We start from the raw sequence: 57,342 nt of genomic DNA on the forward strand, positions 1-57,342 counted from the left end.
CAGGCCTCCATCGCGGTGCTCGCCGACACGGTCGCGAAGTACTTCCGTACCTTCGACCTCGGAGTCTCCGACCCGCAGAGCCTCGACGTCACCGGCGTCTACCGGATGCGCGTCGACTTCGCGCAGATCACCACGACGCCCGACACCGAGCCCGCTCTCGGTGACGCCCGCGTCCTCTGCGACTGACCAACCAGCTCAGTAACCGGGGAACACCCGCCGCAGCTCGTCCAGCGACACGTTGCCGCTGACGGCGACTGCGGCGGGTGTGTGCTCGGGGGAGAGGCGCCCCGCGACCAGGCGTACGGCGGCCTCCAGCGGCCCGTCGTACCTCGCCGTCGCACCGTCGGTGCCCGGCTCGAGGGAGACGGAGTCCCCGATCGCGATCGTGTGGCCGCCGACGGCCAGCCGGACCGGCTCGGAGACCTGGTCGGGCTTGCCGACCAACCCGAGCAGGAACGACATCGCCCCGGCGTAGTGGTCGAGCACCAGCCCGGCGCCCGCGTCCGACAGCCCGGCGGACGGGTCCACGCCCACGCGGGCGTCCCAGCCGTGCAGCGTCTGCTCGTTGAGCCGCATCGCCAGGGGAGTGACCACCGGCACGGGGGCCGGCAGGAAGCCCAGGTCCACCACCACGGACGTCCGCTGCTCCGGGGTCAGGGACTCGTACAGCGCGACCAGCCGCTCGTCCTGCTCCACGAACCCCGTGGCCTGCTCGCCCGGAGGCAGGGAGTTCCACCGGTCCCAGATGGGCTGGTTCTCCGGCGCCTCGTCCTCGAGACCCAGCGCCCGCGAGATCGTGTGGTGCTGGATCTCGGCGCCGCTGCCGAGGTGGGACAGCACGTCGGCGATGGTCCACTCGGCCGCGCCGCTCGGGCTCTTCAGCTGGCTCTCCTCCAGCTCGTCCACGAACGCCGCGAGGCGGTGGTGGTTGGCGCGCAGCTCGGCGATGGTCAGGTCCACGAGTTCCGTCATGTCAGGCGACAACCGGACCGGGGCCCGGTTATTCCGGCTCAGCGGTGCGTGGCCGCTCCCACGAGAGCCGCGAACAGTGCCTGGTCCCGCCCCATCTCCGGGTGCCACTGGACGCCCACGCAGAACCGGTCGCCCGGGGCCTCCATGGCCTCCATCGTCCCGTCGGGCGCCCAGGCCGTCGCGACGTACCCGGGGTGCGCGTGCACCGACTGGTGGTGGTGGCAGTGGGCGAGCACCTCGTCGCCCTCGGCCAGCGCGACGCGGGAGCCCTCGAGCGTCCGGACCCGGATCCCGCCGAACTGGTCACCGCCGGGGGAGTGCTCGTCGTGCCCGACGACGTCGGGCGTGTGCTGGTCCAGCGACCCGCCGGCCGCGACCGCCATCACCTGCATGCCCCGGCATACCCCGAGCACCGGCAGGCCGACCTCGTCGGCCGCCGCGAGCAGCGCCACCTCCCAGGCGTCGCGGTCCTCGCGCCAGCCGGCCGTCCGCTCGTGCGGCTCCTCGCCGTACCTGGCCGGGTCGACGTCCGCACCGCCCGACACGACGAGCGCGTCGATGCGGGCCACGACCGAGCGGGCCGAGATGTCCGAGCCCGAGGCGGGCGGCAGCAGGACCGGTACGCCGCCGGCGGCGACGATCGCGTCGGCGTACTCCGCGTGCAGCAGGTCTGCCTTCTGCCGCCAGACGCCCCAGGATGCCTCCTCGCGGTAGGTCGTGAGGCCGACCAGCGGACGAGTGGTCTCGAGATGCGTCACTCGTCCCTCGCAGGCTCGGTCCGCGTCGAGCGCTCCTCGACCTGGCGCTTCATCTCAGCCCTCGCGAGCTCGGTCTGGGCGCGCTCATCAGAGAGGGGTGACATAGGCCCCGGAGATCCCCCCGTCGACCAGGAACGTGCTGGCCGTCATGAACGACGACTCGTCGGAGGCCAGGAAGAGCACGGCGTTCGCCATCTCCTCCGGCTCGCCGAACCGTCCCATCGGCACGTGGACCAGCCGCCGCGCAGCCCGCTCCTCGTCCTTGGCGAACAGCTCCTTGAGCAGCGGGGTGTTCACCGGACCCGGGCACAGCGCGTTGACGCGGATGCCCTCCCGCGCGAACTGGACGCCGAGCTCCCGCGTCATCGACAGCACGCCGCCCTTCGAGGCGGAGTAGGAGATCTGCGACGTCGCCGCGCCCATGACGGCCACGAACGACGCGGTGTTGATGATCGAGCCGGACTTCTGCTCGAGCATGTAGGGCAGCGCGGCCTTGCAGCACAGGTAGACCGAGGTCAGGTTGACCCGCTGCACCAGCTCCCACGCCTCGAGGTCGGTGTCGAGGATCGAGTCGTCCTCGGGCGGGCTGATACCCGCGTTGTTGAAGGCGATGTCGACCGAGCCGTACAGGCTCTTGGCCGTGGCGAACATCGCGTCGACCTGGGCCTTGTTGGTCACGTCGACCTGCACGAAGCTCACCCGGTCCGGTCCCAGCTCGTCGACGACCTCCTCCCCACGCTCGGCGTTCACGTCGCCGATGACGACGTACGCGCCCTCCTCGACGAAGCGGCGCACGGTCGCCAGGCCGATCCCGGAGCAGCCCCCGGTGACGACGGCGACCTTGCCCTCGATGCGTCCAGCCATGTGCTTCCTTTCGGTGGTTGAGGTGCGCGGAGCCCTGGCGACGAGCCTCGAGACCACTACTCGTCGGAGAAGAAGACGTTCTTCTCCTCGGTGAAGGCGTTGGGGGCGTCGGGGCCGAGCTCACGGCCGAGCCCCGACTGCTTGAACCCGCCGAACGGCGTCCAGTACCGGACGCTGGAGTGCGAGTTCACGCTGAGGTTGCCCGAGTCGACGGCCCGGGAGACGCGCAGCGCGCGGCCGAGATCGCGGGTGTAGATCGAGCCCGACAGCCCGTACTCGGTGTCGTTCGCGAGTGCCACCGCGTGGTCCTCGTCGTCGAACGCCATCACCGCGACGACCGGCCCGAACACCTCCTCACGCCACACCGGCTCGTCGGTCGAGGCCGACTCGACGACGGTCGGCGGCAGCCAGTACCCGTCACCGTCCGGCGCCGAGCCCTGGAAGGCGATCGACGCCCCGTCGATGTAGGCCTGCACGGAGTCGCGCTGGCGGGCCGAGACCATCGGCCCCATCTCGCTGTCGTCCTGGCCGGGGTCGACGACCTTCATGCCGTGGACGGCGGTCTCCAGGCGGCCGACGAACTCGTCGTACGCCGACCGCTCGACGAGGATCCGCGAGCGCGCGCAGCAGTCCTGGCCCGCGTTGTCGAAGACGGCGTACGGCGCGGTGGCCGCCGCCTTGGCGATGTCGGCGTCCGCGAACACGACGTTCGCGCTCTTGCCGCCCAGCTCCAGGGTCACCCGCTTCACCTGGTCCGCGCAGCCGGCCATGATCTGCTTGCCGACCTCGGTCGAGCCCGTGAAGCAGACCTTGCGCACCAGCGGGTTGGTGACGAACCGCTGGCCGACGACCGATCCCTGGCCGGGCAGCACGGTGAAGACGCCCTCGGGGATGCCGGCCTCGAGAGCCAGCTCGGCGATCCGCATGGCCGTCAGCGGCGTGATCTCGGCCGGCTTGAGCACGACCGTGTTGCCGGCGGCCAGTGCGGGGGCGAAACCCCAGCCCGCGATGGGCATCGGGAAGTTCCAGGGCACGATGATCCCGACCACGCCGAGCGGCTCGCGGAACGTCACGTCCACGCCGCCGGCCACCGGGATCTGCCGGCCGAAGAGCCGCTCCGGCGCCGCCGAGTAGTAGTTGAGGCAGTCGCGGACGTTGCCCGCCTCCCAGCGGGCGTTGCCGATCGTGTGGCCGGAGTTCTCTACCTCGAGCCGCGCGAGCTCCTCGTTGTGGGCGTCCACGACGGCTGCGAACGCCCGCAGCAGCCGTGCGCGCTCGCCGGGTGCGATGGCCCGCCAGGACACGAACGCCTCCTGGGCCTTCTCGATCCCCGCGTCGGTCTCCGCGGCCGACGTCGACGGCACCTCGCGGAAGGAGGCGCCCGTCGCGGGGTTGACGAGGGTGGTGGTCACTGCCTCACATCCGCTCGAAGGAGCGGGCCAGCTCCCAGTCGGTGACGTGCGCGTCGAAGGCCGCGAGCTCGACGTCGGCCATGTTCACGTAGTGGCCCACGACGTCGTCGCCGAACGCCGTCCGCGCGATGTCGGAGGCGGCGAACAGCTCGCGCGCGTCCCGCAGCGTGTGCGGCACGTGCGGCTTGTCGGAGTCGTAGGCGCTGCCGACCAGCTCGTCCTCGAGCGTGAGCTCGTTCTCGATGCCGTAGAGGCCGCCGGCCAGCATGCCGGCCAGGGCGAGGTACGGGTTGACGTCGCCGCCGGGCAGCCGGTTCTCCATCCGGGCGCTCGGGCCGTGTCCGACCAGGCGGACCGCGCAGGTGCGGTTGTCGAGGCCCCAGGCGACGGCCGTGGGCGCGAACGACCCGGCCGCGAACCGCTTGTAGGAGTTGATGTTCGGCGCGTAGAGCAGCGTGAACTCACGGAGGGTCGTGAGCACCCCGGCGATGAACTGGTCGTACAGGGCGCTGCGCTGGTCGCCGTCCCAGAAGACGACCTTCCCGTCGTCGCCGCGCAGCGACAGGTGGATGTGGCAGGAGTTGCCCTCGCGCTGGTTGTACTTGGCCATGAAGGTGATCGCCTGGCCGCGCTGGGCCGCGATCTCCTTGGCGGCCGTCTTGTAGACGCTGTGGTTGTCGGCGGTGGTCAGCGCGTCGGCGTACAGGAACCCGATCTCGTGCTGCCCGAAGTTGCACTCGCCCTTGGCGCCCTCGACGTCGAGTCCGGCGGCGTACATGTGGTTGCGGATGTCGCGCAGCAGTGGCTCGGCGCGGGTCGTCCCGAGGATCGAGTAGTCCACGTTGTACTGGTTGACCGGGACGAGGTCGCGCCAGCCGAGGTCGTGGGCGTCCTCGTACGACGTGTCGAAGGCGATGAACTCGAGCTCGGTGCCCGACAGGGCGACCATGCCCTTCTCGGTCACCCGGTCGAGCTGCGTCTTGAGGATCGTCCGTGGCGACTGGGTCACCGGAGCGTGGTCGAGCCAGACCAGGTCGCACTGGACCATCGCGGTCGCGGGCAGGTGCGTGAGCAACCGCAGCGTCGACCAGTCGGGCACGAACTCCATGTCGCCGTACCCCTTCTCCCACGAGGAGATGGTGTAGCCGCCGACGGTGTTCATGTCGATGTCGACCGCGAGCAGGTAGTTGCAGCCCTCGGTGCCGTGCTCGAGCGCGAAGTCGAGGAAGTACCGCCCGTGCAGGCGCTTGCCCTGGAGCCGGCCCTGCATGTCGGTGAAGGCCATCACGACCGTGTCGATGTCCCCTTCCTCGATCATCAGCCGGAGCCGCTCGAGGGTCAGGTAGCGGTCGTTCGGTGGCGTCATGGGTCTCCTCGTCCCTCGGGTCAGCCCAGCAGGCCGCGCAGCAGCGCGGCGGTGTCGTCGCAGTGTTCCTCCATGACCGCCCGGGCGCGGTCGTGGTTGCCCCGCCGGATCGCGCGCACGAGCGTGGCGTGCTGGCGGTCGGAGTGGGCGATGTTGGCGTCCAGCACCGGGATCGCCAGCAGCATCTCGTGCAGCGTCGCCTGCACGGACGTGACCGCCTCGACCAGCCGCGACGAGCCGGTCAGCGCGGCGATCGTGAGGTGGAAGCGGGAGTCGGCCTGCCGGTGGTCGGCGGGCCGGCGGGCCTTGGCCACCGCGGCGTGGGCCGCGTCCAGCTGGGCCAGGGCGGTCGGGTCGAGGTCGGCCCGTGCGGCGAGCGCGGCCGCGCCGGGCTCCACGATGCGACGGAAGACCAGGGAGTCCAGCCACTCGTGCCGTCGTTCCTCGGTGAGCCGGGCGGCTGCGCGCGCGGACGGCGTCCGCGGCTTGAGCGTGACCACGGTGCCGCCGCCGCGCCCGCGGCGGGTCTCGACCAGCCCGGCCTCGCGCAGGGCGGCCATCGCCTCGCGCAGGGTCGACCGGGAGACGTTGAGCCGCTCGGCCAGCTCGCGCTCGGACGGCAGCGTGCTGCCGAGCGGGTAGACGCCGAGCCGGATGGTGGTCGCCAGCTGCTCCACGCACGCCTCGAACGCGTGGTAGCCACGTGCCGGACGCAGCACGGCCTCGGTGAGGTCGTGGCTCGTCCCGGGCGATGGCAGCACGGGTGGAGTCTGGCACCAGGGGCGAGGCCGCTACCAGAGGTAATGGTCGGAGTTCATACCAATTTTCCGAGAATCGGCGCGTGCCCACTTCACAACCGATCGAGCACGGGTCTAGCCTCCGGATCGTCTCGGCAATCATTCGGTCCGTTCGAACAGAAGGTGCCTGATGCCCGAAGCCCACGAACCGCTTCACCACCCAGACGGAAGGGTGATGACCGACGACGAGAAGCACCTCGCCAGACTCGGCTACCGCCAGGACCTCTCGAGGACCTGGTCCGGCTTCTCCAACTTCGCCATCTCGTTCTCGATCATCTCGATCCTGGCGGGCTGCTTCACCACGCTGGGCCAGGCGTGGAGCAACGGCGGTCCCATCGCGATCAGCTGGGGCTGGCCGTTCATCTCGGCGTTCATCCTGATCATCGGCTTCACCATGTCCGAGCTCGTGTCCGCCTACCCGACGTCCGGCGGCATCTACTGGTGGGCCTCCAAGCTGGGCGGCCCCCGCGCGGGCTTCTTCACCGGGTGGCTCAACTGGATCGGCCTGGTCGCCGTCACAGCCTCGGTCGCCTATGGCGCGGCCAACTTCGTGGACATCTTCATCAGCACGATCAGCGACAGCTGGGCCGGCAACTACAGCCTGCAGCGGGTGTTCATCGAGTTCGTCGTGATCCTGGTGCTCGCCGCGCTCGCCAACATCTTCTCCAGCCACCTGCTGGCCGTCATCAACAACGTGTCGGTGTGGTGGCACGTCGCCGGCGCCGCCCTCATCGTGCTGATCCTCGTCGTGGTCCCCGACCACCACCAGAGCCTCAACTGGGTCTTCACGGAGCGGATCAACAACTCCGGGTACGACGGCGGCGCCTCGAACGGCGTCATGTTCTGGTTCCTGGTCCTGCCGCTGGGGTTCCTCCTGACGCAGTACACGATCACCGGCTTCGACGCCTCCGCGCACCTCTCGGAGGAGACCAACACGGCCTCCCACGCCGCAGCCCGGGGCATCTGGCAGTCGATCTTCTACTCCGCCATCGGTGGCTGGATCCTGCTGCTCGCGTTCCTGTTCGCGGTGCAGGACCCGCAGGGCGTGACCGACAACGTCAATCTCGGCTACTACGCCTCCGACGTCATCTTCACGCAGGCTCTGGGAAACACCTCGCACTCGATCGTGGTCTTCATCTCGGCCGCCGGTCAGCTCTTCTGCACCGTGGCGTGCCTGACCAGCGCCTCGCGGATGACGTTCGCCTTCAGCCGCGACGGTGCGATCCCGGGGTCGGGCATCTGGTCGAAGGTGAACGAGCACCGGGTGCCGGTGAACGCCGTGATGCTGGTGACCGTGCTGGCCGGCCTGATCACGCTGCCCGCGCTGATCGAGGTGAACTTCGGCACCGCCGAGGAGCCGATCATCCTGCCGACCGCTTTCTACGCCGTTGTGTCGGTCGCCGTGATCGGCCTCTACCTCGCCTTCGCGATCCCGATCTACCTGCGCTGGAAGCACGGGGACAAGTTCGAGGCCGGGTCGTGGACCAACGGGCAGAAGTACAAGTGGATGAACCCGATCGCGGTGATCGAGATCATCGTCATCTCGATCTACTTCATCCTCCCGCTGTACCCGTCGGGCTGGATCGGCAACGAGAACTTCGCCTGGAAGTTCGTCAACTACGCGCCCATCCTCACCTTCGGCACGATCCTCGTCGTCGCCATCTGGTGGCAGGTCTCGGCACGGCACTGGTTCACCGGCCCGAAGCACACGATCGACGACGCCGTCGTGAGGGCCTTCGAGGACTGACCACCAGGGGAGAGGCCTGGTGGCGATGGTCGAGGAGGGGGAGGGGGATGCCGACAACGGCGTCGGAGCCCTCCTCGACCAGGTCCCCGCACTGGCAGGTCCGAGATCAGTCGCGGACCTGCCGGGCGGGCTGACCAACCGCAACCTGCGCGTGACGACGAGCACAGGGGACTACGTCGTCAGGCTCAGCTCCAGCGACGCCGGCCTGCTCGGCATCGACCGGGACGCGGAACACGCGAACACCCGGGCGGCCGCGGAGGCCGGCGTCGGCGCGCGGGTCGTCGACTACCGGCCCGACCTCGGGATGCTCGTCATCACCTTCCTCCCCGGGTCCGCGCTGACCAACGAGACCATCGGCGGCCCGGGGGTGCTGGGCCGCTGCGCCCGGGCGCTGCGCGTGCTGCAGGCCGGGCCGCGCTTCGTCAACGACTTCGACATGTTCGCCCGGCAGGCCGGGTACCTCGCCGACGTACGCCGGCACGGCTTCCGGCTGCCCGAGGGGTACGACGACTTCGCGCCGCAGTGGGAGCGCGTACGCCGCGCGCTCGCCGTACGTCCCGCCGTCACCGTCCCCTGCAACAACGACCTGCTGGCCGGCAACTACATCGACGACGGGGAGCGGGTCTGGCTCATCGACTACGAGTACTCCGGCAACAACGACCCCGCGTTCGAGCTCGGCAACACCTCGACGGAGTGCGACCTGACCACCGAGCAGACCGACGAGCTCGTGGCTGCTTTCATGGGCGGACCGGACCGCCCGGCGTACGCGACCTTCAGGGCGCGCGTGGAGCTCCAGGCGCTCTGCTCCTCGTACGGCTGGTCGCTCTGGGGCTTCATCCAGGCCGCCAGCAGCACCATCGACTACGACTTCTACTCCTGGGGCATGGAGCGGTACGAGAAGGCGGCCCGCCGCTTCACCTCCGACGGGTTCGACGCGCTGCTCGACAAGGTGGCCGCATGACCGACCTACCCTCGCGGGCGCAGGTGGTCGTCATCGGCGGCGGCGTGATCGGCTGCTCGACGGCCTACCACCTGGCCAGGCTCGGCTGGACCGACGTCGTGCTGCTCGAGCAGGGCACGCTGTCGTGCGGCACGACCTGGCACGCCGCCGGCCTGGTCGGCCTGCTGCGCGCGAGCGAGAGCGGGACGAAGCTCGTGCAGTACTCCTCCGAGCTGTACGCCGGCCTCGAGGCGGAGACCGGGCTGTCGACCGGGTACCGCCAGTGCGGCGGGCTCATCGTCGCGCGCACCGAGGACCGGATGGTGCAGCTGCGGCGCACCGTCGCGACGGCCGCGGCGTTCGACCTCGAGGCCGAGATGCTCACGCCCGAGCAGGCTCTCGAGAAGTGGCCGGTCATCGCGACCGACGACCTCCTGGGGGCGATCTGGCTGCCGCAGGACGGGCGCGCGAACCCGACCGACCTGACGCTCGCGCTGGCCAAGGGCGCTCGTCAGGCCGGTGTCCGGATCAACGAGCGGGTGCGGGTGCTCGGGGTCGACACGGCCCAGGGCGACCGCGGTCCGCGGGTGACCGGCGTGCGCACGGATGCCGGTGACATCGAGGCCGAGGTGGTCGTCAACTGCGCCGGCCAGTGGGCCAAGGCCCTCGGCGACCAGGTCGGGGTGACGGTCCCGCTGCACTCGGCCGAGCACTTCTACGTCGTCACCGACCAGGTCGAGGGCGTGCATGCCGACCTCCCGATCCTGCGCGACCCTGACGGGTACATCTACGTCAAGGAGGAGGTCGGCGGCCTCGTCGTCGGCGGCTTCGAGCCGGTGGCCAAGCCGTGGGTGTCGCCGTCGGAGATCCCGTACCCCTTCGAGTTCCAGCTCCTCGACGAGGACTGGGAGCACTTCTCGGTCCTGATGGGCAACGCGCTGACCCGGATCCCCGCGCTCGAGCACACAGGCATCCGCAAGTTCTACAACGGCCCCGAGAGCTTCACGCCGGACAACCAGTTCCTGCTCGGCGAGGCGCCCGGTCTGGCGGGGTACTTCGTGGGTGCTGGCTTCAACTCCGTCGGCATCGCCTCCGCCGGCGGAGCCGGGCGCGCGCTGGCCGAGTGGATCGTCGACGGTGCGCCGTCGATGGACCTCACCTCGGTCGACGTGCGCAGGTTCGGACCGTACGCCGCCGACGAGACGTGGCTGCGCAGCCGGGTGGCCGAGATCCTCGGCCTGCACTACGCGGTGCCCTGGCCCAACCGCGAGCCCGTGACCGCCCGCGACGTCCGCCTCTCGCCGCTGCACCAGCGGTTGGAGGACGCCGGCGCGACGTTCGGCACGCGCAACGGCTGGGAGCGCCCGCTGTACTTCGGCCCGCCGCTCGACTACCGGTGGGGCAAGCCGGAGTGGCTCGAGCACAGCGCCGACGAGCAAGTCGCGTGCCGCACCCACGTCGCGGTGTTCGACCAGACGTCGTTCAGCAAGTACCTCGTGCGCGGCCCGGCCGCCCGCGACACCCTCCAGTGGGTCTGCGCGAACGACCTCGACGTCCCGGTCGGCCACGTCGTCTACACGCCGTGGCTCGACGAGCGGGGCAGGTACCAGTCGGACGTGACCGTGACGCGCACCTCCGACGCGGCGTACCTCGTCGTCTCCAGCGCCGCCACCACCGTCCGCGACCTCGCCTGGCTGCGGGAGCACACCTGGCCGGGCGCCGACGTGGAGATCGCCGACAGGTCCGAAGAGCTGGCGGTCCTCGGCGTGATGGGACCGCGCTCGCGCGACCTGCTCTCCCGGCTGACGGGCACCGACCTCGGTGACGAGGCCTTCCCGTTCGCCACCGGGCAGGCGTTCGAGGTCGCCGGCGCGGAGGTCTGGGCGAACCGGATGACGTACGTCGGCGAGCTGGGCTGGGAGCTGCTCGTGCCCGTCGACGCGGCGGTGGCCGTGTACGACGCGCTCCACGAGCACGGGGACGACCTCGGCCTGCGCGACGCGGGGTACTCCGCGATCGAGTCGCTGCGCCTCGAGAAGGGCTTCCGGGCCTTCGGCCGCGAGCTCACGCCCGACTACGGCCCGGTCGAGGCGGGGCTCGTCTTCGCCACGGCCCTCGACGGCGCGAAGGACTTCCTCGGCAAGGAGGCGCTCGCCGCGCACCGCGAGGCCCTCAGGCAGGCTGGCCCGCGGCGGCGTCTGGTCTCCTTCGTCCTCAACGACCGGGACGCGATGCTCTGGGGCGGCGAGCTCGTGGTCCGCCACGACGAGCCGGTCGGCCAGGTCACCAGCGCGGCGTACGGCGCGACGGTCGGCGCGAGCGCGGGCCTGGCGTACCTCCGTCGCGACGAGCCGGTCACGTCCGCGTGGCTGGCGGAGGGTGGCTTCGAGGTCGACCTCGCCGGCGAGCGCCTGCCCGCGACCGTGACCCTCAAGGCCCCCCTGGCGTAGTCCCGCCGGCATGGTGGTCGAGCCGTGAGGCCGGCGTTGGCCACCCTGCATGGTGGTCGAGCCGCGAGGCCGGCGTTGGCCACCCTGCATGGTGGTCGAGCCGCGAGGCCGGCCACGGCCGAGCGTGTCGAGACCCGGTGAGGTTTCCGTGGTCTCGACACGGGCACTGCTCACGGGGTCTCGACACGGGCTCGCCCAGGGGCTCGCCCGGCTCGACCACCTTGTGGTGGTCGAGCCGTGAGGCCGGCGTTGGCCACCCTGCATGGTGGTCGAGCCGCGAGGCCGGCCACGGCCGAGCGTGTCGAGACCCTGGTCCACTGCGGGTTCAGGGGTGAGTGCAACGCCTTGATGTGATCGAGGTGTGCAATGGCTCCTGCTGCGTTTCCGCGCGAGGTTCGTGTGGCGTTCTGGCGTGGGATCGCTGCCGGCTTGTCGACCGAGGCTGCTGGCAGGGCGGTCGGCGTGTCGCGGGCGGTGGCGTTCCGCTGGTTCGCAGCATCGGGTGGCGTGATCCCCGCTCGCTTGGTCCGCGACTCGCCTGCCCCGTTGTCGTCCTCGCGTGGGCGTCGGCTCAGTGCTGGGGATCGGGAGGAGATCTCCCATCTGACGCGCTGCGGCCAGGGGGTCAGGCAGATCGCCGCAGCGATCGGGTTCGACAAGTCCACGGTCAGCCGGGAGCTGCGCCGTAACCGCAGCCGCGGCCGGTATCGGGGGGCGACTGCCCAGCGACTGGCCGAGGCCCGGTCCCGTGAGAGTCGAGCGCGGCAGACCAAGTTCGCGGCCAGTCCCCGGTTGCGGGCCGAGGTCGAACGGCGCCTTGAGCACAATGAGAGTCCCGAGCAGATCGCGCACCGACTGCCGCTGGACTTTCCCGATGACCCGGAGATGCGTGTGTCGCACGAGACGATCTACACCTCGGTCTACGTCCAGGGCCGCGGCGCGCTGCGGAAGGATCTGGCCGGGCACCTGCGCACCGGCCGGGCGATGCGCAAGCCTCGAGCCCGTGCTCGTGCCGCCACCAGTGGCGGCCCGTTACGGAACGTGATCTCGATCAGCGAGCGCCCCCCGTGCGTGGAGGACCGGGCGGTGCCCGGGCACTGGGAAGGCGACCTGATCATGGGCGCGGCCAACGCCTCCGCGATCGGCACTCTCGTCGAGCGCGCCACCGGGTTCCTGGGCCTGTTGCACCTGCCCGGTGACCACACCGCCCTGACCATGCAGGGCGCGATCTGCGAGTACATGGCCACCCTGCCCGCGACCCTGCGGCAGACCCTGACCTGGGACCGCGGAAGCGAGATGGCCAACCACATCCAGATCGCCGGGGCCACCGGCCTGGACATCTACTTCGCTGACCCCGCCTCACCGTGGCAGCGCGGCAGCAACGAGAACACCAACGGCCTGCTGCGTCAGTACTTTCCCAAAGGAACCGACCTGTCCCTCTGGGGCCCCGGCTACCTCGACCAGGTCGCCCTGGAGATGAACAACCGCCCCCGCAAACGACTCGGCTGGCGCACCCCCGCCGAAGCCCTCGACCAACTACTCTGCGGCCACGACAAACCACCCGGCGTTGCACTCACCGGTTGAATCCGCCCACTCACGTGGTCTCGACGCGGGCTCGCCCAGGGGCTCGCCCGGCTCGACCACCTGGTGGTGGTCGAGCCGTGAGGCCGGCGTTGGCCACCCTGCATGGTGGTCGAGCCGTGAGGCCGGCCACGGCCGAGCGTGTCGAGACCCGGTGAGGATTCCGTGGTCTCGACACGGGCTCGCCCAGGGGCTCGCCCGGCTCGACCACCATGTGTCGCCGGCATGAGGTTGGATGGACGCGCCATGGCCCGCTGGACCGAGGCGCAGGTGGTGAAGCTCGCGCCGGATGACTCCTCGGTGGCGGCTGCCCGCAGGCTCACCAACCCGGCGGTCTGGTCGGACACCGGAAGCACCCAGATCCTGGTGTGGGGCAAGTGCCAGGGAAGTGGCAAGACGCCGTACCAGGTCAGCGTCGACCTCGCGGGGCCGGCGTTCCGGTGCTCGTGCCCGAGTCGCAAGTTCCCCTGCAAGCACGCGCTGGCCCTCCTCCTGCTCTGGGTGCGAGGAGGCGGCGCGGTCGCCGACGCGGAGCAGGCGGCCGCGTTCGCGCAGGAGTGGGCGGACGAACGGGGGCAGCGAACCCAGAAGCGCGTCGCCACCGAGGAGAAGGCGCCCGACCCCGCGGCGCAGGCCAAGCGGCTGGAGGACCGGCTGGCGTTGATGTCCGCCGGCCTCGACGACTTCGGACGCTGGCTCCAGGACCTGGTGCGGGCTGGCACGGCGTCGGCGCGTCAGCAGCCCTACGGCTGGTGGGACGAGACCGCGGCCCGGCTCGTGGACGCCCAGCTCCCCGGCCTGGCCGAGCAGGTGCGCACGATGGCCGGCGAGGTGCACCGCCGCGAGGACTGGGCCGACCACCTGCTCGCCGTGTGCGGTCGCTGGTGGACCGCGACGCAGGCCTGGCCGCGCAGGGACGGCCTGGACCGCGACGCCTTCGCCGACCTCCGCGCGTACCTCGGCTGGGCCCAGCCGACGGCCGAGGTGCGGGCCGCCGACGCGTACGCCGGCACCTTCCTGGTCCTCGGCGGGCACCGCACCGACGACGGCCGCATCCAGCAGCAGCGCACCTGGCTGCGCGACGAGGCCACCGGCGAGCTGCTCGTCGTCCTGGACTTCGCCGCAGGCGGCCAGGTGCTCGCCGTCCCCCAGCTGGCCGGCACCGTGCTGACCGCCACGGTCGGCCGGTACCCCGGCACACCTCCCAAGCGGGCCCTCTTCGCCACCGACCCCGTGGCCACGGGGCAGTCGCGCACCCTGTCCGACCCGGTGGGGATCGCCGAGGCGCTCGTGCGCCGCGCGGCACGGCTGACGGCCGGCCCCTGGCTGGACCGGGTCCCGGTCGTCCTCGGCGCGGTCGCGCTGACCAGCGGGGACCGGCCGCACGTCCGCGACGCCGCGGGCGACCGGCTCGACCTCACCGACGACATCCCTCTCTGGCTGCTGCTCGCCCTCACCGGTGGGCATCCCGTCGACCTGTTCGGCGAGCTCGAGGGCGGCCGCTTCCGCCCGCTCAGCGTCGCGGACGACGGGAAGGTGCTGCCGCTGTGAGCGTCGACCCCGATCTCTGGTGGGACCAGCTGCGCGCGGCATCCCTCGTGGGGACGGCGCGCCGGGAGGTACCGGAGACGCCCGATCTCGGCGCCACCGCTCGTCCCGACGCATCCCGTGAGACGAGCCTGCTCGACGCCGCGGCCCTGGGCGACGCCGTCCGCCGGGCGGGTCGGCTCGCCGACGTCGCCGACGAGCCGGACGACCCCGCGCCCGCCGAGAGCCTCGAGGTTGCCCCGTCCCCGGCGGTCCAGATCCTCGAGCTGCTGCTGAACCAGGGCCCGGTGAGCGCGGCCGCGCGCGTCGCCCTCACCGCGCACTGGCTGGACACCGCCGCCGCAGCGCGGAGGATCGTCCCGCCCCGTCTGCTGCCCGTGCTGCTCGACGCCGCCACGCCGCAGAGCCCCGTACGCCGCGGCGTACGGCCCGTGCTGGGCGAGCGCGGGCGGTGGCTGGCGGCCCGCAACCCCGCGTGGGACTGGGCCACCGTGCCCGTGGAGGAGGGCCCGACGACGGCCGCGAGCGTGCGGGCGCACGTCGAGGCGACCTGGGACACGTCGACGGCACAGGGCCGGGCGTCGGCCGTGGCAGCCCTCGTGGTCGGGCTCGGTCCCGACGACGAGCCGTTCCTCGAGCGCTGCCTCGACGAGCGGGCCAAGGCGGTGCGTGAGGAGGCACGGCGGCTCCTGGACCGGCTGCCGGGGTCCGCCCGCGCACAGCGGATGGCCGACCGGCTGCGGCCGCTCGTGCGGGTCACCGGCACCCTGCGCAAGCAGGTCGAGGTGCTGCTGCCCGGCGAGCCGGACGCCGCGGGCATCCGGGACGGGCTGACCGAGCCCGCGCCGGGTGGCTCCCGGCGCGTCCGGTGGATGCAGCAGGTCGTCGCCGCCACTCCGCTGCCCGTGTGGACCGAGCTGACGCGCGTCGACCCTCGCAAGCTGCTCGGCATGTTCCGCGCACCCGACGACATCGTCCCGGCACTCCGCGAGGCGGCCGTCTCGCAGCGCGACGCAGCCTGGGCACGCGCCCTGCTGCCGTTGCAGTGGGACAGCCGCCTCCTCGCCGTGCTCGACGGGCCCGAGCGCGACGCCGTGCTGGCGGCGAAGGTGCAGCAGACGCCCTTGCCCGTGCTGGCGCAGCAGCTCGTCCACGTGGAGCCCCCGTGGGGCCCCAGGGCCAGCGCCGAGCTCGTGCAGGTGCTCGTGAGGTCGCCCGACGGACACGCCCTCCGCGTGCTGCGCTCGGCCCTGCCGCTGGCGCTGCACCCGGACTCGCTGCCCGCCGTCGAGCGGGCGATGCAGGCCGCCGGCGACGACGCGTACCTGCGCACGACGCTGCGCGACGTCCTCCAGTACCAGTCCATCCACACCGCGATCAGTGAGGCCCTCCGATGACCGACACCGCCCCGCCAGTCACCGAGCACGTCCTGCGCGCCCACGCCGAGCAGCAGTACGCCGCCGAGCTGGCCGCCATCGCGGCCGCCGACGACCGCCCGCGCCCCCCCAGCTGGCGGCTCTCGCCGTGGGCGGTCTCGCTCTACGTGCTGGGCGGTCGGCTTCCCGACGGGACCGTGATCGAGCCCAAGTACGTCGGGTCGCGGCGCCTCGTCGAGATCGCCGTCGCCACCCTGGCCACCGACCGCGCGCTGCTCCTGCTCGGCGTGCCCGGCACGGCCAAGACCTGGCTGGGCGAGCACCTCGCAGCGGCGATCAGCGGTTCGTCCACGCTGGTCGTCCAGGGCACGGCCGGCACGGCGGAGGAGTCGCTGAGGTACGGCTGGAACTACGCCCGCCTGCTCGCCGACGGCCCCACCCGCGACGCGCTGGTGCCCAGCCCGGTGATGCGCGCGATGGAGACCGGCGCGATCGTGCGCGTCGAGGAGCTGACCCGCATCCCGGCCGACGTGCAGGACGCGCTCATCACGATCCTCTCCGAGAAGAGCCTGGCCGTCCCCGAGCTCGACGACGAGGTGCAGGCCAAGCCGGGCTTCAACGTCATCGCCACGGCCAACAACCGCGACAAGGGTGTCAACGAGCTCTCCTCGGCCCTCCGCCGCCGCTTCAACACGGTCGTGCTCCCGCTCCCCGACTCCCTGGAGGAGGAGGTCGACATCGTCCGCACCCGCGTGACGGCGCTGGGGAAGAGCCTGTCCCTGCCGGCCGACCTCGAGTCCCTCTCGGAGGTGCACCGCGTCGTCCAGGTGTTCCGTGAGCTCCGGTCCGGGGTCACCGCCGACCGGCGCACGACGGTCAAGTCGCCCACCGCCACGCTGTCGACCGCCGAGGCCATCTCGGTGATGACCAACGGCGTCGCCCTGGCGGCCCACTTCGGGGACGGCACCGTGCGCGCCGCCGACGTGGCCGCCGGTCTGGTCGGGGCCATCGTCAAGGACCCCGTGCAGGACCGGCTGGTGTGGCAGGAGTACCTCGAGACCGTCGTCCGCGACCGGCGCGAGTGGGACGACCTCTACCAGGCCTGCCGCGAGCTGGGCTGATCCCGGGGCATGACCGTCGACGTCCACATCCTCGGCATCCGCCACCACGGGCCCGGGTCCGCCCGGTCCGTGGCGCGGGCGCTCGACGAGCTGCGCCCGGACGCCGTCCTGGTCGAGGGCGCCCCGGAGCTCGACCGGGTCGTCGCGATGGTCGCGGAGGAGGACATGCGGCCTCCGGTCGCGGGACTCGTGTACGCCGTCGACGAGCCCCGCCGCGCGCTCTTCTACCCGTTGGCGACCTTCTCGCCGGAGTGGGTGGCGGTCCGCTGGGCGCTCGCGCACGGCGTACCGGTGCGGTTCGCCGACCTGCCGGTGACCCACCAGCTCACGGACCCGCCGCAGTCGGACCGGCCGGCGCCCGGACGGTCGCCGCGGCCCGACCCGATCGGGATGCTCGCGCAGGCGGCTGGGTACGACGACCCGGAGCGCTGGTGGGAGGACGCCGTCGAGCACCGGGGCGAGTCGTCGCTGGAGCGGTTTGCGGCGGTCAAGGCGGCGATGGCCGCCGTGCGCGAGACCGACGAGCGGCCCGACGACGACCCGGACGTGGTCGAGAACGCCCGCCGCGAGGCGGCCATGCGGAAGGCCGTGCGCGAGACGCTGCGGACCGAGGGCGTGGAGCGGGTCGCGTTCGTGTGCGGCGCCTACCACGCCCCGGCGCTCGACCCCGCGACGTACCCGTCGGTCGCCCACGACAACGCCCTCCTCAAGGGCCTGCCGAAGACCAAGGTGGCCGCGACGTGGGCACCGTGGTCGAGCGGGCGGCTGGCCCTGGCCAGCGGGTACGGCGCCGGCGTGACGTCGCCGGGCTGGTACCAGCACCTCTTCGACCACTGGAGCCGCGACGGGGAGGACGACGACCTGGCGACGACCTGGCTGGTCCGCGTCGCCCGCGAGCTGCGCGGCCAGCAGCTCGACGCCTCCACCGCGTCGGTCGTCGAGGCGTCGCGGCTGGCGAGCACGCTGGCCGCCGTGCGCGGACGCCCGTCGGTCGGGCTCACCGAGCTCGACGACGCCGCGGAGTCGGTGCTGTGCGAGGGGTCGCGGGTGCCGCTGCGGCTGGTGCACGACTCGCTGGTGGTCGGCCGGGAGCTCGGCAGCGTGCCCGCGGGTGCGCCGATGGTGCCGCTGGCCGCCGACCTGGCCCGCCAGCAGCGCGCCACCCGCCTCAAGCCGGCCGCGAGGTCCCAGACGGTCACCCTCGACCTCCGGCGCGACGCCGGGCTGGCGCGGTCGGTCCTGCTGCACCGGCTGCGCGTCCTCGGGGTCGACTGGGGGACCGAGGCGGACGCCGGCCGCAGCACCGGCACGTTCAAGGAGGCCTGGGAGCTGGAGTGGCGACCCGAGCTCGCCGTGTCGGTGATCGAGGCCGGGCTGTTCGGCACCACCGTGGAGGCCGCCGCTGCGACCCGCGTGCACGAGCAGGCCGAGCGGGCGACCGACCTGGCCACCCTGGGGCGGCTGGTCTCCGAGTGCCTGCTGGGCGACCTGCCCGAGGGGCTGCGGTCGGTGGTGGCCAGCCTCGAGGAGCGCACCGCCCAGCAGCACGACGTGCTCGCCCTGCTCGGCGCCGTCGAGCCGCTGGCCCGCACGGTCCGGTACGGCGACGTCCGCGGGGTCGACGTCGCCGGCGTGGCCACCGTCCTGCGCGCCCTTGTGATCCGGGCGTCGGTCGGGCTGCCCGCCGCGTGCGTCGGCCTGGACGACGACGCGGCGGCCGCCATGCGCGCGGCGGTCGAGGGGGCCCAGCGGGGCGTGGCGCTGCTCGAGGACGAGGGGATGCGGCGGCGCTGGGAGGGCGCACTGGTCGCCGTCGCCGCCCGCGACCACGTCCACGGCTCCGTCGCCGGCCGCGTCGACCGCCTGCTGCTCGACGCCGGCCGGGTCGACCAGGAGGAGGCCGCCGTCCGCATGAGCCGGCGCCTCTCGCTGGGTGCGCCGGCGACCGACGCGGCGGCCTGGCTCGACGGGTTCCTCTCGGGTGAGTCGGTGCTGCTGGTCCACGACCCCGACCTGCTGACCATCGTGGACGCCTGGGTCGGCTCGATCGGTGAGGCGGTCTTCGAGGACCTGCTGCCCCTGCTGCGGCGTACGTTCTCCCGGTTCCAGGCCGCGGAGCGCGCGACCATCGCCCGTCAGGTGGCCCGCCTCGGCCGCAGCGAGCCAACCGCGAGCGCCACGTCGACCCGGCTCGACCTCGACCGCGCCCGCCCTGCGGTGGCGAAGGTCGCCGCCCTGCTGGGGCTGGAGGTGACGCCGTGAGCGACGAGCGGCGCGACCGGCTGACGCGCTGGCGGCTGGTGCTCGGCGAGGAGGCCCGCGAGCCGCTCGGTGAGGGCCTCGAGGGCGGGCTTCCCGGCCTGTCGGAGGACGACCAGCGCCGCGACGGCGCGTTGGAGGCGCTGTACGGCGGCGAGCGACGCGGCGGCCTCGGTGGCTCCGCGCCGAAGGTGTCGCGCTGGCTGGGCGACATCCGCGGGTACTTCCCGACGAGCGTGGTTCAGGTGATGCAGGCCGACGCGATGGACCGGCTCGGGCTGCGCCAGCTGCTGCTGGAGCCGGAGATGATGGAGTCGGTCACGCCGGACATGAACCTGGTGACCACGCTCGTCGGCCTCGGCCGGGCCATCCCCGAGCGCTCCCGCGAGACCGCGCGCACCGTCGTCCGGGCCGTGACCGACCAGCTCGAGGAGCGGCTGCGCGCCCGCACGGTCCAGGCCGTGGCCGGCGCGCTCGACCGGTCCGCACGCACCCGTCGGCCCAAGCTCCGCGACGTCGACTGGCGGCGCACCATCGCGGCGAACCTCAAGCACTACCAGCCCGAGCACCGCACCGTCGTGCCCGATCGGCTGGTCGGGTACGCCCGGCGCACGCACCAGGTCGAGCGCGACATCATCCTGTGCATCGACCAGTCCGGCTCGATGGCCGAGTCGGTCGTCTACTCCAGCGTCTTCGGCGCGGTGCTCGCCTCGGTGCGTTCGGTACGCACCAAGCTCGTCTGCTTCGACACCGAGATCGTCGACCTCACCGACGAGATCGACGACCCGGTCGACGTCCTGTTCGGGGTCCAGCTCGGCGGCGGCACGGACATCAACCGTGCGATGGCGTACTGCGAGAGCCTGGTGGAGCGGCCGGCCGACACGGTGATGGTGCTGGTCAGCGACCTCTACGAGGGTGGCATCGCCGAGGAGATGCTCCGCCGTGCGCAGTCGCTCGTCGACAGCGGCGTGACCCTCGTGGCGCTGCTGGCCCTCAGCGACAGCGGTCGCCCGTCGTACGACGCCGACCACGCCGCCGCCCTCGCCGGCATCGGCGTCCCGGCCTTCGCGTGCACGCCCGACCTCTTCCCGGACCTGATGGCCGCCGCCATCGAGCGCCGCGACCTCACCCAGTGGGCGGCGTCCAACGACCTGGTCACGACCCACGAGCCGGGCTGAGTCCGAGGGGCGGTGCGTGAGTGTCGGTGCTGCCGGCGGACTCGCAGATGCAGAGCTGGAGGGGCGAGTCGACGGCGAGGGGTTGACCGGACCAGTCGCCGAAGCGCTCGACCAGCCGCAGTCCGCCGAGCGAGACGAGCAGCAGCAGCTCCTGCGGGAAGATGCTCCTGATCTCGAGCGGTGCGACGACGAAGTCGGGCTCGGAGTCGGTCGAGAAGTACCACGTGCCGCGTGTCACCTGCGCCGGCGCATCGTAGGTCTCAGCGACATCGACGCTCACGCTGCCACGGTCAGGGTCCACGAAGGACAACGACTTCCTCGTCCGCCGCACGCCATCGGCTTCGGCGAGCAGGCGGACGCTCGGGTTGAACACGTCGAAGACGAACCGTGCTCCCGGAGCCAGGTGCCTGCGAACCGACCGGAAGCAGCTCACCAGGTCCTCGCTGTCATGGAGGTGCAGGAGGGAGTTGGCGGTGATGAAGACGAAGTCGAAGGTGCGGCCGAGATCGAACTCCCGCATGTCGCCCTGCACCCAGTCCACGACGGCTCCGCGCTCGTCCGCCTTGCGCTGCGCCTCGGCCAGCATGTCCGACGAGAGGTCCAGGCCGACGCACGAAGGCCCGTCGGAGGCGATGGGGATCAGCTTGTTCCCCGTGCCACACGCGATCTCCAGCACGCGCCCGCCCTGCCGGTGAGCCTCGGTCCGGTAGAAGTCGACGGCGGGGCCGCCGCCCGGGAACATGAGGTCGTACAGCCTCGCGCGCGAGTAGAACGCCCGGCTCATGAAGCGCATCCTCCCTTCCGCTCGTCGTGGTGGGCAGTCCTCCGTCAGCGCGAGTACAGCTCCCGGATCACGTCCTCGATGTCCGGCTCCTGGATGGAGAGGTCCGCGACGTCGTACGCCGCGGCGACGGCCGCCACGATCGGCGCGGCGCTGGCGTCGGTCGGGAAGGACAGCCACTGCCGCGGTCCGTCGACCTTGCGGGTGGTGGCGCCCGGCACCGAGATGGGCGGCGCCTCGTCGACCAGGTCCACGACCAGGGTGCGCGTGGAGCCGCCCTCGCGGTGCAGGTCGGCGAGGGCGCCGTCGAACACCGCCGTGCCGTGGTCGATGACGATCACCCGGTCGCAGAGCGCCTCGATGTCCTGGAGGTCGTGGGTGGTCAGCATCAGCGTGGTCCCGCGGGTGGCGTTCAGCGTGCGCAGGAACTCGCGGAGCCGGCCCTTGCTGATGACGTCCAGCCCGATGGTCGGCTCGTCGAGGAACAGGATCTCCGGGTCGTGGAGGAGAGCGGCCACGATGTCGCCGCGCATCCGCTGGCCGAGGCTGAGCTGGCGGACGGGGGTGTCCAGCAGGTCGCCGAGGTCGAGCAGCTCGACGTACTCGGCCAGGTTCTGCTCGTGGCGCCGCGGCGAGGTGCGGTAGATCCTCTGCAGCACCGCGAAGGAGTCCCGCAGCGGCAGGTCCCACCAGAGGGTGGTGCGCTGCCCGAACACCACGCCGATCCGCCGGGCGAGGTCGGTCCGCTGCCGGCTGGGATCGAGCCCGGCGACCTCGAGCCGGCCCCCGCTCGGCACCAGGATCCCGGTCAGCATCTTGATCGTCGTGGACTTCCCGGCGCCGTTGGGCCCGATGTACCCGACCATCTCGCCGGCCTCGATCGCGAACGACACGTCGCGGACGGCCACCACCTCGCGCTTGGCCCGGAACCGGCCGACGGTGAACGTCCGGCGCAGCTCCTGCACCTCGATCAGTCTCATCAGCTGCCCGTCGACTCGTAGTGCCGGACGCCCGCGCGCCAGACCACGGCCGTGACGGCGACCAGCGCGACCGCCGCGATGGGCGAGGCGTACCGCAACCACTCGGGGAAGCCGTACGGGTCGGCGCGGTCGAGGATGTACAGCGACGGGTACCAGTTCACGAACGCCAGCGGCACCAGGTACGTCAGGGCGGTCACGACCTGCTTGGGGAAGACCGTCAGCGGGTACTGCGTCATCGTGTTGCCACCGTAGGTGAAGGCGTTGGCGACCTCGCTGGCGTCGACGGTCCAGAACTGCACGCAGCCGAAGACCACGAAGATCGACAGGAAGATCACCGACCCCGACACGAGCATCACCAGGGTCAGGCCGACCTTGGCCGGGGTCCAGTCGACCCAGTACGACGCCACGCCGAGCATGACCAGCGCCTGGGTGATCCGGGCGACCCGGCGCAGCGCGAACTGGTCCGCGCACACCTGCACGAGCAGCGGCAGCGGCTTGAGCAGCATGCCGTCCAGCCGGCCCATCCGGATCAGCTCCCCGAGCCGCTCGACCTGTCCTCCCAGGAGGTCCGCGACCCCGATGCCGAAGGCGGTCGCGCCGTACAGGAACGCGATCTCGGTGAGGTCGAAACCGCCGAGGGAGTCGATGGTGTGGAACATGATCCAGATGCCGACGAAGTCGAGCAGGGTCAGGAAGAACTGGCTGGCGGCCATCATCCAGAACGACGCGGGGTAGGCCAGGGCGGCCTTGACCCACATCCGCGCGATGTCGCGGTAGCCGCGCGCCGAGACGCCGATGACCCCCGTCGCCTGGTCAGCCACCCTGGACCACCACCTTGCGGGTCGCGCGTCGGAGCACGAGGTGGCAGGCGGCGAACAGGACGACCGCCCACAGGACGCCGAAGCCCAGTCCCGCCAGCAGGTCCCAGCCCTCACGCTTGCCGAGCCAGATGTCGGCGGGGACCTGGATGTACGACGCCCACGGCAGCGCCATGACCACGTCGCGGCTCCAGCCCGGGAAGATCACCAGCGGCACGGTCAGCCCGCTGAAGAACGCCGCCATCAGGAACGCCACCGCGTTCGGACCGCTGGCGTCGAGCAGCCAGAACGACGTGCTGGCGACGAGGAAGCGCACGGCGAAGCTGACCAGCAGGGCCAGCACCACCGCGACCGCGAACCCCAGCCACGCCACGGGACCGGACGGGAAGCGGACGTCGAACAGGAGCGCCCCGACGATCGTCGGCCCCAGGCCGCGGGTCAGCAGGTGGAACCCGGCGCGGCCGACGTCCTGCGCGACGTACCAGCCGATCAGCGGCACGGGACGGTAGAGATCGATCGCCACGTCCCCGCTGCGGATCCGCTCGGCCAGGTCGTTGGTGACCCCGCCGCCCCAGACCATCACCGTCATCAGCATCGCCTGGCCCAGCCAGACGTAGGTGACCGCGTCGCTCGCGTCGTACCCCCCGGCGTTCGGGCGCTGGTCCCACAGGGCGAGGTAGACGAAGCAGATGATGCAGCCGAACACGCAGTTGGTGAACAGGCCGGACAGCGTCGCGGCGGTGTACGTCGAGTAGCGACGGAAGGCGCGCGTCGCCACCGAGACGTACAGCGGGATCATCGGGTGCGTCAGTGCTGGTAGGTGCCGTGCACGATGGCACGGCCCAGCGTCTTGAACGCGAGGTTGAACGAGACGACGGCCGGGGTGGCGTCGGCGTCGACGCCGAGCGAGTCCTCGCCGACCGCGTGCACCACGAAGTAGTAGCGGTGCACCTGGTCGCCCTGCGGGGGAGCGGCGCCCATGAACGCGTGCTGGTTGCCGTCGTTGCGCACCATGAAGGCGTTGCCCGGCAGGCTCGCGCCCTCGGCGCCGGCGCCCGCGTCGAGCGAGGTCACGTCGGCGGGCAGGTCCACGAGCACCCAGTGCCAGAAGCCGCTCGGCGTCGGGGCGTCCGGGTCGAAGCAGGTCACCGTGTAGCTCTTGGTGCCCTCCGGCGCTCCCTCCCAGGACAGGTGCGGCGAGGTGTTGCCCTTGTCGGCGACCTGGTCGTCCTTGAGGGGCTGGCCGTCGGTGACGTCGTCGCTGCCGACGTGGAACGAGTCGGCCGCGGGGAGCAGCGGGTACGGGTCCGGGGTCACGGGTCGGTCGAGGCTCACGAAGTCCGACCCTAGTCCGCCGGTCGGTCTCCTCGCACGGGGCAGCCCGGCCCATCGGCGAGGATGTCCGGATGGACCACCACCCGCCGTACCCCGTGGGCCTGCGGCTCGCCGGACGGCCCGTGGTGATGGTCGGGGCGGGTCACGTCGCCCAGCGCCGGGTGCCTGCCCTGCTGGCGGCCGGGGCCGTGGTCACGGTCGTCTCGCCGGAGGCCACCCCGTCGCTGGAGGCGATGGCCGACGCCGGTGAGCTGACGTGGCTGCGACGCCGGTTCGTCGACGCGGACCTGGACGACGCCTGGTACGTCGTCGCGGCGACCGACGATCCCGTCGCCAACGCCGCGATCAGCGTGGCGGCCGACGTACGGCGGATCTTCTGCGCGCGCGCCGACGACGCCGCCCAGGCCACGGCCTGGACGGCGGCCTCCGGCCGGCATGCCGACGCGGTGGTGGCCGTCCTCAGCACCGACCTGGACCACCGTGACCCGCGGCGGGTGGCCTCCTTGCGCGACGACATCCTCGAGTCGCTGCGGGAGGGCGTCGTCGGGGCACCGCACTTCCGTGGCCGCACGGCCGGGGTGGTGCTGGTCGGCGGTGGGCCGGGCGCTCCCGAGCTGATGACGGTGGCGGCTCGCAAGGCGCTGATGGAGGCCGACGTGGTGGTCGCCGACCGGCTGGCGCCCCGTGAGGTGCTCGGCGAGCTGCCGTCGACGACCGAGCTGGTCGACGTCGCGAAGTCCCGCGGGGCCGGTTCACCGCCCAGGAGGCGATCAACGACCTGATCGTGTCCCGTGCGCTGGAGGGCAAGCGGGTGGTGCGGTTCAAGGGCGGGGACCCGTTCGTGTTCGGGCGCGGGTACGAGGAGGTGCTCGCCTGCCGTGAGGCCGGCGTCCCGGTGACCGTCGTGCCGGGGCTGACCAGCCCTGTCGCCGTACCCGCCCTGGCCGGCATCCCCGTCACCCACCGCGGCGTCGCCCACGAGTTCACCGTCGTGTCCGGCCACCTGCCGCCCGGCCACGAGGGCTCCCTGGTCGACTGGTCGGCGATCGCGCGGCTGACGGGGACGTTGGTGCTGATGATGGCGGTCGAGAACGCCGGCGCGATCGCGGCCGTCCTGGTCGACGGCGGGCGCGCGGCATCCACGCCGGTGGCCGTCGTGTGCGACGGCTCGATGCCGGCCGAGCGCACGGTCCTGACGACGCTCGGCGAGCTGGGCGCCGCCGTCGAGACCGAGGGCGTGCGGGCCCCGGCAATCATCGTGGTCGGCGAGGTCGTGCGGGTGGCCCACCCCGACCACCGGTGGTCGAGCCCGCCGAGCCGCTAGGCGCGGTGGTGTCGAGACCATGGCAACCCTGATCGAGGTCACCGACGCGGCCGACGTACGGCTGGCCGACTACCGCGACCTGCGCGACGTCGCGCTGCGCAAGCACCTGGAGGCCGAGCACGGGCTGTTCCTGGCCGAGGGCGAGAAGGTCGTCCGCCGCGCGGTCGAGGCGGGGTACTCGCCCCGCTCCTTCCTGATGGCGCCGCGCTGGCTGGACGGGTTGGCCGACGTGCTCGCCACGTCGGACGCCCCGTGCTACGTGGTGTCCGAGGCGCTGGCCGAGCAGGTCACCGGCTTCCACGTGCACCGCGGTGCCCTCGCCTCGCTCCGGCGTACGCCGCTGCCGTCGGTCGCCTCCGTCCTCGACAGCGCCCAGTCGGTGCTGGTGCTCGAGGACATCGTCGACCACACCAACGTCGGAGCCATCCTGCGCTCCGGGGCGGCCCTCGGCTTCGACGCGGTGCTGCTGTCGCCACGGTGTGCCGACCCGCTGTACCGGCGCTCGGTCAAGGTCGCCATGGGCGCCGTGTTCTCGCTGCCCTGGACCCGGCTGCCGTCCTGGGACACGGCGCTCCCGGACCTGTCGGGCGCCGGCTTCACCACGGTCGCCCTGACCCTGGCCCCCGACGCCGTCGCCATCGAGGACGCCGTCCGCGGCCTCGACAAGGTCGCCCTCGTGCTCGGCTCGGAGGGCCACGGCCTCTCGTCGCGCTGGGAGTCCGCCGCCGACCGGCGCGCCATCATCCCGATGGCCGCCGGCATCGACTCCCTCAACGTCGCCGCCGCGACCGCCATCGCCTGCTACGTGACGTCGAAGCGGGACTAGCCCGAGGTCGGCGTCGGAGTCGGCACCTCGAAGATCAGCTCGAGGCCGTCCTCCTCGTCCCACTGCTCGCCGTTCTGGACGAGCCCGAAGGACCGGGCCAGGTTGAGCGACGGCTCGTTGTCGGGGGAGATGGACGCCCGCAGCACGCGGACCGACGGATCGGCGACGGCGCGGTCGAGGAGCGCCTGGAACGCCGCGCGGGCGTAGCCGCGGCGCCGGTACTCCGGGTCGACCTCGTACCCGACCTCCACCATGCCGTCGGCGTCCGGCGACCCGTGGAAGCCGGCCTTCCCGACCGCGACCCCCAGGTCCTCGTCCCAGAGGATCCCGGTGACCCACGGCGCGTCCTCCGGGTGCTCGAGGAGCTGCCCGGCCCGGATGCCGAACGTCGAGCGGAACGACTCGGTCACGAAGATCGGCCGCAGCGGCACCGGCGACAGCCGGTTGGCCTCCTCCAGGTCCCCGGCCGCGATCGCGGCGTGGGTCGGCTGGTCGACGTGGACGATGCGCACGCGGGGCATCAGTCCTCCTCCGCCGGCCAGGTCAGCGGGAACTTGTCGGCGACCTTCTCGTGCGCCTTGCGCAGCTTCTTCTGCGCCTTGGTCGACAGGCGGTCGGCGAACACGGTGCCGAGCGTGTGGTCGGTCTCGTGCTGGAGGCAGCGGGCCAGCAGGCCGTCCCCCTCGAACACGACGGGCTCCCCGTCCACGCCGAACCCGGTGACACGTGCGGCGTCGGGCCGGGCGCACTCGACGAACGCGCCCGGGAACGAGAGGCAGCCCTCCTCGGCCTCGTCGAGCTTGCGGTCCTTGCCCTCCGGCAGCGACACCGTCGGGTTGCACACGACTCCGACCGTGTGGTCGCCGGTCGAGTCGGGGCAGTCGAAGACGAACACCCGCAGGTCGACCCCCACCTGGCAGGCCGCGAGACCGACCCCGTCCGCGGCGTACATGGTCGCTGCCATGTCCGCGACCAGCGTGCGCAGCTCCTCGTCGTACGCCGTCACGTCCGCCTGCCGGCGGTGCATCACCGGCGTGCCCCACCGGGTGATCGCGCGCGGCTTCCCGCCCTCGGGGAGAGGACCGTGCGGCGTGTGCGGCACGTCGGAGGTCATGGCCGGGAAGCGTAGAGGGATCGATGCCGGAACCGGCACGCGGCCGCCCACCCGAGCCCCCCGGCATCGTGTGAGCAGGCACACGCGTGCCGGTCTGACCGAAAGTGTAACTGGGAGTTACAGTTTCCTCATGTCCGCCCCCAGCAGGCACGGAGTCTCCTCCCGGGACAGCCGGGACCCGATCGGCTACGCCGTCGCCGCCATGAACAAGCTGGCCCAGAGCGACCTCCTCGACCGGCTCGGCATCCGCCGGCAGACCGAGAAGGCCGTCTTCACGGTCACCAGGAGCGGTTTCCGCACCGCCACCACCGCGGGCCGCGCCTTCGCGCGGGCCGGCAGGCGGGGGAGGGCCGGCACCCGTCCGGGCGCCCCGCGGAGCCGTGGCGTCTTCGACCTCACCCCGACCGAGGACGAGCAGATGCTCGTCGACGTCGTCACCGAGCTGGCCACCGAGGTCGTCCGCCCCGCGGCCGCTGACGCGGACGCCGCCTGCGCGACGCCCGACGAGGTGCTGAGGGCCGGCAACGAGATCGGGCTGCCGATCCTCGGGGTGCCCGAGGCGCTGGGCGGCCTGTCCGAGGAACGCACCGCGATGGCCGGCACGCTGGTCGCCGAGGCGCTCGCCAAGGGCGACCTCGGCATCGCGGTCGCCGCTCTCGCCCCCGGTTCGGTGGCCACCGCGCTGTCGCTGTGGGGGACCGACGAGCAGCAGGCGACGTACCTGCCGGCGTTCACCGGGGACGAGCCGCCCGCCGCGGCGCTGGCCCTCACCGAGCCTGCCGTCCTCTTCGACGCCCTCGAGCCGGGCACGACGGCCACTCGCATCGACGACGGCTACGTGCTGGACGGCGTGAAGTCGCTCGTGCCCCGCGGCGCCGACGCCGAGCTGTTCGTCGTCGGCGCCCGGCTCGACACCGGTGCCAACGCCCTCTTCCTCGTCGAGGCCGGCGCCGACGGGCTGTCCGTCGAGGCCGACCCGTCGATGGGCGTGCGTGCGGCGTCGCTGACCAAGGTCGTGCTCGACGGCGTCCGCGTCGACGAGGGCGCACTGCTCGGTGCTGACGACGGCACGACCTACGCCGAGTGCGTGCGGCTGTCCCGCCTGGCCTGGTGCGCGCTGGCCGTCGGCACCGGGCAGGCCGTGCTCGACTACGTGACGCCGTACGTCAAGGAGCGCGAGGCGTTCGGCGAGCCGGTCGCGCACCGCCAGTCGGTGGCGTTCATGGTGGCCGACATCGCGATCGAGCTGCAGGCCATGCGGCTGCTCACCTACAAGGCCGCCGGCCGGGTGGGCGCGGGCAAGGACGCGAGACGCGAGATCGGCCTGGCCCGCGAGCTGTGCGCGAGCAAGGGCATGAAGATCGGGCTCGACGGCGTGCAGCTGCTGGGCGGCCACGGGTTCGTGAAGGAGCACCCGGTGGAGCGGTGGTACCGCGACCTCCGGGCGATCGGCGTGATGGAAGGCGGTGTGTTGGTGTGATCAGCCTCGACGACCCGAGGAAGCTCGTCCCGCTGCGAGACCAGGCGCACCAGGTCGCGATGAACATGCTGCGGCCGATCAGCCGCAAGTACGACGCGGCCGAGCACGAGTACCCCAAGGAGCTCGACCTCCTCGCCGCGATGATCGACGGGCTGTCGGAGTCCGGCGCGAGCAACGGCGCCGGCGCCGGCGGCGTCAAGCGGGACGAGGACACGGCCGACGACGGGAAGGTCAAGAACGGCACCAACCTCGCCTCGGTGCTCGGCATCGCCGAGATGTGCTGGGGCGACGTCGGGCTGCTGCTCTCGCTGCCGCGCCAGGGCCTCGGCAACTCCGCCATCGCGTCGGTAGCGAACGCCGAGCAGCAGAAGCGGTTCGAGGGCGTGTGGGCCGGCATGGCCATCACCGAGCCCGGCACCGGGTCGGACTCCGCGAACATCTCCACGACCGCCGTCCTCGACGGGGACGAGTACGTCATCAACGGCGAGAAGATCTTCGTGACCTCCGGCGACCGCTGCGACGCCGTGGTGGTGTGGGCGACGCTGGACAGGTCGGCCGGCCGCGCGGCGATCAAGTCGTTCGTCGTCCCGAAGGGCACGCCCGGCATGACCGTCGAGCGGCTCGAGCACAAGCTCGGCATCAAGGCGTCCGACACCGCGACGATCCGGTTCGAGGACTGCCGCGTGCCCGCCGAGAACCTCCTGGGCTCGCCCGACATCGACACCAAGGCCGGCTTCGGCGGCGCGATGGCGACGTTCGACAACACCCGTCCGCTCGTCGCGGCGATGGCCGTCGGCTGCGCCCGCGCCTCGCTCGACCTGACCCGCGACCTGCTCGAGCGGGCCGGGGTCGACATCGACTACGACCGGCCCGGGCACGTGCAGTCCGCCGCCGCCGCCAAGTACCTGCAGATGGAGGCCGACTGGGAGGGCGCCCGGCTGCTGATGCTCCAGGCCGCCTGGATGGCCGACAACGGCAAGCCCAACTCGCTGGAGGCCTCCATGGCCAAGGCGAAGGCCGGGCGCGTCGGCTCCGACGTGACGCTGTCCTGCGTCGAGCTGTGCGGGAGCGTCGGGTACGCCGAGGGCGAGCTGCTCGAGAAGTGGGCCCGCGACTCCAAGATCCTCGACATCTTCGAGGGCACCCAGCAGATCCAGCAGCTGATCGTCGCCCGCCGGGTGCTGGGCCTGACGAGCGCGCAGCTCAGATAGTCAGACCCGCCAGCGCCAGCACGTCGTCGGGGCCGTTGAGGTCCGGCGTCGACACGAACACGGTGCCGACGCCTCGCTGCACGAGTCCGGCCCACCGGTCGCGCTGCTGGGTGACCGTGCCCGCGTGCTTCTTCTTCGCGTACGCCGCCGCCGGGGTCCGTCCGCGGTGCCGCTCGACCCGAGCCCAGACGTCCTCGCGGTCCGCGCCGACGACGGGCAGGTCGAGGACCGTCACCTCGAGGTCGTCGTACGGCCGTCCCACGGCGTCCAGGTGCTGCCGCAGCACGGCGAGCTTGTGGTCGAGCCGCTCCACGTCCGAGGGCAGGTTGCAGGCGTCGCCGAGGCGGGCCGCGATGCGCAGGGTACGTCGCTCGCCGTTGCCGCCGACGACGACCGGGATGCGCCCGACCGGCCGGGGGTAGCTGGTGGTCTCGGGCAGGCCGGCGGCGGCCTTGGTGCCCGGCGCCCACAGGGCGCGCATCGTCTCGATGCCCGCCTCGAGGGCGTCGAGACGCTGGCGGGCCGGTGGGAAGGGGATGCCGTATGCCGTGTGCTCGCGGTCCCACCACCCGGCGCCGACGCCGACGAAGGCGCGGCCGCCGGTGAGCGCGTCGAGGGTGGCGGCTGCCTTGGCGGTGATGCCGGCCGGTCGGAACGTGATGGGGGAGACCAGCGTGCCGAGCTCGAGGCCCGTGTCGAGCCCGGCGACCAGGCCCAGGGTGACCCAGGGCTCCGGGATCGGCTCCCACGCGCGGTCGACCTGCGGGATCTGGATGAGGTGGTCCATCACCGCGAGACCGGCGAAGCCGCTCTGGTCGGCCGCCAGCGCCATGGAGCGCAGCCAGCCGCCCGGGTCCTCGCCCCAGGGGAAGCGGGAGAGCTGGAGGAACACGCGCAGGCCCTGGGACGACCGGCGGTCCTCGGTCGGTGACCTGACGGGGACCGGCGCCGGGGCGGGTGTGGCAGCGTCGGGTGTGACGACGTGGATGACGTCCCAGCCCTCCTCGTCCAGCTCAGTGCGGACCTCCTGGAACCGGCGCAGCTGCTGGTTCAGCGCATCGGCGGGGACGACGTACGCGCGGTCCGCGTTGCGGCGTCGCGTCTCCCGCGCCGGGGTGTCCACCACGACGGCCACCGCGGGCAGGCCTGCCTGACGGGCTCGCTCCATCCAGAGGCGGCGCAGTCCCCGGTCCATGCCGAGGGTGTCGACCACGGTGGTGAGCCCGCGCTTGAGCCGGCTGATGACGATCACGTCGAGGATCGCGAAGGCCTCGGCGGTGGCCGGCAGGTCGTGCTCGCCGCTGCCGAGGACGGAGCGGAGCTCGTCGGTGGAGACGATCTCCTGGCGGCGGTAGTGGGTCGAGGCGAAATGCGACTTGCCCGACCCCGCGGGTCCGATGAGGACCACGAGTGCGGGATCGGGCAAGGGCGGCACGAGGGGGAGTGTCTCAGGAGGCGACGTTCTTGTACGGGTCGTGGGTGGCGAGGGCCTTCTCGAGCCGGGCCTGGTCGAGGCGGCTGAAGATCATGTCGTCCTCCTGGCGGTCCCGGATGACCTTGGCCAGCGTGAACGACGAGGTGACGAGGTAGCAGATCGAGAGGGCGAAGAACGCCTTGATCCAGGGGTCGGCCGGCAGGTAGTAGACGGCGACGAGGACGGCGAAGAGAGCCACGCCGAAGGAGACGATCGCCTGTGTGTAGAAGGCGGCGGAGTTCTTGGGGTTCGCGTTCTGGTTGGTAGCCATGCGAGAACCCTGGCCGCGACACCCACCTCCTCGCGCCCGCCTGAGTACCCGTCGCCCGCTGAGTACACGTACTCGACCGACCTGGTTCAACAGAGCGAGGCGGCGGGGGACGGATCGGCGAGGAGGTACGTCGGGGGCTTGAAGCCCTGGTCGGCGAAGGCCGCGGAGACCGCGCCGGTGACCGTGTCGAGCGAGTCGGAAGGTACGAGGGCGACGGCCGAGCCGCCGAACCCGCCACCGGTCATGCGGGAGCCGACCGCACCGGCGGCGACGGCCGACCCGACGGCCACGTCGAGCTCGGGGCAGGAGATCTCGAAGTCGTCGCGCATGGAGGCGTGGGAATCCGCGAACAGCGACCCCAGCGCCGCCCAGTCACCCGCCCCGATCGCGTCCACCGCCTGTGACACCCGGGCGATCTCGGTGACGACGTGGCGAGCGCGCCGGCGGATCCGTTCGTCCTCGAGGCCTTCGACCTGGTCGAGGGTCGCCTCGCGCAGGGAGCCGACGCCGAGGGCGCGGACCGCCTGCTCGCAGTCGTCGCGCCTGCTGCCGTACCCGCCGTCGGTGAGCGCGTGCGACACCCCGGTGTCGACCACGAGGATCGCCAACCCTGCCGCCTCCAGGGCCAGCGGCACCGGACGGCTGACCCCGCTGTCGAAGTCGATCAGCAGCGCCGCCCCCGGCTCCGCGAAGAGCGCCACTGTCTGGTCCATGCCACCCGTCGGCGCCCCGGCCACCTCGGTCTCGGCGCGCATGCACGCCCGTACCAGCCGGCCTCGCTCGTCGGGGTCGTCCTTCCGCCCCACCACCTCGGTCACCGCCACCGCGACCGAGCACTCCAGCGCCGCCGACGACGAGAGGCCGGCACCGAGCGGCACCGTGCTGTCCACGCAGACGTCGAGGCCGGGCACCTCGACGCCACTCTCACGCAGCGCCCACACCACTCCGGCGACGTACGCCGCCCACCCGTCCACCTGCCCGGGCCCCAGGTCGTCGCCCTCCCACGCGTCGTCCCGCTGCGCGCTGCGCAGCCGCACCAGCCGGTCCGCCCGCGGCGTCACCGCGGCGTACGTCGCGTGCGGCAGCGCCACGGGCAGCACCAGGCCGGCGTTGTAGTCGGTGTGCTCCCCGATCAGGTTCACCCGGCCGGGCGCGCGACCGACCACGGCAGGAGCGATGCCGTACGCCGCCTGGAACGCTCTGCGCGTGGACGTCGAGAGTGCCGCGACTGAGCCCGGGTCCAGGAGGGTCACGCGGTCGAGCCTAGGGGCCGTGACCTTCTCGCCCCCCGCCCGTTGTGCAGGACGGAACGCTCGTCCGGGTCATGGCGGCTCGGGGCATCGTGAACCGGACCCCCGTCCCGAAGGGCGAGCGCCACACGCACTCATCCCCCCAGAACAGGCGATGCCCTGGCCGACCCCCCCTAGGCCAGGGCATTGCCGTGTCGACGACGCAGTCTCAGCGGGAGGAGCGCGGCGTCCGCCCGCGCACCACGCCCACGAACCGCTGGCTGCGCTCGTCGTCGTGGTCGGCCCGCCACGCGAGGGCGACGGTGGTGACGGGGAGGTCCACGACCGGGCGATGGACGACGTCCTTGCGGTGGTGGAGCCGGGCGACGGACATCGGCAGGATCACGATCCCCGTACCCGCCGCGACCGTCTCGACCGCCTCGCGCTCGGTCATCGGTGGCCAGGCCAGCTGGTCGGCGGTGGGCCGCCAGCCGCTGACGTGCGGCCGGACGAGCTGCTCGTCCACGAGGTCGTCGAGTCGGACGTCGTCCGCCGCCGCCACGAGGTGCTCGAGGCCGGCGACGACGACCGGCACCTCGTCGTACAGCGGGATGCACAGGAGGCCGTCCCGGTCCACGGGGAGCCGCACGAGGGCCATGTCCACCTCGCCCGAGCGGAGGACGGCCTCCTGCTCGGCCTCGGTCACCGGGACCAGGTCCAGCGGCTCGCGCGGGTAGCGCTCGCGCCACACGCCCGCCCACTTGTCGGGCGTCGCGCCGGTGACGAACCCGACGCGGAAGGCCATGCGGCCGACCCTAGGTCACTTGTCGGGCAGGGTGATCGTGACCCGGCGGTTCTTCTGCCGCCCGGCCTCGGTGTCGTTGCTGGCGATCGGGTTCGCCTCGCCGTGGCCGACGGCCACGATGTCGATGCGGTAGCTGCCGAGGCGTGACCGCAGGTACTGCGCGACCGCCTGCGCCCGGTCCTGCGACAGCGAGAGCCCGTGGGCGGCCGAGCCGAGGTTGTCGGTGTACCCGTCGATGTGGATGGTGCCGTGCAGCTTCGCGGCGCGGATCTGGTCGGCGAGCTTGCCGATCGCCACCTTGGCGGCGTCGGAGAGCGCTGCGCTGTTCTTGGGGAACGCCAGGTCCGACTTCAGCGTGACCGTCGGCTTGTCCGGGGTCTTGGTGACGACGGGCTCGGTCTTGGTCGGGGACGGCGACGCGCTCGGCTTCTTGGTCGGCTTGTTCTTGTCACCCTGGCTGGTGGTGTGCGCCGGCTTCTTCGGCTTCGCGTCGGCCTCGGGCGAGGTGCCACCCTGCGTGAACCACCAGGTGCCGCCGGCGATCGCGCCGACGAGGAGCACGACGAGGGGCACGACGAGCTTGGCGCGCCTGCGCGGTGGCTCCTCCTCCTCGATGAGCAGCGGGGGAGCGGCGCGCCAGGTCTGCTGGGCGACGGGCTCGGTCTCGGCCACCGGCACGGGTGCCGGCTCCGGCGGGGGAGGCGGCGCGAACTCCAGGGGCGCCACGGGCTTGGTGCCGAGCTCGTAGGTCGAGAAGCCGGACCCGACCGGGGCCACGAACGCCGACTGGATCTCCTGCACCGCCATGTCGAGCGGGTCGAAGGGCTGGCCCAGCGCCGCGCGCAGCAGGGCCCGCGGGAAGCTGAGGATGATCTCGTGCACGGACTGGTCGTCGTGCAGCACGGTGAGCCGGATCGGCATGTTCAGCCGCGGCGTCTCGCTCTTCCCGTGGTCACGGTCGAGGACCAGCGAACCGCCGCCACCTGCGCCGGCGCCGGCCGCGTGCTCGCCGGCGTCGCCGCGGTCGGCGGGGTCGGCGTCCTCGTCACCCGGGACGTCCGCGTCCAGCGGGCCGAGGTCGCGGACCCGGGCCTCCTCGATGACGCGGCCGTGGCCGATGTGGCGCGCGTGCGAGTCGAAGACGATCCCCGGGAAGAGGTCGAGCGCGTCCTCCAGCCCGTAGAGGACCTGCTCCTCACCCTGGAGCGACCAGCTCCGGTCCTCGGTACGGACGATGGTGGTCGGGCGGAACTCGAGCAGCGCGGCGTTCAGGTCTCCGCGGCCGAGCGCGTCGAGGAGGCGGGTGGCAGGCGAGGACTCGAAGCGTTCACCCCGGTCGTCCGCCATGCCCGACCTTCCCAGCGCTGTTCCCGATGTCATCTCTCCGCTTTCGTTCCCCCGGTGCCCCAAGCATGCGGGAAAAGTGTGCCCCGCGTGACGGGAGTTGCGTTTCCGAGATCACGCTCGGGCGGTGACTGGTCCAGACCACCGCGCCCTGGGCTCGAGCGTGCACCCCGGCCCGGCGGTCGTCACGACGGGCCGCGGGTGGGGTGCGCACGCCAGGGCCCTAGGTTCGGCGCGTGGTGAGCACGGCGCGGACGCCGCTGCCCGGGCAGGTCCGGCGGCTCGCGGTCGTCGCCACCCTGGCCTCCACCGCCGACTGGTACGTCCAGTTCGCCGTGTTCTGGCTGGCGGCGGAGCGCGGCTACTCGGGACTCCTGATCGCCGGCCTGGTGCTCGCCGCCCGTGCGCCGACGCTCGTCGGGGGGCTCGTGGGCGGTCGGCTGATCGACCGTCGCGGACCGCGCCGGATGATCGGCCTCGACAACGCCGTTCGCGCGGCCCTGTTGCTGCTGCTCGCCGTGCTCGCCGTCGGCGGCGACGACGGGTACGTCGCGATCCTCGTGGTCGCCGCCGGCTGCTCGCTCTGCGCCCCGGTGACGTACGCCGGCGCGCGTGCCCTCACGCCCACCTACGTGCGGGACGACCAGCTCGGCCGGGCGAACACGCTGCTCGCCCTGGCCGACCAGGTGCCGATCATCTTCTCGGCGGCTCTGGCCGGACCGGCGCTCACGTGGCTCGGGCCCGGGGCCTACGCCGTTCCCGCCGTGCTGCTGCTCGTGGCGCTCGGGCTGGCCCAGGGGCTGCCGGCGGAGTCGCGTCGTCCCGTCGGCGCCGGGCTCGAGGCCGGCGCTGCATCCGCGCTCCGCTACCCGCCCGCGGTGGTCGCCCTGATCGCCCTCTCCACGGCGTACTACTTCGTGTACGGGCCGTTCCAGCCCCTGCTGCCGATCCTGGTCGAACGCCACCTCGGCGGCGGCGCCACGACGTACGCCGTGCTCCGCGTGGTCGTGGGCCTCGGGGCGCTCCTCGGGCTCCTGCTCGCGCCGTACTTGTCGTTCCTGGACCGCCCCGGCCTGGTGAACGCGTGGGGCGCCGTGCTCTACGGGCTGTCGATGCTGCCGCTGGTGTTCGTGCACTCGGTCGGGTGGGCCGTGGTCATCTACTTCGTCTCCGGTGTCGTCTGGGGGCCTTACTCGGCGGTCGAGGCCACCGCCCTGCAGCGCTGGACCAGGCCCGAGCACCACGGGCGGCTCTTCGGCACCCAGCGAGCGCTGATCATCTCCGCGATCCCGGCCGGCGGCGCGATCGGCAGCGCGACGGTGGACAGCGTCGGACTGACCGGCGTGCTGGCGGGCTCGGCCGTCGCGTGCAGCGTGGTCGGCCTGCTGGCCCTGGCCTACCCGCCGCTGCGCCGACGGTCGTGACGCCGGGCGGACGCCGTACGGCGCGATCCGGCACGACTGACACGCGGGTGGTCCGCAGGCATACTGCGGAGCGTGGAGCTCCTCGAGCGCGACACCTTCCTCGACTCGCTCGCCGAGTACGTCGACGACGCGCTGATGGGGCAGAGCCGGGTCGTCCTGCTCGCGGGTGAGGCGGGCGTCGGCAAGACCGCCCTCATCGAGGCGTTCCAGGAGCGCATGCCGGGTGCCCGTTGGGCCTGGGGAGCCTGCGACGACCTGTCCACGCCGCGCCCGCTCGGTCCGCTGTACGACGTCGCCCCCGCCTTGGGTGGCGACCTGGCGGCCACCCTGAAGCGAGGCGCGGTCCGGGAGGAGCTGTTCGACGCCTTCCTGTCCGCCCTCCGCGCCGGCGACGAGCTCTCGGTGGTCGTCGTCGAGGACCTGCACTGGGCCGACGAGGCGACCCTCGACCTCGTCAAGCACGTGGGACGCCGGCTGGCGGCGACGCGCGCCCTGCTGCTGCTGACCTATCGCGACGACGAGCTGGCGGAGGGCAGCAAGCTACGACGTCTGCTCGGCGACCTCGGCAGCTTCCGGGGCACCCGGCGCATGGCGCTGCCGCCGCTGTCGGAAACAGCGGTCCGCTCGGCGGCCGAGGCCAGCGGCCTCGACGGAGAGGAGCTCTACCGGCTCACCCGAGGGAACCCGTACTACCTCAGCGAGCTGCTCGCGAGCGACGGCGTCGAGGTGCCGGCGTCGGTCCGTGACGCGGTGCTCTCCCGGGCGGCCCGCCTCGGCGAGGACGGCCGCCGGGCCCTGGACGTCGCCGCTGTCGTCGGGACGCGCCAGGACCTGGCGGTCGTGAACGCCGTCGAGGGCGTCACCCCGACCGGCCTCGACGAGTGCGTGCGCTCGGGGCTCCTCGTGGAGTCGGAGGATGCCCTCGCCTTCCGCCACGACCTCGCCCGGCTGGCCGTCTCGGCCGCGTTGCCGCCCCATCGCCGCCGAGCACTGCACGCGGCGGTCCTCTCCGTGGTGGCCGACTCGGGCGACGACGCCCGCCTCGCCCACCATGCGGACCTGGCCGGTGACTCGGCTGCCGTCCTCCGTCATGCACCCGCGGCGGCCGTCTCGGCCGCGCGCGCCGGGGCGCACATCGAGGCGGCGGCCCAGTACCGCCGGGCGATCCGGCACGCCGACGGGCTGCCGGCGCGGGCCCGGGCCGAGCTGCTCGACGCGCTCGGGTTCGAGACGTCGCTCACCGACGAGTGGGACGAGAGCACGGCGGTGCGTGAGGAGGCGCTCGCCCTGTGGCGCGAGGTAGGTGACGAGCTGCGGATCGGCGATGCGCTGCGCAAGCTCGTGCCGTGCGTGTGGCGCGTGGGTCGTGGCGCCGAGTGCGCCGCCCTGTCCGAGGAGGCGGTCGCGCGGCTCGAGGTGCTGCCACCCGGCCCCGAGCTCGCCCGCGCCCTGCTCAGCCTGGCCGCGACCCGTCACGGCCAGGGGAACCTGGCGGAGGCCCTGGAGCTGAGCCGGGCCGCCATGCAGCTGGGACGCGACCTGGGGATGCCCGACCTCGTCGTCGACGCGCTGAACAACGTGGGAGCCACGCTCCACACGCTGGGGCACGACGGACTGCCCTCGATGCGGGAGGCCGTCGAGATCGCGCTGGGTCTCGGCCTCGACGCGCAGATCGCTCGCTCGTACACCAACCTCCACGAGCTGCTGTGCATCACCTGGGACGTGCCGGAGGCCGAGGCCGTCTTCCGGGACGCCATCGCGTACGTCGAGGCGCACGACGTCGCCACCTACGGCGCGTGCCTGCGGGGCGACGCGGCCTCGTTCCTGCTGGCCCAGGGCCGGTCGGCGGACGCTCGCTCCCTCAACGACGCGCTGCTGGGAAGCAAGCTCCCGTCGCTGGCCAACAGCCTGGCCCCCCTGACCACGCGAGGACTGATGTGTGCGCGCGCCGGGGAGACCGAGGCTGCCTGGGTGTCGCTCGACGAGGTGCTGCAGGTGGCCCTCGGCGTCGGGGAGCCGACGTACATCCTGCGCGTGCGCGTCGCACGCGCCGAGGCGCACTGGATCGAGCGACGCCCGCTCGGCGTGGCCGAGGAGGCGCGTGCGGGCGTCCTGGCGCAGACCGGACCGGATCCTTGGGAGGTGGGGCCGGCGCTCGTGTGGTGCCGGCGCGCGGATGTCGCCTTCGACGCGCCCGACGCGTGGCCCGCGCCGGCGCGCCCGTGGGCGCTCGAGCTCGCGGGGGACCACCGTGCCGCGGCCCACGAGTGGGACCGGCTCGGCGCCGCGTACCTCGCCGCGATGGCGCTGGCCTTCTCCGATCGTGAGGAGGACCTGCGCGACGCCGTGGATCGGTTCCGGGCGCTGGATGCTCCCGCGGCCGAGGGCCGGGTGCGGCAGCGGCTGCGTGAGATCGGCGCCGAGACCGTCCCGGCCGGCCCGCGCGCCAGCACGCGAGCGCATCCCGCCGGCCTCACCCAGCGGGAGAGCGAGGTCCTTGAGGGCCTCGTGCGCGGGCTGAGCAACGCCGAGCTCGCGCGGGAGCTCTACCTGTCGGAGCGCACGGTCGAGCACCACGTGTCCCACGTCCTCGGCAAGCTCGGCGTGAGCTCCCGGACGCAGGCCGCGAAGGCGGCGTCCGACCGCGGCCTGGTCGTCACGACGTAGCGGAAACTGGGCGGCACCGCCGTGAAGGTGCGTACCGGGCGCGGATGTGACGCCGGCCGACCCTGCCTAGCGTCGGTCGTGCCCGACAACGGGCCGGACACGAGGAGGAACCATGCCGCTGTTCATGGACACGCACCGGCTCGACGGCAGCGTCACCGTCGAGGACGTCGCGAAGGCCCATCTGGCCGACCTGCAGGAGCAGGGCCGGCACGACGTCAGCTACCTGAGGTACTGGGTGGCCGAGCCCCAGGGCATCATCTTCTGCCTGGTCGAGGCGCCCTCGGCCGACGCAGCCGTCCAGGTCCACAAGGACGCTCACGGCCTGCTCGCCGACGACATCGTCGAGGTCAAGGAGGGATCGTGACGAGTCGTCACCCAGAAGCAGGTCTGGAGTCGGTCTGGAGCAGGTCTGGTGTCCGAGGGGGGACTTGAACCCCCACGCCCTAATACGGGCACTAGCACCTCAAGCTAGCGCGTCTGCCAATTCCGCCACCCGGACGAGTGCGGCTGGAAGCGTAGCAAAGCGAAACTGCGTTCTTCGCATCGAGGGGAGGGGGAGGTCGGGTGCTTGGATAAGGCCCATGGCGCCCGACTCGGAGACCGGTCCGCGACCGTCGTACGACCCCTCGGGCGAGGTCGTCGACATCTGCCGGGACCTCATCCGGTTCGACACCTCGAACTACGGCGACGAGGACGGACCGGGGGAGCGGAAGGCGGCCGAGCACGTGGCCGCGCTGCTCGACGAGGTCGGCATCGAGGCCGAGATCTACGAGGGTGAGCCGGGCCGCGCGAACGTCATCGCCCAGTGGGGTGGCACGGGCGACCGCACCGACGGGCTGCTGCTCCACGGCCACCTGGACGTCGTCCCGGCCGCGGCCGAGGACTGGCAGGTCGACCCGTTCGCGGGGGAGATCCGCGACGACCTCCTGTGGGGTCGCGGCGCCGTCGACATGAAGGACTTCGACGCGATGATGCTGTCGGTCGTGCGGGCGCGGGCCCGTGCGGGCGCGGTCCCCGAGCGGCCCGTCACGCTGTGCTTCACCGCCGACGAGGAGGCTGGTGGCCACCGCGGCGCGCAGCGCCTGGTGGAGGACCGCACCGACCAGCTCGCGCACTGCACCGAGGCGATCGGCGAGGTCGGCGGCTTCAGCAGCACGATCCGTGGCCAGCGCCTCTACCTGCTCGAGGCGGCGGAGAAGGGGATGGCCTGGATCCGGCTGACCGCCCGCGGCCGGGCCGGCCACGGGTCGATGGTCAACCGCGAGAACGCCGTCACCGCGCTGTCGCAGGCCGTCGCCCGGATCGGCACCCACGAGTGGCCGCTGCGGCTCACGCCGACCATGCGCACCCTGCTGGCGACCGTCGGCGAGCTGGCCGGCACCGAGATGACCCCGGACAACGTCGAGGAGCTGGTCGAGGAGTTCGGCGAGGCCACCAAGATGATCGGCGCGGTGCTGCGCAACTCGTGCAACCCGACGATGCTCCAGGCCGGCTACAAGGTGAACGTCATCCCGACCGAGGCGACGGCGTACGTCGACGGGCGGTTCCTCCCCGGGTACGAGGACGAGTTCTGGGCGACCCTGCGTGAGCTGTGCGGCGAGGGCGTGGAGGTCGAGGCGGTCTCGCACCAGCCGCCCTGGGAGACGCCCCACGACACCGACCTGGTCGACGCGATGTCCCGGGCCGTGGCCGCGGAGGACCCGGGCGCGCTGGTCGTGCCGTACCTGCTGAGCGCCGGCACCGACGCCAAGCACTTCACGAAGCTCGGGATGAGGTCGTACGGGTTCGTGCCGCTGCGGCTGCCGGACGGGTTCGACTTCGCGGCCATGTTCCACGGTGTCGACGAGCGGGTCCCGGTCGACGCCCTCCACTTCGGCGCCCGGGTCGTCGACCGGCTGCTGGACCAGGTGTGACCCGCCTCTCGACCCGCGGGCCGGATGCCTGCGAACATTTCCGCGCCCACCGGCATCCGACCCGGTGACACCTCCACCCCGAGACGCCAGGAGGAGAGGACCCATGTCCCCGCGCCGCCACGCGCCCGTGGTCCGCACGGTCGCGCCCGTGGGCGTCCTCGTGAGCGTGCTCGCCGGCCTCCTGCTGGCACTCGCTCCCTCCGCGTGGGCGCAGCCGGCCGACGACCTCGCGGCCGCAGCGACCTGCAACGGGCGCACGCCCACCATGGACGAGGGCTCGCCGGGCGAGACCATCCTCGGGACCGCCGGCGACGACGTGATCATCACCGGCGGTGCCGCGCGCGTGGACACCGGTGCCGGTGACGACTCCATCTGCATCACCGGCAAGGGGCCCGCCATCGTGAACGCCGGACCCGGTGACGACTTCGTCGGCGCCCGTGCGCACCAGGGCAAGACCTTCGTGAGCCTCGGCTTCGGCGACGACCGGTTCATCGGGGGCGACGGGCCGGACCGGGTCTGGAGCCAGGAGTCGTCGAACCAGACGTCGTCGGACGACAGCGACACGATCCTCACCTACGGCGGCGACGACTACGTGATCAGCGGCAGCAGCACGGCGCTGAACACCGACATCGTGGCCCTGGGCACCGGCGACGACGGGCTGGTCACCTACGGCTTCAGCTCCGGTGCCGTGCTGTCCGGGGGGCCGGGCAGCAACTCCTACCAGCCCCTGCCCGGTCCGGGCGTGAGCGGCAGCTGGGACTTCGACAACGTCGAGGGCCAGGCCACCCTCGACGAGGTCACCCGCCTGACCTGGCGCGGCTTCCAGCGCTTCGACCTCGCCGGCGTCCAGGGTGACCGGCTGCGCTTCCGCGGCAGCAAGGCCAGCGAGACGGTCAGCGGCGGCGGGGCCTGTGAGGTCGTGCTGCGGGGCCGCGCCGGGAACGACCGGCTGACCGTCGACGACGAGGGCTGCAACGGCCTGCCGGCCGGCGACGCGCTCCTGGTGGGTGGCGGCGGCGACGACGTGCTGAAGGGCGCGGGGGGCGACGACGTCCTACGCGGTGGCGGCGGGGCCGACTCCGCCGACGGAGGGGCCGGCGACGACCGCTGCCTCGCCGAGTCCCGTGTGAACTGCTAGACGCTCCTCAGGCGGGCGGTCCGGCGAGCGGCGGCGCGAAGCTCGGCCGCATGCGGATGATCTTGCGGCGCAGCACCACTCGACGGGTGCCGTCGGGCGCGATGCGCACCCGGTCCAGCTCCCACCCACCGTGCTCGGCCCGCTCGACGAGCAGCCGGGCGACCACCGAGCGCGAGAAGTCGCGGTCGAACGTGATCTTCTCGAACTCCCACTCCACCCCGCGCGCCCGGCCGCCGAGGCGGTCGAGGGCTGCGTCGGGGGCGCGGGACATGGCTTACTCGCCGCCCTCGGACCCGCCGGGGGCGGACACGTCGTCGAGGGCGGTGACCAGCTCCTCCGGCAGCGTGAGCTCCTCGGCACCCAGCGCACCGCGCAGCTGGGCCGCCGTGCGAGCCCCCACGATCGGCGCGGTCACCCCCGGTCGGTCGCGCACCCAGGCGAGGGCGACCTCCAGCGGCGTCCAGCCCAGCCCCTCGGCGGCCTTGGCCACGGCCTCGACGATGCGCTGCGAGCGCGGGCCGAGGTAGGCGTTGACGAAGCCGGCGAAGTGGGAGGACGCGGCGCGCGAGTCGGCCGGCGTACCTCCGCGGTACTTGCCCGTCAGCACTCCCCGGCCCAGCGGGGACCAGGGGAGCAACCCGAGGCCCAGGGCCTGGGCCGCCGGGACGACCTCGTCCTCGACGGAGCGGTTGAGCAGGGAGTACTCCATCTGGGTCGACGCCAGCGGCGCCCGGCCCGGCACGGCGCGCTGCCAGGTCGCCGCCTGGGCGGTCTGCCAGCCGGCGTAGTTCGAGACCCCGACGTACGACGCCCGGCCGGACGACACCGCGGTGTCGAGCGCCGACAGGGTCTCCTCCAGGGGAGCGTCGTCGACCCAGGTGTGCACCTGCCACAGGTCGACGTGGTCCACGCCCAGCCGCTTGAGTGAGCCGTCGAGGGTGGCCAGCAGGTTGCCGCGGGAGGCGTCGGTGACACGGGTGCCGGTGCGCCGCGAGATGCCGGCCTTGGTGGCCACCACGATCTCGTCGCGGGCGACCACGTCGCCGATGAGGGAGCCGACCAGCTCCTCGGACGCGCCGTCGCCGTAGCCGGCCGCGGTGTCGACGAGCGTGCCGCCGGCCTCCGCGAACGCGATCAGCTGGTCGCGCGCCTCGTGCTCGTCGGTGTCGCGGCCCCACGTCATCGTGCCCAGTCCGAGTCGGGACACCTTGAGGCCGGTGGCACCGACGGACCGCACGTGCATGCGCATAACGTTAGTGCCCGGGCCCCCGCCGCGAGGCGGGACTCCCGAGGAGCCGGGCGGGTCGTCAGGTTGCGGTCAGGCGGCGGCCCCTAGTGTGGAGCGCGGCCCGCCCCCGAGATGACAGGCAGAACGCCCGCCATGGACTACCTCGACGCCGTCATCCTCGGCATCGTCGAAGGCCTCACCGAGTTCCTCCCGGTGTCCAGCACCGGCCACCTGACGATCGCGGAGAAGGCGCTCGGCCTGGAGCTCGACGACCCCGCCGTGACGGCGTACACCGCCGTCATCCAGATGGGCGCCATCCTGGCGGTCGTCGTGTACTTCGCCCGCGACATCTGGCGCATCGCCACCGCGTGGTGCCGGGGCCTGGTGAACGCCGAGTGGCGCGGTCATCGCGACCACCGCATGGGCTGGTACGTCATCGTCGGCAGCATCCCCGTCGGCCTGGCCGGGCTGCTGGGGAAGGACCTGATCACCGGCCCGCTGCGGTCCCTGTGGGTCGTCGGCGCCGCGCTGGTGGTCTGGAGCGCCGTGATGTGGGCCGCCGAGCGGGCGGCCACCCAGCAGCGCGGCGAGAAGCAGCTGACGATGCGCGACGCCCTCGTCGTCGGCCTGGTCCAGGTGGTGGCCCTGGTCCCGGGCGTCTCCCGTTCCGGCGCCACCATCTCGACCGGCCTGTTCCTCGGCCTGGACCGGGTGGCCGCGACCCGGCTCAGCTTCTTCCTGTCGATCCCGGCCCTGCTGGCCGCCGGCATCTACGAGCTGCCCGACGCGCTGGACGGCTCGCTCGCCGTCGGGCCGATCGTGGTCGGCACCGTGGTGGCGTTCGTGGTGGCGTACGCCAGCGTGGCCTGGCTGCTGAGGTTCGTGGCGCACCACTCGATCGCGTGGTTCGTGCCGTACCGCGTCGTCGTCGGCGCCGCGATCCTGCTGCTCCTCGCGGCCGGAGCCATGTCGGCGACTTGACCCCCTTCTTGCGCACCGTGTGAGGATTCGCCGCATGGCGGACGACACGGGGAACGAAGCCACACCTGCGGCCCAACCACCGGCACGACCGCGTGCGGTCCTTCCAGGCATCAGCTCACGAGCGTGGGAGCACCCGGCCGACCGCGGCGCCCTGGTGGCGCTGCGCAAGCTCAAGGGCTTCGACACCCTGCTCAAGACGCTGTCGGGGCTGATCAACGAGCGGTCGGTGCGGTTGCTGCTGCTCGGGTCGTCGGTCCGGGTCGACGAGCGCAACTTCCCGCGCCTGCACCGGCTGATGACCGACGTCGCGGCGACGCTCGACTGCCAGGACGTCCCCGAGCTGTACGTCCGCGCCAACCCCGGCTTCAACGCGCTGACCATCGGCATGAACAAGCCGATCATCGTCGTCTACTCCGGGCTCGTGGACCTGGTCGGCGAGGACGACGACGAGATGCGCTTCCTGCTCGGCCACGAGCTCGGGCACGCCATGAGCGGGCACTCGGTGTACCGGACCCTCCTGGCCCGGATCCTGGGCCTGACCGGGGTGCTGTACGCCATCCCCGGTGGCGCCCTGGGCCTGCGGGCCATCACCGCGGCCCTCTTCGAGTGGCAGCGCAAGTCCGAGCTGTCCGCGGACCGCGCGGGCCTGCTCGCGGGTCAGAACCCCGCTGCGGCCACGCGCTTCCACATGAAGCTGGCCTCCGGCGGCCACATCGAGGACCTCGACGCCACGTCGTTCTTCGCCCAGGGCAACGAGTACTCCGAGACCGAGGACCTGCGCGACTCGATCCTCAAGGTCTTCCTGGTCGAGCAGACCACCCACCCCTTCGCCGTCGTCCGCGCGGCCGAGCTGCGTCGCTGGACGGAGTCCGGGGAGTACACCGCCATCCTCGGCGGCACCTACCCGCGCCGCGACGAGGACGCCACGGCCAAGGTCAGCGACGCCGCCCAGGAGGCGGCGGCCAGCTACTCCGAGACCTTCCGGCGCACCCAGGACGCCGTCGGGCGGCTCGTGCACGACGCCGCCGGCTTCCTCGGCCAGGCCCGGATGTGGCTCGACGAGCGGTTCCGGCCGCCGGAGCCGCCTCAGTAGCCCGACCTGCGGGCTCACAACCAGCCGGACTTCTTGAAGAACACCCAGAGCCCGGCGACGATCAACGCCATCAGTCCGAGGGCGAACGGGTAGCCGAACGTCCAGTCGAGCTCCGGCATGTGGGTGAAGTTCATGCCGTACACGCCGGCGATGAGGGTCGGTGCGGCGGCCAGCGCGACGCCCGCGGAGATCTTGCGCATGTCGTCGTTCTGCTGGACCGAGATCCGGGCCAGGTGGCCCTGGAACGCCGCGGTGAGCAGGATGTCGAGCTCGTCGATCGCCTCGGCGGTCCGGGCCACGTGGTCGTAGACGTCGGCGAAGAACGGCGCCGCCTTCGGGTCGATGCCTTCCACCTTGCCGTCGGCCAGCTGGCGCATCGGCTCCTTCAGCGGGAACACGGCCCGGCGCATCTCGGCGACCTCGCGCTTGAGGGTGTAGATCCGCACCGAGTCGTTGGTGCGCTCGGGGGAGAACACGGACGCCTCGACCTGGTCCACGTCCTCCTGGAGCGACGCGGCCACGGCCTCGTAGTCGTCGACGACGCGGTCGCAGACGGCGTACACGACCGCGGATGGCCCGTGACCGAGCACGTCGGCGTCGGCCTCGAGGTCGACCCGACGCGTGTGCAGCTCCGAGCCCGCGCCGTGGCGCACGGTCACGACGTACCGGGCGCCGATGAAGATGTTGATCTCGCCGGTCTCCACGGCGTCGTCCTCGTCGATGTACCAGAGCGTGCGCAGGGTGAGGAACAGGCTGTCGGCGTACTTGTCGAGCTTGGGCCGCTGGTGGGCGTTCAGGGCGTCCTCGACGGCGAGGGGGTGCAGCCCGAACGCCGCCGCGACCTCGGCCAGCTCGGCCTCGGCCGGGTCGGCGAGCCCGACCCAGACGAAGTCGTGCTCCTCGTCGGCCGCGGCCAGGAGGGCAGGGTAGTCGCGGGTGCCGCAGTCGACCTTCACACGGACGCCCTTGCGGTACACGGCGCTGTCGACGATCACGGCCCCAAGGTAGTGCGGCCGGGTGCAGTGGCTAGCCTCGCGACCGTGGCAACGGTGATCCTGGTCCGGCACGGGCGGACGTCGGCGAACGTCGGCGGGGTGCTGGCCGGTCGTACGCCCGGGGTCCGGCTCGACGAGACGGGCGTCGCCCAGGCGGAGAAGGCCGCGGCCCGGCTGGCCGCCGTGCCGCTGGCGGCCGTCGTCTCGAGCCCGCTGGAGCGGTGCCGGCAGACCGCCCAGGCGGTCGCGCGCGCCCAGGCCGGGCCAGTGCGGGTCGTCGCCGACAAGGGGCTGACCGAGTGCGACTACGGCGAGTGGCAGGGCCGGCCGCTCAAGGAGCTGGTCAAGGAGCCACTCTGGAAGGTGGTGCAGGGACAGCCCTCGGCGGCCCACTTCCCGGGCGGCGAGTCGCTGGCCGCGATGCAGGCGCGCGTGGTGGACGCCGTACGCCGCCGCGACGCCGCCGTCGAGGCCGCGCACGGTCCCGGGGCGGTGTGGGTGGCCGTCAGCCACGGTGACCTCGTGAAGGCGGTGCTGGCCGACGCGCTGGGCATGCACCTGGACCTGTTCCAGCGGATCAACGTGGACCCGGCCTCGGTCTCGATCGTCCGGTACACCTCCACCCGGCCGTTCGTGCTGGCCACGAACACGCACGACGGCGACCTCTCGTGGCTGGCGCCGCCACCCGCGAAGGGCCGGGCCCGCAAGCGCGCGGCGTCCACGGACGCGGTGGTCGGCGGCGGGGCCGGACCGGCTTCTCCGGCGTCATAGGGTTGTCGCCGTGCCTGTGATCCACGAGTTCGACCCGCCGGAGCGGTTCGTCGTCGGCACCGTCGGCGAGCCGGGCCAGCGCACCTTCTTCATCCAGGCGCGCAGCGGCCCCCGGATGGTCAGCGTGGCGCTCGAGAAGCAGCAGGTGGCGGCCCTCGCCGAACGGGTCGACGAGCTGCTCGACCAGGTGCTCGACGACGGGTCGTCGCGCGAGCTGGTGCCGGCCGTAGCACCCCACGACCTGGACGACCAGGCGCCGCTGGAGCAGCCGATCGAGGAGGAGTTCCGCGCGGGCACCATGACGCTGTCGTGGGACCCCGGCACCAGCCGCGTGGTCATCGAGGTCTTCCCGATCACCGACGAGGTGGTGGTGGGGGAGGACGGCGACGACGAGGACGAGCTGGAGATCGAGGCGTACGAGGAGCCCGAGCCGCAGGAGGTGCTGCTGGTCAGGATCACGCCCGGCGCCGCTCGGGCGTTCGCGCTGCGGGCCGGCCGTGTCGTGGAGGCCGGCCGCCCGAGCTGTCCGTTCTGCGGCGGGCCGATCGACCCGTCCGGCCACCTGTGCGTGCGGGCCAACGGGTACCGCCGCCGCGACGCCTGACGTGGGCTGACGTGAGCACGGCGCGCGAGCCGGGCGCCGACCTCCTCACCGGCGACCTCGAGCTGCACGGGCGGGTGATGCCCGCCTCCAACGCGACGTTCGTCGGTGAGGTGTGCGGCACCACGGTCGTCTACAAGCCGATCGCGGGGGAGCGACCGCTGTGGGACTTCCCCGACGGCACGCTGGCGGCCCGCGAGCGCGCGGCGTACCTGGTCTCGGAGGCGCTCGGCTGGGACGTCGTGCCGCTGACCTTCCTGCGTGACGGACCGCACGGCCCGGGCATGGTCCAGGTCTGGCAGGAGCCGGACGACGCCGAGGACGCGGTCACGGTCGTCCGCGACCTGCGCGAGCGGCCGGGCTGGCTGCACGTGTTCGACGGCGTCGACGACCGGGACCACGAGGTGGCGCTGGTGCACGAGGACTCGGCGGCGCTGCGCCGGATGGCGGTCTTCGACGCGGCGATCAACAACGCCGACCGCAAGGGCGGCCACGTGCTGCCGATGGCAGGCGGGCACCGGTACGGCGTCGACCACGGCGTCTCCTTCCACACCGACCCCAAGCTGCGCACGGTGCTCTGGGGCTGGGCCGGCTCGCCGCTGGACGCCGACGAGCTCGGTGGCCTGCACGTGCTCGCCGAGGCGCTCGACGAGGACCTGGCCGACGCGCTGGCCCCGCTGCTGACGGCGTTCGAGATCGAGGCGACGCGGCGTCGTGTCGCCCGGCTGCTGCGGGTGGGGGCGCTGCCGATCCCGCGCGGCGACTGGCCGGCGATCCCCTGGCCGCCCTTCTGACCGCCCCTTGCCCGAGCTCGCGAGGGCAAGGAGCAGGCGGGCAGGTTGAGGAGCGTTCGGGGTGGACGGAGCGCAGCGACGGACGCCCGACGCGTCTCGAAACCCCGTGAGATGACCAGCATCCGCAACCATCGTGAGCCCGCGGAGGGCCCTGCGGGCGCACGACTAGGTGTACTCGGCAGACAGGTTCATGACAGTCGGCTGATCGGTGGTTGGCCTCCGATGGCTGAGTGGCGTCGTCGATTGTTGTAGAAGTCGAGCCAGGTGCGAGTGCTGCTGCTCGTTCGTCGTTGGTGTGGAAGACCTGGTGGTAGGCCCATTCGGTCTGCACGGTGCGGTTGAACCGTTCTACTTTCCCGTTCTGCCAGGGGCAGTGTGCGCGGATGGTCAGGTGGGTGGCGCCCAGTTCGGCGATGGCGGCTTGGAAGTCGCGGGAGCGGGTGTAGTTCTTGGCGTTGTCGCTGATGACCTGGCTGATGGTGATGCCGTGGTTGGCGAAGAACTGGCCGGCTCGAAGCAGGAACGCGGCACACGTTGTGCCCTGCTCGTTGGGCAGGATCTCGGCGTAGGCCAGCCGGGAGTGGTCATCGACCGCGGCGTGGACGTAGTCGTAGCCGACCTTCACGTGGCCGCTGATGTGGTTCTCACGACCTTGGCCACGTGCTCGCCAGCCGCCGCCGTCGGGGATCTTGCCGAGCTTCTTGACGTCGATGTGGACCAGGTCGCCGGGACGGGCTCGTTCGTAACGCAGGGCGGTGGTCTTGCTGGCTCGGATGACTTCTCCGGTCAGTGGATCGCACTCACGCAGGTAGGGCACCCGGTGACGGCGCAGGATCGCTGCGACCGTGCGTGGGGCGAGGCCGAGCTCGGGACCGAGCCAGTCCTGTCCGCGGCGCTCGGTGCGCCGCAGCTGGAGCACTTGCTGCTCGAGGGCCGTGCTGGTTCGGCGCGGACATCGGTGTGGACGTGATGATCGATCGCGCAGGCCCGCCTCGCCGTCGGCGCGGAAGCGGCTCACCCACCGGTGCGCGCATTGCCGGGAGATGCCGAGTTCCTTGGCGACATGAGCCACCGGTCTGCCCTCGTCGATGACTCGGGAGACAAGCAGACGACGGCCGTACAGGTTCAAACGAGCGTTAGCGTGGGCCACGAGGACCTCCTGGTGCGTGAAGACCTAGACATCTCCACTAAGCCGGGAGGTCCTCCCGACGTCAACGACCTCGTTTAGTCAACTAACCAGTCACCAACGTCCCTGCCGGGTACAACTAGGCTGACCGCCATGCGTTCCTGGCCCGCTCCGGACCTCCCCGCGCTGTCCGTGACCGGGCCGGAGGTGGAGCTGCACGACACGGCGACCGGCTCCCTCGTGACGGTCTCGCCCTCGGGTGCCGCGCGGCTCTACGCGTGCGGCATCACGCCGTACGACGCCACCCACCTGGGCCACGCGGCGACGTACGTCGCCTGGGACCTGCTCAACCGGGCCTGGCGGCACGCCGGTCACGAGGTCAGGTACGTGCAGAACGTCACCGACGTCGACGACCCGCTGCTCGAGCGCGCCACCAAGGTCGGCGTCGACTGGGTGGCGCTGGCCGAGCGCGAGACCGAGCTGTTCCGGCAGGACATGACGGCCCTGCGGGTGATCCCGCCGGAGGCGTACGTCGGGGCCGTCGAGTCGATCCCGCTCGTCGTCACGCTGATCGAGCGCCTGCAGGAGGCCGGGGCGATCTACCAGGTCGACGACGACCTCTACTTCTCGGTGACCGCCGACCCGGCGTTCGGCCAGGAGTCACAGCTGTCCCGCGAGGAGATGCTGACGATCTTCCCCGAGCGCGGCGGGGACCCCGACCGGCCCGGCAAGAAGGACCCGCTGGACTGCGTCGTGTGGCGTGGCGAGCGGCCCGACGAGCCGTCGTGGGAGAGCCCGTTCGGGCGCGGCCGGCCCGGCTGGCACATCGAGTGCGCCGCCATCTCGCTCGACGAGCTCGGCGAGACGATCGACGTCCAGGCCGGTGGGTCGGACCTCGTGTTCCCGCACCACGAGATGTGTGCCAACCACGTGCAGGTGGCGACCGGGAAGCCGTTCGCGCAGGTGTACGCCCACGCCGGGATGGTCGCCTACGACGGCGAGAAGATGTCCAAGTCGCTCGGCAACCTCGTCTTCGTCTCCCAGCTGCGCAACAGCGACGTCGACCCGATGGCGATCCGGCTCGCCCTCCTGCGGCACCACTACCGCAGCGACTGGGAGTGGGTCGACGACGAGCTCTGGGCGGCCGTCGACTCCCTCGAGGACTGGCGTCGGGCCTTCGCGACGCCCACCGGTGCGCCCTCCGGCCCGGTCGTGACCGAGGTGCTGGCCGCGATGGCCGCCGACCTCGACGCCCCCCGTGCGGTGGCCGCCGTCGAGGCCTGGGTGCGCGCCACGCTCGACGGTGACGCGTCCGAGGACGGTGCCCCCGCCGCCGTACGCGACGTCGTCGACGCCGCCCTCGGGCTCGTCTAGGGGCGACGCGCTGGTCGCTGCTGGGGTGCCGATAATCGCGCGATCGCAGCCGAACTGCAGGTTCTGGGCGCCGAAACCTGCCATTTCCGCGCGATCGCGGGATAACCGGCACCTCCGAGCGGACCGATGAGCCTCACTCGGTCTGGTGACGGGACTTCGTCCCTCCTCGACCGACGGCGGTGGCGTCAGCTCTGCTCGTCACCCCGGCGCTTGAGGTACCGCTCGAACTCGCGGGCGATGGCCTCGCCGGAGGCCTCGGGGAGCTCGGTGGTGTCGCGGGTCTCCTCGAGCGAGCGGACGTACTCGGCGATGTCCTCGTCCTCCTCGGCCAGCTCGTCGACGCCGCGCTCCCAGGCGCGGGCGTCCTCGGGAAGGTCGCCGAGCGGGATGCTGACCTCGAGCAGGTCCTCGAGCCGGCCGAGCAGGGCCAGGGTCGCCTTGGGGCAGGGCGGCTGGGCGACGTAGTGCGGGACGGCGGCCCAGTACGACACGGCCGGGATGTCCAGCCGCACGCAGGCGTCCTGGAAGACGCCGACGATGCCGGTGGGCCCTTCGTACGTCGAGGTCTCCAGCTTGAGGCGGTCCACCAGCTCGGGCTCGGTGGCGGTGCCGGTGACCGGGACCGGCCGGGTGTGCGGGGTGTCGGCCAGCAGCGCGCCCAGGGTGACCACGATCTGCCCGCCGAGGTCGTCGGCGGCGGCCAGCAGCTCGGCGCAGAACTGGCGCCAGCGCATGTTCGGCTCGATCCCGCGGATCAGGATCACGTCCCGCTGCATGTCGGGCGGACTGGCCACCGCGATCTGGGTGGTCGGCCACGTGATGGTGCGGTAGCCCTGGTCGCTGGTCGAGACCATCGGCCGGTTCACCTGGAAGTCGTAGAACTCCTCGGGGTCGATGGCGCCGATGACCCGGGCGCCCCACACCTTGATGAGGTGGTCGACCACCGACGAGGCCGCGTCGGCCGCGTCGTTCCAGCCCTCGAACGCGGCGATCACGACCGGGTCCACCAGGTCACCGACGTCCTCGATCTCGATCACGGCGCCACCCTACGACCTCGGTGATTGGGTAAGTCGTGGCCCGGGATTTCCCCGGGCTTCGGAGCCGGTGTCACGATGCGGGAACCCTGTCCAGCAGCCGGACCACGGTTCCTAGGCTGGCGGGAACAGCCGACTGGAGGAGTTGCGTGACCGTTCGTCCCGATGCCACCGAGGAGCTCTCCGCCGCCCTGCGCGAGCGGATCCTGGTCATCGACGGCGCCATGGGCACGATGATCCAGCAGTACAAGCTGGACGAGGCGCAGTACCGCGGTGACCTGATGAAGGACCACGACGGCGACCTCCAGGGCGACAACGACCTCCTGTCGCTGACCCAGCCGGACCTGGTCCGGGAGATCCACGCGGCGTACCTCGATGCCGGCGCCGACATCATCTGCACCAACACCTTCAACGGCACGCGCATCTCCCAGGCCGACTACGGCCTGGAGGACCACTGCTACGAGCTCAACAGGGCGGCCGCCGCCGTCGCACGCGAGGCCGCGGACAAGGCCGCGACGGCCGGGCGGCCGAGGTACGTCGCGGGCTCGCTCGGCCCGACCACCCGCACCGCCAGCATCTCGCCGGACGTGAACGACCCCGGCGCCCGCAACGTCTCCTTCGACCAGCTCGTCGCGGCGTACCTCGAGGAGGCCAACGGCCTGGTCGACGGCGGCGCCGACATCCTCCTCATCGAGACGATCTTCGACACGCTCAACGCGAAGGCCGCGATCTTCGCCGTCGAGACGCTGTTCGAGGAGCGCGGCCGCCGGTGGCCGGTCATCGTCTCCGGCACGATCACCGACGCCTCCGGGCGCACGCTCTCGGGTCAGGTGACCGCAGCGTTCTGGAACTCCGTCCGCCACGTCCGGCCCCTCGCGATCGGCCTCAACTGCGCACTGGGGGCCGAGGAGATCCGCCCGTACGTCGCGGAGCTGGCCCGCATCGCCGACACGTTCGTCTCCACCCACCCGAACGCCGGCCTGCCGAACGCGTTCGGCGAGTACGACGAGACGCCCGAGCACATGGCCTCGGTGCTGGGCGAGTTCGCGCGTAGCGGGCTGGTCAACCTGGTCGGCGGCTGCTGCGGCACGACCGAGCAGCACATCGCGGCCATCGCCGCGGCCGCCGAGGGTGTGGCCCCGCGCGAGGTGCCCGTCGCCGCGCCCGTCATGAGGCTGTCCGGCCTCGAGCCGCTGGAGATCCGCGAGGACAGCCTCTTCGTCAACGTCGGCGAGCGCACCAACATCACCGGGTCGGCCAAGTTCCGCAACCTGATCAAGGCCGGCGACTACGACGCGGGCCTCAGCGTCGCCGCGCAGCAGGTCGAGAACGGCGCGCAGGTCATCGACGTCAACATGGACGAGGGCATGATCGACGGCGTCGCGGCCATGGACCGCTTCACCAAGCTGATCGCCAGCGAGCCCGACATCAGCCGCGTCCCGGTGATGGTCGACTCCTCGAAGTGGGAGGTGATCGAGGCCGGCCTGAAGAACGTCCAGGGCAAGGCGATCGTCAACTCCATCTCCATGAAGGAGGGCGAGGAGAAGTTCCTCGAGCACGCGCGGCTCGTGCGCAAGTACGGCGCCGCCGCGGTCGTGATGGCCTTCGACGAGGACGGCCAGGCCGACAACCTCGAGCGCCGCAAGGCGATCTGCGAGCGGGCCTACCGGCTGCTGGTCGACCAGGTCGGCTTCCCGCCCGAGGACATCATCTTCGACCCGAACGTCTTCGCCGTGGCCACCGGTATCGAGGAGCACGCGTCGTACGGCCTGGACTTCATCGAGGCCACCCGCTGGATCAAGCAGAGCCTGCCGGGGGCCAAGGTCTCCGGCGGCATCTCGAACGTGAGCTTCTCGTTCCGCGGCAACAACCCCGTGCGCGAGGCGATCCACGCCGTCTTCCTCTTCCACGCGATCGAGGCCGGCCTCGACATGGGGATCGTGAACGCCGGGGCGCTCGTCGTCTACGACCAGGTGGACCCCGAGCTGCGCGAGCGCATCGAGGACGTCGTCCTCAACCGGCGCCCGGACGCGGCCGAGCGGCTGCTGGAGATCGCCGAGAAGTACAACCAGGAGGCGGGCGTCACCGAGGAGACCGCCGAGGAGTGGCGCGCGCTCCCGGTGGGGGAGCGGATCACGCACGCGCTGGTGAAGGGTCTCGACGCCCACGTCGAGGCCGACACCGAGGAGCTGCGCCAGGAGATCGCGGCGCGCGGCGGCCGCCCGCTGGAGGTCATCGAGGGCCCGCTGATGGACGGCATGAACGTCGTCGGCGACCTGTTCGGCGCCGGCAAGATGTTCCTGCCCCAGGTCGTGAAGTCCGCGCGGGTCATGAAGAAGGCCGTCGCGTACCTCATCCCGTTCATCGAGCAGGAGAAGCTCGACAACCCCGAGCTGGCGACCGCCAAGGACACCAACGGCACCATCGTGATGGCGACCGTGAAGGGCGACGTCCACGACATCGGCAAGAACATCGTCGGCGTCGTCCTCCAGTGCAACAACTACGAGGTCATCGACCTCGGCGTGATGGTGCCGGCGCAGAAGATCCTGGACACGGCCAAGGAGATCGGCGCCGACGTGATCGGCCTCAGCGGCCTGATCACCCCCTCCCTGGACGAGATGGTCAACCTCGCCTCGGAGATGCAGCGCCAGGAGTTCACGATCCCGCTGCTGATCGGCGGCGCCACCACCTCCCGCGCGCACACCGCGGTGAAGATCGACCAGAAGTACGACGGCCCCGTGGTGTGGGTCAAGGACGCGTCGCGCTCGGTGCCGGTGACGGCCCAGCTGCTCAGCGACGACCGCCGGCAGAGCCTGCTCGACGAGGTGCAGGCCGACTTCGAGTCGCTGCGCGCCCGGCACGCCGCCAAGAACGACCGGCCGATGATCGGCCTGGCGCAGGCGCGTGAGCGGGCCACGCCGGTCGACTGGACGTCGTACCGTCCCCGCCGTCCGCACCTGCTGCTCCAGCAGGACCACGCGGTCTCCACCATCTCCGGCGTCCGCGGCGAGACGCAGCACGTGCGGGTCTACCACCACTACGACCTGGCCGACCTGCGCAAGTACATCGACTGGCAGCCGTTCTTCAACGCCTGGGAGATGAAGGGGTCGTTCCCCGACATCCTCAACAACCCGACGACCGGCGAGGCGGCGCGCAGGCTCTACGACGACGCCCAGGCGATGCTGGACCGGATCGTCGACGAGCGCTGGCTGACCGCCAACGGCGTCGTCGGGCTGTTCCCCGCCAACGCCGTCGGCGACGACGTGGAGGTGTACCTCGACGAGTCGCGGCAGGACCCCCACGTCGTGCTCCACCAGCTGCGCCAGCAGGGGCAGCACCGCGAGGGGGTGCCGAACCGGTCGCTGGCCGACTTCGTGGCGCCCAAGGAGACCGGGCTGAAGGACTACGTCGGTGCCTTCGCGGTGACCGCCGGGCTCGGCGCGGCCGACCGTGTGGCGGAGTTCCGCAAGGAGATCGACGACTACAGCGGCATCCTGCTCGAGGCGCTGGCCGACCGGCTCGCCGAGGCCTTCGCCGAGCGGCTGCACGAGCGGGTCCGGCGCGAGCTGTGGGCCTACGCCCCCGACGAGCGGCTCGACAACGTCGGCCTCATCAAGGAGAGGTACGACGGGATCCGCCCGGCCCCCGGCTACCCGGCCAGCCCCGACCACACCGAGAAGCAGGCGATCTGGTCGCTGCTCGACGTGGAGGCGACCACCGGCATGACCCTCACCGAGTCGATGGCGATGCAGCCCGGGGCGTCGGTGTCCGGCCTGTACTTCGGGCACCCGGACTCCCAGTACTTCGTGGTCGGGCGCATCGGCCGCGACCAGGTGGAGGACTACGCCGCGCGCAAGGGCTGGAGCCTGGCCGAGGCCGAGCGCTGGCTGTCGCCCAGCCTGGGCTACGACCCCGATGAGTGAGACTGACCCGCTGGTCGAGGAGGGACGAAGTCCCGTCACGAGACTCAGTGACCAAGGGCGCGGTCTCGTGACAGGCGCCAGCGCGCCGCCTTCCTCGACCAACGGCCCCTCGCCGTACGTCGCCGTCCTGTGGGACATGGACGGCACCCTGGTCGACACCGAGCCCTACTGGATGCAGTGCGAGCGGGAGATGGCCGAGAAGTACGGCGGCACGTGGACCGAGGAGGACTCGCTCAACCTGGTCGGCAACGACCTGCTGGACTCCGGGCGCTACATCCGCGAGCACATGGGCATCGACCTGGAGCCGGCGGAGATCGTCGAGGAGCTCCTCGACGCGGTGATCGAGCACATCCGGCGCGAGGTGCCCTGGCGGCCCGGTGCCCGAGAGCTGCTGGCCGACCTGAACGCCGCCGGGGTGCCGTGCGCGCTGGTGACGATGTCCTACCTGCGGTTCGTGGAGCCGATGCTGGACGCCCTGCCGCCCGACACGTTCGCCACCGTGGTCACCGGCGACGCGGTCGAGCGCGGCAAGCCGTACCCCGACCCGTACCTCAAGGCGGCCCGGCTCCTCGGCCTCGACCCGGGCTCCTGCCTGGCCATCGAGGACTCCGACGTCGGCGCCCGCTCGGCCGAGGCGGCGGGCTGCACGGTCCTGTGCGTGCCCAACCACGTGCCGATCCCCGAGGGACCCGGGCGCCTGTTCGCCGACTCGCTCCAGGGCCTCACGGCCGCAAACCTTCCGGTGCGGGGCTGACCTCTCGGCCGATTGTTGCCGGATCGGTACCTCGTTCGCGGCCGGTCTCCGTGGACCCTGACGGTCCGGAGGGGTAGGTTGCGCCGCGGTACCGACCCCGGCGTGCGGCCGGGGCCCGACCCCAAGGGGTGTTAGTGAAACGCAACAAGCTCTGGTCCCTGCTGG

Annotated in this window: 51 protein-coding genes, 1 tRNA gene and 1 pseudogene (2 of these 53 running past the window's edge); 29 read left to right on the plus strand and 24 right to left on the minus strand. The window is 72.2% G+C overall.

Going from position 1 to position 57,342, the window contains the following annotated elements; genetic code table 11:
* On the plus strand, positions 1-186 hold the final stretch of the coding sequence (locus tag ISU07_RS17095; RefSeq protein ID WP_194708035.1) for an NPCBM/NEW2 domain-containing protein. 606 nt of this gene lie to the left of the window's left edge; only the last 186 of its 792 coding nucleotides appear in the window; its start codon lies beyond the left edge, outside the window; its stop codon occupies positions 184-186.
* Between the two features lie 9 nt (positions 187-195).
* On the opposite strand, the gene ISU07_RS17100 is transcribed toward ISU07_RS17095, so the two are convergent.
* From ISU07_RS17100 to ISU07_RS17125, 6 genes are all read right to left on the minus strand, one after another.
* Positions 196-972, minus strand: coding sequence for a maleylpyruvate isomerase family mycothiol-dependent enzyme (locus ISU07_RS17100; RefSeq protein ID WP_194708036.1), 777 nt, complete (start codon positions 970-972; stop codon positions 196-198).
* A 38-nt stretch (positions 973-1,010) separates the two neighbouring features.
* Positions 1,011-1,730, minus strand: a complete 720-nt coding sequence (locus tag ISU07_RS17105; protein WP_194708037.1) for a gamma-glutamyl-gamma-aminobutyrate hydrolase family protein — start codon at positions 1,728-1,730, stop codon at positions 1,011-1,013.
* A gap of 87 nt (positions 1,731-1,817) precedes the next feature.
* Positions 1,818-2,594 (minus strand): 3-oxoacyl-ACP reductase, encoded by a 777-nt coding sequence (locus tag ISU07_RS17110; RefSeq protein WP_194708038.1) that lies wholly within the window; start codon positions 2,592-2,594, stop codon positions 1,818-1,820.
* 56 nt (positions 2,595-2,650) lie between these two features.
* Complete coding sequence (locus ISU07_RS17115; RefSeq protein ID WP_194708039.1) at positions 2,651-4,006, minus strand: aldehyde dehydrogenase family protein; 1,356 nt, start codon at positions 4,004-4,006, stop codon at positions 2,651-2,653.
* A gap of 4 nt (positions 4,007-4,010) precedes the next feature.
* Positions 4,011-5,372: a glutamine synthetase family protein gene (locus ISU07_RS17120; RefSeq protein ID WP_194708040.1), complete on the minus strand. Its 1,362-nt coding sequence runs from the start codon at positions 5,370-5,372 to the stop codon at positions 4,011-4,013.
* A gap of 20 nt (positions 5,373-5,392) precedes the next feature.
* Positions 5,393-6,133, minus strand: a complete 741-nt coding sequence (locus ISU07_RS17125) for a FadR/GntR family transcriptional regulator (RefSeq protein WP_323742673.1) — start codon at positions 6,131-6,133, stop codon at positions 5,393-5,395.
* Positions 6,134-6,344: 211 nt separating this feature from the next.
* Between ISU07_RS17125 and ISU07_RS17130 the strand changes: the two genes are divergently transcribed.
* The 9 genes from ISU07_RS17130 (at position 6,345) to ISU07_RS17170 (ending at position 20,369) form a co-directional block, all read left to right on the plus strand.
* Positions 6,345-7,916 (plus strand): amino acid permease, encoded by a 1,572-nt coding sequence (locus ISU07_RS17130; protein WP_228522072.1) that lies wholly within the window; start codon positions 6,345-6,347, stop codon positions 7,914-7,916.
* A gap of 25 nt (positions 7,917-7,941) precedes the next feature.
* On the plus strand, positions 7,942-8,877 hold the full coding sequence (locus tag ISU07_RS17135) for a choline kinase family protein (protein ID WP_194708101.1): 936 nt from the start codon (positions 7,942-7,944) through the stop codon (positions 8,875-8,877).
* Positions 8,874-11,306 (plus strand): GcvT family protein, encoded by a 2,433-nt coding sequence (locus ISU07_RS17140; protein WP_194708042.1) that lies wholly within the window; start codon positions 8,874-8,876, stop codon positions 11,304-11,306. The genes ISU07_RS17135 and ISU07_RS17140 overlap by 4 nt, the downstream gene beginning before the upstream one ends.
* Positions 11,307-11,672: 366 nt before the next feature.
* Entirely contained in the window at positions 11,673-12,890 is a 1,218-nt protein-coding gene (locus ISU07_RS17145; protein ID WP_228522073.1) for an IS30 family transposase, read from the plus strand.
* A gap of 243 nt (positions 12,891-13,133) precedes the next feature.
* Complete coding sequence (locus ISU07_RS17150; protein WP_194708043.1) at positions 13,134-14,438, plus strand: SWIM zinc finger family protein; 1,305 nt, start codon at positions 13,134-13,136, stop codon at positions 14,436-14,438.
* Positions 14,435-15,832 carry a DUF5691 domain-containing protein gene (locus ISU07_RS17155; RefSeq protein WP_194708044.1) on the plus strand — a complete coding sequence of 466 codons (1,398 nt, stop codon included), beginning with the start codon at positions 14,435-14,437 and terminating at the stop codon, positions 15,830-15,832. The genes ISU07_RS17150 and ISU07_RS17155 overlap by 4 nt, the downstream gene beginning before the upstream one ends.
* Positions 15,829-16,932, plus strand: a complete 1,104-nt coding sequence (locus ISU07_RS17160; RefSeq protein WP_194708045.1) for an ATP-binding protein — start codon at positions 15,829-15,831, stop codon at positions 16,930-16,932. The genes ISU07_RS17155 and ISU07_RS17160 overlap by 4 nt, the downstream gene beginning before the upstream one ends.
* 9 nt (positions 16,933-16,941) lie before the next feature.
* Positions 16,942-19,194 carry a DUF5682 family protein gene (locus ISU07_RS17165; protein WP_194708046.1) on the plus strand — a complete coding sequence of 751 codons (2,253 nt, stop codon included), beginning with the start codon at positions 16,942-16,944 and terminating at the stop codon, positions 19,192-19,194.
* Positions 19,191-20,369: a vWA domain-containing protein gene (locus tag ISU07_RS17170; protein WP_194708047.1), complete on the plus strand. Its 1,179-nt coding sequence runs from the start codon at positions 19,191-19,193 to the stop codon at positions 20,367-20,369. Before ISU07_RS17165 ends, ISU07_RS17170 begins: the two co-directional genes overlap by 4 nt.
* Here the strand turns inward: ISU07_RS17170 and ISU07_RS17175 are convergent.
* The 5 genes from ISU07_RS17175 to ISU07_RS17195 are packed head-to-tail and all read right to left on the minus strand — an operon-like array spanning position 20,347 to position 24,283.
* The gene (locus tag ISU07_RS17175) at positions 20,347-21,153 is read right to left on the minus strand and encodes a class I SAM-dependent methyltransferase (protein ID WP_194708048.1); all 807 of its coding nucleotides are present in this window, start codon (positions 21,151-21,153) and stop codon (positions 20,347-20,349) included. The genes ISU07_RS17170 and ISU07_RS17175 overlap by 23 nt on opposite strands.
* A gap of 44 nt (positions 21,154-21,197) precedes the next feature.
* Entirely contained in the window at positions 21,198-22,130 is a 933-nt protein-coding gene (locus ISU07_RS17180; RefSeq protein ID WP_194708049.1) for an ABC transporter ATP-binding protein, read from the minus strand.
* Positions 22,130-22,951, minus strand: coding sequence for an ABC transporter permease (locus ISU07_RS17185; protein ID WP_323742674.1), 822 nt, complete (start codon positions 22,949-22,951; stop codon positions 22,130-22,132). The genes ISU07_RS17180 and ISU07_RS17185 overlap by 1 nt, the downstream gene beginning before the upstream one ends.
* On the minus strand, positions 22,944-23,747 hold the full coding sequence (locus tag ISU07_RS17190) for an ABC transporter permease (protein WP_194708050.1): 804 nt from the start codon (positions 23,745-23,747) through the stop codon (positions 22,944-22,946). The genes ISU07_RS17185 and ISU07_RS17190 overlap by 8 nt, the downstream gene beginning before the upstream one ends.
* 8 nt (positions 23,748-23,755) lie before the next feature.
* Complete coding sequence (locus tag ISU07_RS17195; RefSeq protein WP_194708051.1) at positions 23,756-24,283, minus strand: YbhB/YbcL family Raf kinase inhibitor-like protein; 528 nt, start codon at positions 24,281-24,283, stop codon at positions 23,756-23,758.
* A gap of 71 nt (positions 24,284-24,354) precedes the next feature.
* Between ISU07_RS17195 and ISU07_RS24500 the strand changes: the two genes are divergently transcribed.
* Genes ISU07_RS24500 through ISU07_RS17205 form a run of 3 tightly spaced genes read left to right on the plus strand, consistent with a single transcriptional unit; the run spans position 24,355 to position 26,433 of the window.
* Positions 24,355-25,065 (plus strand): siroheme synthase, encoded by a 711-nt coding sequence (locus tag ISU07_RS24500; protein WP_267238954.1) that lies wholly within the window; start codon positions 24,355-24,357, stop codon positions 25,063-25,065.
* Between the two features lie 2 nt (positions 25,066-25,067).
* On the plus strand, positions 25,068-25,607 hold the full coding sequence (locus ISU07_RS24505) for a uroporphyrinogen-III C-methyltransferase (RefSeq protein WP_323742675.1): 540 nt from the start codon (positions 25,068-25,070) through the stop codon (positions 25,605-25,607).
* 19 nt (positions 25,608-25,626) lie between these two features.
* A complete protein-coding gene (locus tag ISU07_RS17205; protein ID WP_194708052.1) occupies positions 25,627-26,433 on the plus strand; it encodes a TrmH family RNA methyltransferase in 807 nt (268 codons plus the stop codon).
* On the opposite strand, the gene ISU07_RS17210 is transcribed toward ISU07_RS17205, so the two are convergent.
* Both ISU07_RS17210 and def read right to left on the minus strand, forming a co-directional pair.
* A complete protein-coding gene (locus ISU07_RS17210; RefSeq protein ID WP_194708053.1) occupies positions 26,430-26,954 on the minus strand; it encodes a GNAT family N-acetyltransferase in 525 nt (174 codons plus the stop codon). The two genes, ISU07_RS17205 and ISU07_RS17210, sit on opposite strands and share 4 nt — an antisense overlap.
* Positions 26,954-27,547: a peptide deformylase gene (def, locus tag ISU07_RS17215; protein WP_194708054.1), complete on the minus strand. Its 594-nt coding sequence runs from the start codon at positions 27,545-27,547 to the stop codon at positions 26,954-26,956. Before def ends, ISU07_RS17210 begins: the two co-directional genes overlap by 1 nt.
* Positions 27,548-27,677: 130 nt before the next feature.
* Between def and ISU07_RS17220 the strand changes: the two genes are divergently transcribed.
* Entirely contained in the window at positions 27,678-29,027 is a 1,350-nt protein-coding gene (locus ISU07_RS17220; protein ID WP_194708055.1) for an acyl-CoA dehydrogenase family protein, read from the plus strand.
* Positions 29,024-30,238, plus strand: coding sequence for an acyl-CoA dehydrogenase family protein (locus ISU07_RS17225; protein WP_194708056.1), 1,215 nt, complete (start codon positions 29,024-29,026; stop codon positions 30,236-30,238). The genes ISU07_RS17220 and ISU07_RS17225 overlap by 4 nt, the downstream gene beginning before the upstream one ends.
* Here the strand turns inward: ISU07_RS17225 and ISU07_RS17230 are convergent.
* From ISU07_RS17230 to ISU07_RS17250, 5 genes are all read right to left on the minus strand, one after another.
* A complete protein-coding gene (locus tag ISU07_RS17230; RefSeq protein WP_194708057.1) occupies positions 30,231-31,673 on the minus strand; it encodes an LLM class flavin-dependent oxidoreductase in 1,443 nt (480 codons plus the stop codon). The genes ISU07_RS17225 and ISU07_RS17230 overlap by 8 nt on opposite strands.
* A gap of 13 nt (positions 31,674-31,686) precedes the next feature.
* Positions 31,687-31,983 carry a YiaA/YiaB family inner membrane protein gene (locus ISU07_RS17235; protein WP_194708058.1) on the minus strand — a complete coding sequence of 99 codons (297 nt, stop codon included), beginning with the start codon at positions 31,981-31,983 and terminating at the stop codon, positions 31,687-31,689.
* Positions 31,984-32,069: 86 nt separating this feature from the next.
* Positions 32,070-33,236 carry a galactokinase gene (gene galK / locus ISU07_RS17240; protein WP_323742676.1) on the minus strand — a complete coding sequence of 389 codons (1,167 nt, stop codon included), beginning with the start codon at positions 33,234-33,236 and terminating at the stop codon, positions 32,070-32,072.
* A gap of 205 nt (positions 33,237-33,441) precedes the next feature.
* Entirely contained in the window at positions 33,442-34,017 is a 576-nt protein-coding gene (locus tag ISU07_RS17245; protein WP_194708059.1) for a LysR family transcriptional regulator substrate-binding protein, read from the minus strand.
* Positions 34,018-34,032: 15 nt separating this feature from the next.
* A complete protein-coding gene (locus ISU07_RS17250) occupies positions 34,033-35,364 on the minus strand; it encodes an OmpA family protein (RefSeq protein ID WP_194708060.1) in 1,332 nt (443 codons plus the stop codon).
* Between the two features lie 233 nt (positions 35,365-35,597).
* On the opposite strand from ISU07_RS17250, the gene ISU07_RS17255 reads away from it, so the two are divergent.
* The 3 genes from ISU07_RS17255 (at position 35,598) to ISU07_RS17265 (ending at position 39,816) form a co-directional block, all read left to right on the plus strand.
* Positions 35,598-36,785 carry an MFS transporter gene (locus ISU07_RS17255; protein WP_194708061.1) on the plus strand — a complete coding sequence of 396 codons (1,188 nt, stop codon included), beginning with the start codon at positions 35,598-35,600 and terminating at the stop codon, positions 36,783-36,785.
* A 72-nt stretch (positions 36,786-36,857) separates the two neighbouring features.
* Entirely contained in the window at positions 36,858-39,452 is a 2,595-nt protein-coding gene (locus ISU07_RS17260) for an AAA family ATPase (protein WP_194708062.1), read from the plus strand.
* A 112-nt stretch (positions 39,453-39,564) separates the two neighbouring features.
* Entirely contained in the window at positions 39,565-39,816 is a 252-nt protein-coding gene (locus tag ISU07_RS17265) for a DUF4242 domain-containing protein (RefSeq protein ID WP_194708063.1), read from the plus strand.
* Positions 39,817-39,862: 46 nt separating this feature from the next.
* On the opposite strand, the gene ISU07_RS17270 is transcribed toward ISU07_RS17265, so the two are convergent.
* Positions 39,863-39,951: transfer RNA gene (locus ISU07_RS17270), tRNA-Leu, on the minus strand.
* 82 nt (positions 39,952-40,033) lie between these two features.
* Here ISU07_RS17270 and ISU07_RS17275 point away from each other — a divergent pair.
* Together ISU07_RS17275 and ISU07_RS17280 are read left to right on the plus strand one after the other, a co-directional pair.
* Positions 40,034-41,365 (plus strand): M20/M25/M40 family metallo-hydrolase, encoded by a 1,332-nt coding sequence (locus ISU07_RS17275; protein ID WP_194708064.1) that lies wholly within the window; start codon positions 40,034-40,036, stop codon positions 41,363-41,365.
* Positions 41,366-41,468: 103 nt separating this feature from the next.
* Complete coding sequence (locus ISU07_RS17280; protein ID WP_194708065.1) at positions 41,469-42,503, plus strand: hypothetical protein; 1,035 nt, start codon at positions 41,469-41,471, stop codon at positions 42,501-42,503.
* Positions 42,504-42,510: 7 nt separating this feature from the next.
* Here the strand turns inward: ISU07_RS17280 and ISU07_RS17285 are convergent, their stop codons facing one another.
* Together ISU07_RS17285 and ISU07_RS17290 are read right to left on the minus strand one after the other, a co-directional pair.
* Positions 42,511-42,774, minus strand: a complete 264-nt coding sequence (locus ISU07_RS17285) for a DUF5703 family protein (protein ID WP_228522074.1) — start codon at positions 42,772-42,774, stop codon at positions 42,511-42,513.
* A gap of 3 nt (positions 42,775-42,777) precedes the next feature.
* Complete coding sequence (locus ISU07_RS17290) at positions 42,778-43,746, minus strand: aldo/keto reductase (protein WP_194708066.1); 969 nt, start codon at positions 43,744-43,746, stop codon at positions 42,778-42,780.
* Between the two features lie 138 nt (positions 43,747-43,884).
* On the opposite strand from ISU07_RS17290, the gene ISU07_RS17295 reads away from it, so the two are divergent.
* Both ISU07_RS17295 and ISU07_RS17300 read left to right on the plus strand, forming a co-directional pair.
* Positions 43,885-44,712 (plus strand): undecaprenyl-diphosphate phosphatase, encoded by an 828-nt coding sequence (locus ISU07_RS17295; protein ID WP_194708067.1) that lies wholly within the window; start codon positions 43,885-43,887, stop codon positions 44,710-44,712.
* A 34-nt stretch (positions 44,713-44,746) separates the two neighbouring features.
* Positions 44,747-45,805: a M48 family metallopeptidase gene (locus tag ISU07_RS17300; protein ID WP_194708068.1), complete on the plus strand. Its 1,059-nt coding sequence runs from the start codon at positions 44,747-44,749 to the stop codon at positions 45,803-45,805.
* Between the two features lie 14 nt (positions 45,806-45,819).
* Here the strand turns inward: ISU07_RS17300 and ISU07_RS17305 are convergent, their stop codons facing one another.
* Complete coding sequence (locus ISU07_RS17305; RefSeq protein WP_194708069.1) at positions 45,820-46,800, minus strand: magnesium and cobalt transport protein CorA; 981 nt, start codon at positions 46,798-46,800, stop codon at positions 45,820-45,822.
* 45 nt (positions 46,801-46,845) lie between these two features.
* Between ISU07_RS17305 and ISU07_RS17310 the strand changes: the two genes are divergently transcribed.
* The 3 genes from ISU07_RS17310 to ISU07_RS17320 are packed head-to-tail and all read left to right on the plus strand — an operon-like array spanning position 46,846 to position 48,966.
* Positions 46,846-47,571 (plus strand): histidine phosphatase family protein, encoded by a 726-nt coding sequence (locus ISU07_RS17310; protein WP_194708070.1) that lies wholly within the window; start codon positions 46,846-46,848, stop codon positions 47,569-47,571.
* 10 nt (positions 47,572-47,581) lie between these two features.
* Positions 47,582-48,175: a DUF3090 domain-containing protein gene (locus tag ISU07_RS17315; RefSeq protein WP_194708071.1), complete on the plus strand. Its 594-nt coding sequence runs from the start codon at positions 47,582-47,584 to the stop codon at positions 48,173-48,175.
* An 11-nt stretch (positions 48,176-48,186) separates the two neighbouring features.
* Positions 48,187-48,966 (plus strand): SCO1664 family protein, encoded by a 780-nt coding sequence (locus ISU07_RS17320; protein ID WP_323742677.1) that lies wholly within the window; start codon positions 48,187-48,189, stop codon positions 48,964-48,966.
* Positions 48,967-49,154: 188 nt separating this feature from the next.
* Here the strand turns inward: ISU07_RS17320 and ISU07_RS17325 are convergent.
* Positions 49,155-50,116 (minus strand): annotated as a pseudogene (locus tag ISU07_RS17325) (IS481 family transposase).
* A gap of 129 nt (positions 50,117-50,245) precedes the next feature.
* Here ISU07_RS17325 and mshC point away from each other — a divergent pair.
* Positions 50,246-51,466, plus strand: coding sequence for a cysteine--1-D-myo-inosityl 2-amino-2-deoxy-alpha-D-glucopyranoside ligase (gene mshC / locus ISU07_RS17330; protein WP_194708072.1), 1,221 nt, complete (start codon positions 50,246-50,248; stop codon positions 51,464-51,466).
* Between the two features lie 185 nt (positions 51,467-51,651).
* On the opposite strand, the gene ISU07_RS17335 is transcribed toward mshC, so the two are convergent.
* Entirely contained in the window at positions 51,652-52,503 is an 852-nt protein-coding gene (locus ISU07_RS17335) for a PAC2 family protein (RefSeq protein WP_194708073.1), read from the minus strand.
* A gap of 146 nt (positions 52,504-52,649) precedes the next feature.
* On the opposite strand from ISU07_RS17335, the gene metH reads away from it, so the two are divergent.
* The 3 genes from metH to ISU07_RS17350 all read left to right on the plus strand — a co-directional run.
* On the plus strand, positions 52,650-56,423 hold the full coding sequence (gene metH, locus ISU07_RS17340) for a methionine synthase (RefSeq protein WP_323742678.1): 3,774 nt from the start codon (positions 52,650-52,652) through the stop codon (positions 56,421-56,423).
* A 67-nt stretch (positions 56,424-56,490) separates the two neighbouring features.
* Positions 56,491-57,177 (plus strand): HAD family hydrolase, encoded by a 687-nt coding sequence (locus ISU07_RS17345; protein ID WP_323742679.1) that lies wholly within the window; start codon positions 56,491-56,493, stop codon positions 57,175-57,177.
* Between the two features lie 134 nt (positions 57,178-57,311).
* Positions 57,312-57,342: the beginning of an ABC transporter substrate-binding protein gene (locus ISU07_RS17350; RefSeq protein ID WP_194708074.1), read on the plus strand. It continues 1,595 nt past the right edge of the window; the window shows 31 of its 1,626 coding nt (coding positions 1-31); the start codon lies at positions 57,312-57,314; its stop codon lies off the right edge, out of view.

This window comes from Nocardioides islandensis, assembly GCF_015352455.1.
Lineage (GTDB): Bacteria > Actinomycetota > Actinomycetes > Propionibacteriales > Nocardioidaceae > Nocardioides > Nocardioides islandensis.

Bases quoted from the DNA above. Each gene is read 5' to 3' on its own strand.
- ISU07_RS17135 (WP_194708101.1), top strand. From the start codon at position 7,942: ATGGTCGAGGAGGGGGAGGGGGATGCCGACAACGGCGTCGGAGCCCTC.
- ISU07_RS17275 (WP_194708064.1), top strand. From the start codon at position 40,034: ATGGCGCCCGACTCGGAGACCGGTCCGCGACCGTCGTACGACCCCTCG.
- ISU07_RS17245 (WP_194708059.1), bottom strand. From the start codon at position 34,017: ATGGCCTTCCGCGTCGGGTTCGTCACCGGCGCGACGCCCGACAAGTGG.
- ISU07_RS17265 (WP_194708063.1), top strand. From the start codon at position 39,565: ATGCCGCTGTTCATGGACACGCACCGGCTCGACGGCAGCGTCACCGTC.
- ISU07_RS24500 (WP_267238954.1), top strand. From the start codon at position 24,355: ATGGACCACCACCCGCCGTACCCCGTGGGCCTGCGGCTCGCCGGACGG.
- ISU07_RS17220 (WP_194708055.1), top strand. From the start codon at position 27,678: ATGTCCGCCCCCAGCAGGCACGGAGTCTCCTCCCGGGACAGCCGGGAC.
- ISU07_RS17250 (WP_194708060.1), bottom strand. From the start codon at position 35,364: ATGGCGGACGACCGGGGTGAACGCTTCGAGTCCTCGCCTGCCACCCGC.
- ISU07_RS17110 (WP_194708038.1), bottom strand. From the start codon at position 2,594: ATGGCTGGACGCATCGAGGGCAAGGTCGCCGTCGTCACCGGGGGCTGC.
- ISU07_RS17190 (WP_194708050.1), bottom strand. From the start codon at position 23,747: ATGATCCCGCTGTACGTCTCGGTGGCGACGCGCGCCTTCCGTCGCTAC.
- ISU07_RS17120 (WP_194708040.1), bottom strand. From the start codon at position 5,372: ATGACGCCACCGAACGACCGCTACCTGACCCTCGAGCGGCTCCGGCTG.
- mshC (WP_194708072.1), top strand. From the start codon at position 50,246: ATGCGTTCCTGGCCCGCTCCGGACCTCCCCGCGCTGTCCGTGACCGGG.
- ISU07_RS17160 (WP_194708045.1), top strand. From the start codon at position 15,829: ATGACCGACACCGCCCCGCCAGTCACCGAGCACGTCCTGCGCGCCCAC.
- ISU07_RS17145 (WP_228522073.1), top strand. From the start codon at position 11,673: ATGGCTCCTGCTGCGTTTCCGCGCGAGGTTCGTGTGGCGTTCTGGCGT.
- ISU07_RS17285 (WP_228522074.1), bottom strand. From the start codon at position 42,774: ATGTCCCGCGCCCCCGACGCAGCCCTCGACCGCCTCGGCGGCCGGGCG.
- ISU07_RS17130 (WP_228522072.1), top strand. From the start codon at position 6,345: ATGACCGACGACGAGAAGCACCTCGCCAGACTCGGCTACCGCCAGGAC.
- ISU07_RS17295 (WP_194708067.1), top strand. From the start codon at position 43,885: ATGGACTACCTCGACGCCGTCATCCTCGGCATCGTCGAAGGCCTCACC.
- ISU07_RS17235 (WP_194708058.1), bottom strand. From the start codon at position 31,983: ATGGCTACCAACCAGAACGCGAACCCCAAGAACTCCGCCGCCTTCTAC.
- ISU07_RS17290 (WP_194708066.1), bottom strand. From the start codon at position 43,746: ATGCACGTGCGGTCCGTCGGTGCCACCGGCCTCAAGGTGTCCCGACTC.
- ISU07_RS17280 (WP_194708065.1), top strand. From the start codon at position 41,469: ATGTCCCCGCGCCGCCACGCGCCCGTGGTCCGCACGGTCGCGCCCGTG.
- ISU07_RS17100 (WP_194708036.1), bottom strand. From the start codon at position 972: ATGACGGAACTCGTGGACCTGACCATCGCCGAGCTGCGCGCCAACCAC.
- ISU07_RS17205 (WP_194708052.1), top strand. From the start codon at position 25,627: ATGGCAACCCTGATCGAGGTCACCGACGCGGCCGACGTACGGCTGGCC.
- ISU07_RS17180 (WP_194708049.1), bottom strand. From the start codon at position 22,130: ATGAGACTGATCGAGGTGCAGGAGCTGCGCCGGACGTTCACCGTCGGC.
- ISU07_RS17140 (WP_194708042.1), top strand. From the start codon at position 8,874: ATGACCGACCTACCCTCGCGGGCGCAGGTGGTCGTCATCGGCGGCGGC.
- def (WP_194708054.1), bottom strand. From the start codon at position 27,547: ATGACCTCCGACGTGCCGCACACGCCGCACGGTCCTCTCCCCGAGGGC.
- ISU07_RS17210 (WP_194708053.1), bottom strand. From the start codon at position 26,954: ATGCCCCGCGTGCGCATCGTCCACGTCGACCAGCCGACCCACGCCGCG.
- ISU07_RS17165 (WP_194708046.1), top strand. From the start codon at position 16,942: ATGACCGTCGACGTCCACATCCTCGGCATCCGCCACCACGGGCCCGGG.
- ISU07_RS17150 (WP_194708043.1), top strand. From the start codon at position 13,134: ATGGCCCGCTGGACCGAGGCGCAGGTGGTGAAGCTCGCGCCGGATGAC.
- ISU07_RS17300 (WP_194708068.1), top strand. From the start codon at position 44,747: ATGGCGGACGACACGGGGAACGAAGCCACACCTGCGGCCCAACCACCG.
- ISU07_RS17175 (WP_194708048.1), bottom strand. From the start codon at position 21,153: ATGAGCCGGGCGTTCTACTCGCGCGCGAGGCTGTACGACCTCATGTTC.